The following is a 40,668-nucleotide window of genomic DNA, read 5'->3' on the forward strand; positions in this document are numbered from 1 at the left end:
TGGTGGAGATGAGCGGGATCGAACCGCCGACCTCTGCCTTGCGAAGGCAGCGCTCTTCCAACTGAGCTACATCCCCACAATAAATCCTGATCAATATTCCCTGAAAACAACCAGTCCTTCGCTGTGCTTACAAACCTCACTCGATGAGGTAAACCTTTCCAAGGCCGGTTACTTCAGTATAACCCTCGGGAGTTCCATCATGGGAAAGCAGTATTTCAGGATCGGCTGCCATAATGGATGACGTTCTGACGTAAAAGATACGGTTATTGCCCCCCAGGAGAATGATTCGAACTGGATGATCGGCAATGAATATAGCCTTTTCAAGGGTTTTTTCTTTGATTACGTAAATAGAATCATTATGGGTAATATCCAGCAGCTCAGCATTGATAGTCCCGGTGTGGAGAATAACTGCTTCTTTTCGGATAACCATGTTCTCTTTCACTTCAATTATAAGGGGTTCTTCAGGACCACAGTTCAACAGGAAGGTTCCCTCTCCCGAAAGTTCAACGGTTCCATCTTCCTGTGATTCTATTCTCAATGGTTTCTCGTAGATGGAAAGCATGGATTTCCTTACATTCACAGTTCCAGAAGTCATATGAATGGTAATAAGCCCTGATTCAGCGGACCATGGATCAATACGGAAATCCGCCTCCTGTTTCATGATGGCTGTCGGCACTCCAACGCTTTCCTCACGGGTTTCCTCTTTCTCAGGTTCCTCGGCTTCAGGCTCAGGTTCTTCCTCAGCCACGGTCTCTTCAGCTTCCTCTACCTCAGGTTCCTCGGCTTCAGGCTCAGGGGCGTTGAAAATCGCCTCAAGCGTCTTGCTGGATTTGAAGTCAATTCCCGAAGATTCGTCAGTATCTTTCTTACCCGGAGCAAATTGTGAGGATTCGTCTTCTTCCTCAGTTTCTGGTTCAGGTTCTTCTTCCCTGGAAGGCTCTTCGGCTTCAGGCTCAGGTTCTTCCTCAGCCACAGTCTCTTCAGCTTCCTCTACCTCAGGTTCTTCGGCTTCAGGCTCAGGTTCGACCGCTGTTTCCTCTTCGTCGCCAGCCGATTCTCCAAATATTTCATCAAGGCTTCGTACAGCTTTCTTCACTTCTTCTTTCTTTTCATCGGAATCTTCCTGCTCTTCCTGAAGTTCAGGAGTATCTTTCCTTTCGGATCCGTCCCCATCAGCAAAGGCAGACTGCAGGGCCTGAGAAGTGGAGACACCAATATTCTCAAGAAGTTCTGAAACGTCGTTTTCTTCTTCCTCCGTTGAATTATCGGAAATTCCGATATTTTTCAGGAGTTTATCTACACTGGTTTCTTCATTGTCTTCAGAATCCGCAAAAATATTGTCCGATGGAGCGTCAGGAAATATCTGCATGCCCTCGTTGATATTTCCTTTTCCATCGGCAGCGACTTCGGTTCCCTCAGGCTGTACACTATTGGGAGAACTGAAAATATCCGCCAGGTTGACTCCGGAGTCCTTCGTTCTGGTTTCAATTCTTTTAATAGCTACCTTCGCGCCGTGATGATCAGAATCATTATCAAGAACTACACTGAAATTGTCCAGGGCCAGCTGGTATTCTCCCAGTTCTTCAAGAACCTGAGCAAGTCTGAAATTGTTGTCAGCGTTTCCCTCATCAAGTGTAATAAGTATTTCGAGCTGAGATCTTGCCTCAACCCATAGTTCCATACTCATGCATGTGTCCGCAAGCAGGCTTCTACCTCTAGGTCTGGTTCCAATGAGAGATATCGCCTTCTGAAGTAATTCTCTGGCCTGCTCTGGAGACTCGTTTGCTAAATATCCTTCGGCATCGTTACACAAGGTATTGTAGGTTTCACCTGTAAATGTATCGGACATATTTCCTCCCTGATAAATGCTGAGCTTGCTGGCATCACAAGTATTTATAAAATTTCAGCAACCCTGGCGATCCCTAAATACCAGTTTGACCGCTATACCAGCCAGGGTGGCGGAGAGAGAGGGATTCGAACCCTCGAGAACGAATACACGCTCTACACGGTTTCCAACCGTGCTCCTTCGGCCAGCTCGGACATCTCTCCGCTAATACACTAACCCATAAAAGAGACCGGCAGTACGGAAATGAATAACCATAGCTGCTGATGATTCTTACTGGTTAATTGATAGACAATATTGTAAAAACTGTCAACTTGCGTCATTCCGAAGGTGTCTTCTGACGCGGCACCTGCTGTTCCAGCTTCTCAAGGTTTTGCCTGGCGTCGGGAACCAGTTCGAAGAAATCTTTCAGATCAACACAGGCAAATTCCTCGCAGTCAGCACATGTATCGATATTCCGCTCCTCCGCACAGAGACGAATGGAACACTTGTAACAGTGTGAAAAGTGGATACCTTCCTTTAATTTGCAGCCCATGCATTTAATATTTTCAGGATCGATATCCTTTTCGTATATTTTCGACCATTCCTGCGCGATTTTTCCTTTGGAATACTCATAGCCGCTAAGAGTTGCCATATGCGCTGGACACCTCGAACAATCCAATCCGCAATAGGCTATCAGAGACATATCATTCCCCACTCAGAACTCTGTCCCTGAATTCGTGTATAAACCTGGAAACAGGCAAACCCATTACATTGAAGTAGCATCCTTCAATTCGCTCTACAAGTAAACTCCCATATCCCTGTATTCCGTAAGCTCCCGCTTTATCAAGCGGTTCTCCGGTAGAAACGTATGCTTTTATTTCATCGGGACTGAGGTTTCTGAACTTAACCTTCGTTTCCTCAGTAAACCGCATATCAATACCTTTTTCCGGCCAGAGGACACAAATTCCGCCAAACACCGAATGCCATGCTCCCGAAAGCCTTCCAAGCATATCCGCGGCCTGTTCTTCATCATGTGGTTTTCCAAGGAGTTCACCTCCCAGAGCAACCAAAGTATCCGCTCCCAGAACGGGTTCGCCGCTGTTCGAACCGATTATATTTTCCGCTTTTTTTCTTGCCCAGTACCGGACAACAGCATCCGGTGATCCTTCCATCCGCGTTTCGTTTACGGTTCCCGGAATCTGAATAAAAGGTATGCCTGTCATCTCAAGGATGATCCTCCTCCTTGGGGATTTGCTGGCAAGCACGAGGGGAGTTTCAGCGGGATACCACCACATTTCTATTAAATCCTTTCGGAAGGGGAGTCTATCATGATGGTTACAGGTCCGTTATTTACCAGGCTGACTTCCATCATTGCTCCGAATACTCCCGACTTAACCATAAGCCCCGAGTGGGATACGATCTCGATAAAGAGGTTGTAGAGAAGCTCAGCCCTCTCAGGCAGAGCGGCATTCATGAAGCTGGGTCGTTTCCCCTTTTTTGAATCTGCATGCAGTGTAAACTGGCTTACGATTAGTATATCACCGTTGATATCATTTACAGATAGATTCATACTGTTGTTCGAATCAGGAAATATTCTAATACCGGTTATCTTCTTCGACATCCATTCAAGATCTTCTTCAGTATCCGATTTTCCGAAACCTGTAAGAGCAAGCAGTCCAGGTCCTATTTCACCCACAATCCTGCCTTCTGACAATACGGATGCTCTGGAGACACGCTGAAGAAGGACTTTCATACGCCGCCTTCTTCTTCCGGCCTGTCCAGCTCTTCATGGATAGAACCGGGAATACCAGCAGTGAGAGCTACAACTGATCCGGCGATACTGCCGAGGGCAACAGGCAGGCCTGCAAGTTGAAGATACCTTCCCAGCCGTAAACATTTCACAGATCTGTTCCGGTAAGCCGCCAGACGGGTGAGCGATCCGGAAGTGAACAGAGCAACTCCTGCCCAGCGGAGAATCCAGGGAGAACCGTAGGAGGTAAGCTCCAGAAGAAAACTATCCACTGCACTGACCAGAAGAACGGCATAGAAGACAGTGTAGGGGAGGCTTGCAGAGCCTCCCCTGTACTTCGATTCAGATGCGCTCCAGAATAGATACAACAACACAGTGACTCCGCATATCTGGAATTCATTCGAGTGCCAGGGAAGGGTTTCAAGGTCTATGATACCCAGCAGCCACAGCACACCTATCAGAGCCAGTATTGCTATTGAACGTAAAACCATGCGACCCTATAGGGTTCCTGACCAGTCATCCTCATCGGGATTACCGCCAAGTCCATCATTATTACCATCAAGCATGTTTCCATACTGGTCAGCAACTCTGCATGATACGTACAGATTAACAGTTCCTTCTGTTTTACGCTGAAGCAGACAGTTAGCTACCGATGGATCTACGCTTGTTTCGAAGTTTATGGGAATCGAACCTTTGTTATCGATTACCTGAATGTTGGCCGCTATGAACGTCGCAGGATCCATTACCACGTAATCTCCGGTCAGACTTTGTTCAAACTCGATACGCACGCAATTATTATCGGGCGTCAGAGTTGCCTGATCTATTGCCGGTGGTGCACTATGAGTATTTGAATCATCAATGATCTGGAAATCCCATACGAAATCCGGCTCATTTGGCCAGACGTATCCGTCACCGTTCGTATCAAGGTAGTTTCCAGCGGAATCAGCTATCTGGGCAGTGAGCCTTACGGTATATCTGGTTCCATAGGACAGGCTGTCCGTTGGTTGAGTAATAAACCCAGTCGGCGATACGTAAATTATCTGCAGATCTACCGCGGAGGAATCGGAGGTTTTCACTAAGGAAAAATTGCTCAACGTAAGCTGAGATACATCCATAGGTCCATTAAAGAAGAAGATCCTCGGCTGGTCCATGAGATTGTCTATATTTCCTACCATGGGATAATGATTCTCAATGCCGGGAGGTGTAATATCACGTGTCTCTGCAGTCCCGGTGAAGAACGTTATCAGTCTGTTATCCCAGGGCGAGCCATCGTATAGAGCATTGTGATTGGGGTCCAGCTCGTTTCCAGTGATATCCAGGATAGTCCCGGCGGCAACCGTAAGAAGGTACGCTGTATCATCTGAGAACGTTCCAGCAAGCATAGCTGTTCCGCTTTCCGGATAATAGTTGACGCTTTCGAACTGAACGGAACCTGTACCCGGACTCGTCTCAACCATTTCGAATGAGGCAGCCGTAACAGTTAAAGGATCAATAACTTTATCAAAGCTCAGCATCACCGCGTCCTGAATTCCATCGGTTTCAGGATCAAGGTCGTTGAACTGATAATTGCCGAATCCGCCGCTCTCCGTTCCAGCCAGATCTATGTGGGGATGATCGTTTCCGCCTTCCCACTGTACTTCAGGATTGGCTTTGAAGGGGTTGTCCTCAGCGCAACCCAAAAGGAACAAAGCAATAATACACGCTGTTATCATTTTCATTGTATATCCCTCTTCAATCTGCTAAAATGACAGAGTCGCTGAGAGACGCCATTGATCAAAGTTGTCTCCAAGACCCATCAAATCGATCTGTATGTATTCGTTAGGCATGTATCCAACTCCATAGGAGTAGGGTACATCCGTGTATTTTTCGACAGTTTCTACGAGAGTACCATCCACTGTGTCAAACGGACTTTCAACGTACTGCTGTTCGGTACCATCACCGAATACAGTATGAATGACAACAGGCGAAGCTTCAATAAGCGATGTAGTTTCGTTTTCCGTATTCCACACGAATGCCGGGCTTGCTCCCAGCCTTGCATAGACTTTTGGCAACACTTCGAATTCCAGTCCAACAGGAATGGATATCCTCTTGGTATTACCTGTCGAAATGATTTCCTCTGTCTGTGTCCATGTTGAAGTAGAAGTATAATCATCCGGATCGGCGAACTCATCGTCTCCGTCGGAGTGTGTCTCAATAACACTATTACTGGATTCGTTCAAGACCGTATTGCTGTTATCGTACATCCTGAATCCCATACCCATGCTGACAGTTAATCTCTTCGAAGGATCAAATGTCAGTTTGGCTCCAGCAGCAAAAAGATCATCGCTGATATCGATCTCGGTTCCGCCGGAACCATTCATATCGATAATAGTGGAATCGATGAAAGATCCAATCGTTACGATGTAAGATGAATCCATACTGATCGAATACTGATCGGAACTTCCGTTCAGGCTTGCAGTGTAATATCCTCCTGAAGCTTCAAGGGTCCAGTTCTCGTCAAGCCTGAGATCCATATTCAATCCGCCGCCGAATCTGTTTCCTCCGGGTGAGACAGAGTAATTCTCCGACCCGCTCCATGTTGCGTAATCGTATACGCCGCTCTGTCCGGGAAGGAAATTTTCTGTTCCGGATATGACAACCTCATCGGATACATCCGATGAAAGGGATGTAAACATGAACATCCCCCCGATATCCATCACGTCCGTTGCTGCGCCTGTACCCGACGCGGATATCCCCAGGCCTTTTCTGTCATCCTTGAAAAGCCCTTCTCCGATGGAATTCATGGTATAGGTCTCAGCGCCGGTCACAAGGTTAGAATCGGTGACCGCTATGGATCTGTTATCATCTTCATCCAGCATTTCGGTGCTTATGCTCAAATAGGACACACCAAGGCCCAGTCTGAATGATTCATTCACGGCATATGCTCCGTAGACACCTGCTGACGTAAGTGATGAATCGGTTCTTGCTTCGGCTGTCTCATGAACGGTATGCCTTGAGTCAAGGGTTCCGTCACCGTTTGTATCGATATATTCCGACCAGGTTCCCTCAATGGAGCCCATCCCGGTGAGGTACGGTGAACCTCCGGGACCCGGTAAAGATACTTCTTCATAAAATCTGTCTTTCATGAATTCCGTAAGAATTCCCAGTCCGAAGGATGAACCTTCCGGTGCGTAACTTCCGCCAAGAAGAAAGCCGCCACGGGTGCTGTCAGTTTCTTCAAAGACCATATCGGTACCTGTTGAAAGGTTGGAAAGCCCTGAATAAACTCTGATACCTTCAATTTCCAGGAGTCTGTCAGGCACCGGCTGCAGAAACAGCATGCCTGAGAACCACTGATCCAGGTCATCAAGGATCATACCTTCTGTAGACATGGATCTGAATGTTTGTGGCTGAGCAAAGGCGACCGTACAGATCACAAGCACCAGCAAAGCCAGCATTTTCATAAGTTACCTCCTTATTATTATCTATTTATCTCACGATACTTGAATTATCTAACAAGAGAACATTTAATTAAATATATTGTATCACCTGTTCTCAGAGTGACAATATATATGCCAGACGAAGCGAAACTGCCATCATCGCATATTCCATTCCAGTAGAATGCCTCTCCGGGAAGCGGAGCTCTGAACGAACCTGGACCTATACCCCTTCTTATTGATTTGTAAACCATCTGCCCCGTAAGATCGAATATGGTCAGTTCAGCGTCCACCGGACCAGTTATAATATCAAATCCAACGTAAATTCCTTCGGTTGAAGGGTTTGGATAAGCAGAGGGAGCAACCCTGCCGGGCGCCTGATCAATATATACATCGACTTCCACACCTTCAGCTCCAAGGGTTCCGGTCACAGGGATAACGGAGCCGTCGCCTCCAGCATCGTTAATAGAATATGCGCCAAGCTCCCCGGGACAGAAGGCGAACCATCCTGATTGATTCGTCTCGATCAGGTATATGGAATCACTCATTGCCAGCGCCAGCGGATAGCCCTGCAAGTACTCACCGGAGCAGCTTGATCTGACTGATCCGGTTACCGAATGATATTTCAATGCTGCATATGCATTAATTGTACCGTATCCTGCGCTGTTATCCGGAGACTCGTTCTGAGACGAAGTCAATCGAAGAATTTCCATAATCTCAATCATTGACCATTCAGGATGCGCGCCGCACAAAGCCCCGGCTGCGGAGGACACCAGGGGAACCGAAAATGATGTACCATTCCCCTGGGAATACGTGGAAGTACCCGCGCATGCAAGGCTGACATCCTGCCCCAGGGCACACGCATCCGGCTTTATCCGCCCATCGTACGTAGGTCCTCTTGATGAGAACTGCGTAACATTTCCGTATGAATCAACGGCTCCCACCGCGAAAACCGAGTCTCCGTCTGACGGAGCAAGAAGGGAGCCCGGCTCGGGACCCGAATTACCGATAGCATTGAAAACCACCATCCCCCTTGAAGCCGCAGCGTCCGCGGCTATTGTGGTAACTGCTGTATTTCCGTCAAGATCGGAGTAAGTGTACCAATCAATATAGGCAAGGGAGCTGTTTACAAGCTCACCGCCTCCAAGTTCAATCCATTCAAGCCCCTGAACCCAGTAATCTTCTTCCGCCTGGTATTCATCGCTTATATCCTCTGTTTTAGCCAGTATAAATGAAGCATTGGGAACACCGCCACAGAAGGCATCTTCAACGTACCCTCCGAGTATAGACAGAACCGCGGTTCCATGATCCGACTGACCGGGATAATCATCGGGTTGCTGTGACGGATCAGGGTCATCGTTTACAAAATCGTACATCTGAATAACGTCGATATCTCGAAAAACAGCGTGCACCAGGTTGAAGCCTGAATCCAGAATACCTACAACGACCCCCTCCCCGGTCCAGCCGCGCCTGTGAAGTTCATCAAGTTTGATCTGCTCGAGCTGGAATGCGGTCACTCCCGAGGAATTACCTGTATACTCATGAAATTCAGGCATTCGGAAAGTACTGGAGGATACCGGATGCACGTGGTCAACGAAAGGCAGCGCGAGAATTTCTTCAAGGCTGCCGTATTCTGCGTTAATACTTACGGCATTAAGGTATTTTGACTCTGTCCTGATACTTCTGCATACCGCTGCAGCAGCTACCTGCTCCACATAACCGCACCATGGCTCAAGGTCCAGTTCGTCCGCTTCGAACAAACCAACGGAAATCCGTCTTTCGTAAGATGGGGAATTCTGCAGTTCGAGAGTTTCAGCCCAAAGCCTGCTTTCGATATCGGGGCCTCTGCTGTTGAAGAACACCCACCACGCCCCGGCATCGTACCGAGATGTACCAGATGCAGTCAGTGCAAGACAGAGCAGTATTAGATTAAGACTCACTGCAGGATATTATCAGTTTTGTGTTTATGTATCTGACATGTCCCACCACTGCCAGATGTACCATTCGCCTGTGTTCGTATCCGGGCGGCAAATAAATAGTGTGGAACCCGATGCCAGGTAACCACCCTCTACAGTATATACTTTCAGGGTGAAAGTACGCTGCAGTTGATATGACTGGCCTGTTGGATCGCCCGTCCATTGGCTCTGCTGATTTCCCTCAAGAACAAGATCAATAGAAGTTACATTTGTGCTATTGAACATGTTTATATGAAACTCCTCCTCCTGATCCAGGCCCCAGTACGTATCGATTATGTCGTCACCGTTGTAATCTTGCCAGTCGATTTCCAGCAGATGAAACTCGAAATCGTCCCTGAAGCAATTAAGGTAATGCCCAATATCACGGCTGACATATGCGTACTTAAGATTTTCGAGAGCTTTGTAAGCGCTGTCAACTGGATTGTGGTACTGGGGTGGAGGAGGATCGCCTCCCGTATTAGGAGAAAACGGATTCCAGCATCCCGATACGATAATAGCCGTAATAGCGGCAGATACAACGAATACGTGTATATGTTTATTTACTGGTTTTGAACTTCTGTTTTCATGGTTCATTGGAATGTACCTCCGATTCATATGGTATTAACACCATATGGGAAAAATTGTTCCTGAAAGGCACTTCGTCAAGCTTGCAAGATATCGGTTGACGATTGCTTCTTTCTGCTTCATTTTTTATGAAGGAGGATTTAGTGATTAATGTACTATTGTGTTTGTTAATATCCCTTATCAGTCAGGTCTCAACAGTGGATGAGGCAATTGAGCTGTATCTCAGGGGGGATATGAACGGAAGCATAACCGCGCTGGAAGCTCTTCTTGCGGGCGGAAACATCACACTGGATGAGGAAATAAGGGCCTACCACAGACTGGGAGCTGCCTATTTTGGTATAGGTGAACCCGGCAAAGCCGAATCTTCATTCTACAACCTGTTGCAGCTTGACCCATACTACGATCTTGGACCCTGGGAAAACCCTCAGCTTAGAAGACTACTCGATAATGTCAGGCAGGAAAACATGGCCACCGTACTGGTGCAGGGGGAACCTGCTGGTGCTCTTATCTTCATGAATGGTAATTACGTGGGTTCAGCCCCCTACATTCAGGACAATCTTCTGAGCGGCCGGACGTACACTTTCGCTATTATGGCGGAAGGATACGAAACCGATGTCCAGTCCTGTGTCACACTTCCCGGACAGCTTCACACAATGATTTATCAAATGACACCTGCTTCATCGTCCACTGAAATCGCCCTTCTCGATTCAGCATCAACGGGTGTAATCGGTCCGCAGACTGAATCATCTCATGAGACGACCGCAGAATCCGGAACGAACCTTAACTCCGATATCATCTCACCGGATACATCGATCAACATAGGTTCGCTGAACTCGGGAGCCATGACCATCGAACAGCTTAATGCCATTCTTCACGGAGGCGAACAGATGACCGCACTGGGAAACATCGGTCCGCTTTCTTCTGATACGGGAGACAACGAAGAAGCAGGATCAACTCACGAACTGATCAGGGATCCCACCAGGTTTCAGAATACCGGAAGCACCATCGAGACTTTGTCCGAAAGCCAGGCAAGAATGGTCTTTTCAGATGTGAACCTGAATACCGAAAACGTACTTCAAACGGACCCCGGCTCCTCTTACAGTTCCAGGACCTCCGGCGAGGTGAGGGAAGTGCTGATGTCCAAGGAAAGTGCAGTAGTCTTTCTCTACACCAAGCATCTTAGATCCGACCCTCTGCTTTCAGGAACAGTTCTGATCGAAATGATAATCGAGCCAAGTGGCAGAATATCCGACGTTTCCATCCTTGATTCAACAACTTTTAATCCTGCTTTCGACCTTGAGTTAGCCTCAACAGTGGGAACATGGAGGTTCGGGGCTGTTGACGCAGATGAAGGACCTCTTCCCGTAACATACCCGTTCAATTTCTCCCGTTGATTCCCGATTTACGCTACTTGTAAACACTGATAATCTGATTAACGGCAGGTAAGATAGCACTTTAAGAATCTGGAGGAAAAGTGAGTGAGAAAAGAGTAATCGAGATACTTAAATCATGTGATGCCCTGCTTGAAGGGCATTTCAGATATACATCTGGCCGCCATGGAAAACAGTACTTCGAAAAAATCCGAATCGTTCAGGAACCGCAATTCGTGGACGAACTGGGCAGGATGATGGCTGCGAAGATGGATGATATCAGAGAAGATATCGATCTTGTATGCGCCCCCGCATACGGAGCTGTAGTCTTTGGATTCGCAACCGCTCTTCATATGGGAAGAAGGTTTGCCTTTCTTCAGAGGGACGTCGAAGCGAAGATGTCTATAAGATCGGGGTTCATGGATATTGTTAAAGGCAGCAGGATTCTTCTTGTGGAAGACATATGCACCACAGGCGGCAGCATCGTTGAATCTATTGATGCCTTGAATACAGCCGGAGCAGAAGTCCTGCAGGTGGGTCTTATCGTTGATAGAACCGCGGGGAAGCTGCAACTTGATATTCCATACAGAGCACTTTTGAGCGTGGAGGCAGTCAGCTGGGACAGTGATGAATGTCCCCTGTGCAAAGAGGGCATTCCAATAACTGTTCCGGGTTCATCCGGTAAAAAGGGATAAAAACCATCAGTGTGTTACTTGCAAGGTACAACCCTATTTCTTCCAGCTTTCTTCGCGCGGAAAAGAGCTGAATCAGCCGCTGCAACCATTGAGGATGAATGCTTTTCGGATTTCTCCGCGGTGCAGCATCCAATACTGCAGGTAACCCTTAGATTCTCTATCTCTTTGTCTATCTGAAGAGTTGCAATCCTCGTCCTGATACGGTCGCCTATAGAGATGGATTCCTCCCTCTGTGTTCTTGGAAGAACAATGAGGAATTCCTCTCCTCCGTAGCGGCCAATCCTGTCGAACGATCTGCAGCTCTGACTGAGAAGTCTGGAAAAAGCTCTGATAACCTTGTCACCGACCTGGTGGCCGTAGGTATCATTCACCGCCTTGAATCGGTCGAGGTCCAGCATCAGTATGCTTGTTGAAGTGACATCTCTCTTTCCCCTGTCAAGTTCCATGCTGAGCTCCTTGAGAATGGCCGCATGGTTCAGCAGTCCGGTAAGGCTGTCTGTTCTGACAAGATACTTAAGCTGATTATTGAGATCGATCAGCTTTTTCTCAAGCTGCGCGGTTCTTACAGCTACACCTATTCTGGCCTTGAGTTCGGTCGAGTTCGTTTTCTTCGAGATATAATCATTCGCGCCAGCCCTGAGAGCCCTGCTGATGTCATTCGATCCTTCCCTTGCGCTGTTGATAATAATGTAGCAAACATGTTCAGCATCAAGTTTTCGAATTTCCCTGCAGACCTCAATACCGTCCATGCCGGGCATCATCCAGTCAAGGAGAATAACTGAAAATTCCTTCCGTTTAACTCTATCCAGAGCCTCTTGCCCGTTGCTGACTGTAACAGGCTCGTAGCCAATATCAGTGACAACCTTCGATAGAATTTTTCGGCTTATCGGGTCGTCGTCCGCAATCAGTATCTTCATGTTCTCCTATCGGTACTATTGTTCACAATATTAACCGGTAAAGAGATTCAGACAAGACCTGTGTTTTACATTCGGAACAATCATGTATAGGGCCTATTAATGAATATCAGGGATTCTGGTTAAAAAAATCCGATAATTGCTTGTAAAGTTCGGGAGCTTTCTGCTTCATCATTTCGGGTTTTTCAAAAAACGCTTCGACAGAACAGGCGAAGAATTCGGCTGGATTTGTTCCAGCGTATTGACGAAGCATGGACTTCCCCTTGTTAACTTTCTCGAACTCCCTGTGCATGACTTCAATCCAGGGTCGATAAGCTCCCAGTGCAAGCTCATCGGGAACGCCATCGGGACGGTATCCGTCAAGCACGTGTGCGAATTCGTGATACCCAACATTGTACCCGTCGTTATCGTGCTGAAATCCACGAAGGAGATGTGGAAGAGATAGAATTACGTTCCCCGATGAATGGACAAGTCCCGCTGCCGCTGAATCGCTGCCTTGCAGATCGGTGGAATACGAACCATCGGTTCTAAAACCACCGGGATATACAAGAATTTCACCGAAATCTCTGTACTCCCACTCCGGCCTTCCAAAGACCAGACGAACGGCCGTTGCGGCAACAAGCAGTTCTACTTTCCTGGTTATCTCCACGTCGTCCACACCGCTTATCGTATGTTCCGCCAGGAATATTGCTATATCGGCCTCGTAGGTCCGCTTTTTATCACCGGACATCGTTTTATAGAAAGTCACATATTCTGAAAGGATTGCCCTGTCCTCACTGCTGAGAGGGTTCTCAGATATCCTTTTCCTTTTTTTGTACTTCGGATAGTATATGGCAAGGTAGTAAACCGCGCCGATGATGAAGATCACCGGGACGACTATCAGACCTTTTCGGGAAAGCATGAAAGGAAGGCTGAATAAAAGACAGGCCAGGAATGTCACTCCCAGCCGTGCCTCTATCTTCCTGCGTGGGAATATCTCCATAGAGTCTATACTTCTTTAATAAAATGCCGCTCTACATGTATTCGCTTCAGTTCCCTCTTGAATATCTCTTTGTCTATCTGTTCACTTTCGAGTTCATCCTGTGCTTCTTCAAGCTTATGCTCCTCAAGGCGGAAAGCTCTCCAGGCCTTGCTGTAGGCTTCTTCCAGAGCCTTCAGTTCTTCAGGCTCAATCTTCTTATCTTCGGCCTTCTCAGATGCATCCCTGGCCTTTTCAAAGGCTATTCGTGCCTCTGAAGCAAGCTTCGTTTCCTCTTTGACTTCCTGCTTGAACCCGTTGATCTCCTCTTCGCTGAAACTCATCTCCTCTTTAATATTCTCTTCGAGTTCATCAAGAAGGGGCGATAGGAAAGTTCTCATCTCCTCAATAAAACCACGATACCTGGCAATGGTTCTTACGAGTTTCTTTTCCTTACGGATGTTATGTATCTGGTTGAGTCTCTCCTGCCATTCGTGCATCTGCCGGATGCTATCAACAAGATCTTTTCTTACAGCGTTTTTGTAGTGAATATCAGTCTTTAGTTTTCTCTCGATTGTAGTATGCTCGTTCATCAATATGCTCCTTTTTAAACAGAATTATTAAATATATCGCAGTTTCACATAGCCTCGATTAATGGCTCAGAAACAGCTTTCTGTCAAGGTTACAAAGTGAGGGTTGTCAGGTTTCTCTCGAATCACTTTTCTGTTCCGCTTCCCTCTCAAGGGCCGCATAGCTGAATCTTATCCCCTCCGCCGGATCGAATTCAAGTTCATCAACAGCCTTCATGACGGCTTCCTCCGATTCTGCCTCGATTTCAACATATCGGCCGAACCAGAGTTCATCCAGGCATATTGTAGCTTCACCAACCCTGCATTCCTTTCTCGTTTTTTTGTACCGGTAAACTACTCCGTAACCCAGAAGTTTGAATAGTTTCAGCGCATCCTCCTGGGAACACTCAAGAACAGCTTCCTCCTCATGCCGCACTTTCAACGCAGTTGCCGGAAGAGGTCTTTTGACCGTTACAAGTGTGCCTTTTCCGCAGTTCCGCAGTCGGAAAAGGGTATCCGTCTTTCTCAGAGGCCCTCCCATAAGATCAAGCACAAGATTGTTTTCTCTTACGGCATCTCCCGGTTCAACCCCGATTCTTTCCAGGTACCGCTCTACTTTTTGAAAATCATCAACTTTGAACTTCAATTCCATTTCAAGCAATATTTCATCCCCTCCGGCTTAAGACACTGATTGACCTTTGCAGTATGATAACTTAAATTCGACCGTTGCGGAGGACTAGTCTAATTGGTAAGGCAGCGGATTTGAAATCCGCCGGGTCTAATCCCTTCGGGGTTCGAGTCCCCGGTCCTCCGCCAGAAGGGGTCGGACGTCACTTGCGGCTAAAACCAGAAGGGGTCGGACGTCACTTGCGGCACTTGTATATAATAACAAGTGCCGCAAGTGACGTCCGACCCCAAATAAACGACCCCAAATAAAAAGGAGCCCCTTTCGAGGCCCCTTCTAATTACTATATCGATACTGTTTAGAACATACCGCCACTGGTAATTACCCAGCTGCCGTTCTCGAGCATAAGCTCGACTTCGGATTCATCGGTTTCACCCATAAAGGTCATTTCCATGGTTACTATTGCGGTTTCTCCGTCAATTTCAGAACCAATGACCTTGAATTCCATGGCGGACATAAGACTGAGCATGCCCTGCATCATTTCTTTGTCTTCGTCGGACATATCTGTAATCTCAGAACGATCCGCTTCCGGCACATACTGCGCCATGGCGTCTATGTCGCCGGATTTCATAGCATTGAACGCACCGTTAACAGCATCTTCTGGAGTGCTTGCGCCTCCGCCACCACCGCAGGCCATAACAGCAAGGCCCACAACACCAAGAACAGCAAGAATCTTTCGCATTTGTAACCTCCGTTTAGAGTATCAGAAGTATCGCAGATTCCGTGAGAGAATGGAAAATGCAACCCCTGAAGATCCGATTCGAACATCGAATACTACAACAATATCGGCTACTGCGTCAACAGGAATACAATATTCGTTCTACTTGGGCATCTACTGATGTGGTGCGGATTTAAAATAGTTGATCCAGAATTGGTGAACCTGTAACCTTCCAGGAAGATCCTTCCCATAAGAATTGGATGGAAAGAGAATATCCTGAATGCCAGGTAAATACAACCTCAGCGTTTCTGCCGTTCATGGAGACTTCCTCCGAAATGACGTTTTCAAGGGGTGGCAGGTATACTCCGTCAAGCATCCTTGTGATGAAATCTCCGGTTGTCATCCATTCCAGGTCCCATGTTGTCAGGTTTATTCGCAGTTCCCTCAGAAGGGTCTCCGCCATTCCCGGGTCATTCAGAGCAAGCTCTTTCAACTGCCGGTAGCTCAATTCTATCTGAATCCTGATGCTTTCGGACATCATGTCAAGGAACATTTCCCCGTCACTGTACTCAACCGCCTCCAGCAGATCCCAGGTGGAATCGATAGGAGTCGATGAGGAAACCGATGAAATGGAGACAATCGTCAATAAGGTGATTATGGAATTCCGCAGTATATCCATGTTCTGCCTTCCCTGAACACTCCGATTGAAATGCTTCCAGTTTGCTCCAGGTTAATCCGGTGGTCTCCGGCTTCAAGATCATCCTGCCAGAATACACCTCCGCATTTGCTTACAACTACTTCACCGTCACCTGGAAGATGAATGAGAATGCTGTCATCCTTTTTGTCTGCCCTGAAACCGGAAGCGTCACCATACAGGACATTGCTGGTAAAACATGATCCTCTCTTAAGAGCATTCAGTATCTGCTTCTCGGCGATCTCATCGGAATCTGACAGGTTATCATCCAGAAGTATGTGTGTCAGAAGTCTTCTGAACAGCATCTCGTATGAAAAGACTTCCATCTGCATGCGTCCGATCCCGAATTTCAGAGCATGGGCATCCGGTCCTGCAATCGCGCAGCCTCCGGTTCCTTCCCAGAACTCTACCGCAAGGGGGTCAGGATGTTCCACGCACCTGTCCGGATGCTTCAGTTTCGCCACAACATTGAAGGCTGATATCCCTTTCTTCCAGAGTGACATGTAATTCCATACTTCAACTCCCGAGAGTCCGGTCGTATCTCCGCCTTTCCATGTATAGCTTCTTGTCTTCGGCAGTTTACCCGGTTCCTCTGTCGGGTGAGCGGCAATGGCTATACCTCCGTTTTCGTTCACGAAGGATATCTGTTCCCGAGTATCCCATGTCCGGGGAAGCTCATCGATTCCGTAGGCCAGGAGATGGCTGTTCTTCTCTGAATCCTCAAGTTCAGTGCCGGCAAGTACAAAAAGGGGTGATTTCCAGCCTCCGAAACCTCTTTCCCTTGCGTCAAGTGTATTGTGGTCGTTGATTCCAAGAATGTCCACTCCAGCGGATATCGCCTTTTGTATAACATTTTCTATTGAACCGGTTCCATCGGATGCATCGGTGTGAACGTGAAGTACAGCTTTTTTTTCAATCATCATCGGGAATCATTTCAGCAGACGGCCGCAGCTTTCTCATGCTTGACCCGTTTTCTGCATTTCATCAGCTCGAATACAGCCAGGAATAGCAGCGCGGCACCCAGTACGAACAGCCAGTCGATTATCCCCGGTCCGCTGAAGTACAGAAACCCACTTATCGGCGGCACATATATTGCTGTAAGTATGAGAACGATGGATCCCAGAATCGACCAGAGCAGAATTCTGTTATTGAAAAAATTCCTGTTGAAGACGGAGGTAAGGTCATATCTCCTTGAAAGTACATTGGCGAACTGACAAAAAGCGATTGTCAGATACGCGATTGTTGTCGCTCTCAGGTAGTCAACGGGAAATACATCCATGTGCGTGGGAAAAACCTCACCGGTCCTGAACATACTGAGCGCGTAATTGCCGAAAGCAAGCCCACCAATCAGGAGTCCGAGGAACAACACCTCCAGGGATGACTGCCTGTTCATTATGTGATAGCACTGTTTTCTTGGGGAAATCCTCATGACTCCCTTTGCTGAGGGGTCAAAGGTAAGGCATGTAAGGGGCATTACTTCCGCGAGAAGATCGATTGCAAGTATCTGAAGAGCAAGGATTGGTATTGCCCAGTTGCCCAGTGCAACCGCGGTAAGCCCGAGTATTACGATGGCGAGCTCGGCCGCATTCGTGGTCATGGAAGCAAGAACGGTTTTCTTGAGATTACTGTAGATCGTCCTTCCTTCCCTGATAGCCTCCACCAGCGTCGGAAAACTGTCATCAAGAAGTATCAATTCGGCGGCTTCCTTCGCGACATCGGTTCCTGTAATTCCCATGGCGACACCTATATCAGCCCGCTTCAGCGCGGGAGCGTCGTTAACACCGTCACCTGTTACAGCCACCACTTCTTCCTGATCCTCAAGAATATTAACGATTCTGAGCTTGTGCGCGGGACTCACCCTTGAGAATATCACAGAATCATCCGTCATGAGAATCCGTGTAAGCTCCTCGTCGTTCATGTTCTCCAGCTGTTCCCCTGTGTAAACGGGCGGTTCTCCCGACCGGCACAGACCGATCTCCCTGCCAACCGCCTTTGCGGTTATCGCATGATCTCCGGTCATAATCACTATTCTTACTCTGGCCTTACGACACGCGGCTATAGCCTCTTTCACTCCCTCTTTTGGAGGATCGGTCATTCCCACAAGACCCAGGAATACTACGTCTTTCTCTATCTCCTCCAGTACGTAATCACTTCCATCCAACTCGAGGGGACGAAAGGCGATGGCCAGAACCCTGAGCGCCCGATTGGAGTACTCCTCGTTGACAGCCCTTATCCGTTCTCTGTCCTCATCTGTAATGGGTACGGCTTCCCCGTTTATGTAAATGTACTTCGAAATGGCGAGAACGCTGTCAGTCGCGCCTTTCATGGCCAGCTCTATCCTGTCGCCGAACTTCCGCACGGAACTCATCCTCTTTCTATCTGAATCGAAAGGGAATTCATGCAGTTCCGGATTTTCCTCGTCCTCAGTGGGGCTTCTGGTTCCCAGTTTAGTGGACATGGTTACAAGGGCGGCCTCGGTCGGATCTCCAACAGGATACCAGCTTTGATGTTCTTCATCAGGGGCGTGTATTTCAGCGTTGGATGCCATCGTTGCGGCATCCATTAATATCTCCACGTCATCTATCTGTTCTCCGGTCAGAGGGTTGCCATTCGAATCAAGCAATGTGCCCTCCGGCCTGTATCCTATCCCGGTAAACTCGTATTCGCTACGGTTGAACCAGACTTTCGTTACGGTCATTTCGTTTTTGGTCAGTGTACCCGTCTTGTCCGTACAGATAACTGTAGTAGAACCCAGGGTTTCAATAGATGGAAGGCTTTTAACGACGGCTTTTCGTTCAGCGAGCCTTTTACTGGCAGCGGTAAGAGCAACCGTTACCTGAGCAGGAAGTGCCTGTGGAACGGAAGCTACGGCAACACCGAGGGCAAGTATCATGCTTGTCACAACCGGAAATCCCTGCCAGAGAGCTACTCCGAAGAGCCCTATACTGAGAACAACGACTATTAAGGTCAGCCATTTTGCCAGAATTCCAAGTTCCTTCTGAAGCGGGGATTTAACGGTAGCCGTTTCGAGGGTCATGCTTGCGATCTTGCCCATTTCGGTTGCCATACCGGTTCTGACAACAATTCCTGTTGCGCTGCCGGTCGCCACCGTTGTACCCATGAATGCCATGTTTTCCTGATCGGAAATTATGCAGTTATCCCTGATAGCGTTTGTGTGCTTCTCCTGGGGCATGGATTCACCTGTAAGTGAGAATTCCACTGTCCGGAAGTCGAAGCATTCAAGTAGTCTTGTATCGGCAGGTATCCTATCACCCGCTTCAACTTCTACTATATCCCCCGGGACAAGCATGCCCTGCGCAACCTCGGTAAGCTCTCCATCCACCATTACTTTAGCCGGGGATTTGATAAGCTCCTTCAGCCGCTCCAGTATTTTCGCAGCCTTGTACTCCTGAATAAAACCGATAATAGCGTTTATAATTACTATTATGAACATTACGGCACCGTCTCGGTAACTGCCTATGGCAATTGAAACGATTCCCGCCGCTATAAGCACAAGAACCAGCAGATCCCGGAACTGCTTCAGAAAGACCATCCATTTTGGAACGGAAACATCCGCAACAATTTCGTTGGAACCCACCCGAGAACGTATCTTCTCTGCTGTCTTTCTGGATAATCCTTTTTCGGAGGATCCAAGATTTTCAAGGGTTTCCCGCGGAGTCAGACGGTAATATTCTGTGTTCTTCATAAGTGTTGTTCCCTGGTTGTCTTTCTGCATATTACCACTGTTTTCTATTGTTTGATTGTCCTGACTTCACGCAATGGAGATAAGCGCTCTATGGAAAACAGGCGAATTACTTTCTCCTGCGCTTGATTTCCTTGATAACAAGGGGGACAATTTCGAAGAGGTCTCCTACAAAGCCCTCATCACAAAATTCGAAGATCGGGGCGGATTCATCTTTGTTAACGGCATAAATCCTTTCGGATGACTGCATCCCAACCCTGTGCTGAACAGCTCCGGATATACCGCACGCGATGTAGGTTTTAGGCTGCACGGTTTTCCCCGTCTGCCCAACCTGATGCGGATACGAAATCCAGCCTTCATCAATCGCCGCGCGGCTTGCTCCAACACTTCCATCCAGAAGGCTCGCAAGCTCCTCAAGCAGAGCGAAATTCTCAGAAGTCTTAAGTCCTCTGCCGCCTGACACTATCACCTCAGCCTCTGTTATATCGATTTCTCCCTCATCCAGCGGTACGAACTCCAGCACTTCCGTCCTGCTGGTCAGATCATCGGGAGACAGTTCTATCTTCTTCAGTTTTCCTGTTCTGGTATCATCAGGTTCGTTGGCTTTCATTACCCTGGGTCTTACAGTCGACATTTGAGGCCTTGTATCCGAACATACGATAGTTGCCAGGATATTCCCTCCGAAAGCTGGTCTCGTCTGAAGGAGACCTCCGCTAGCAGTATCGATTGCCAGTTCTGTGCAATCGGCGGTAAGCCCGGTGTTCAGATTCTTGGCAATTCTGGGCATGAGATCACGGCCTGTAGTAGTTGCAGCAGCCAGTACAACCGCCGGTTTCTGTTCGATTATCAGTCTTTCTGTAATTCTGGTGAACGGTTCGGTTCTGAAATGTTTGAGTTTCGGGTCTTCCGCAAAATATACAGTGTCCGCACCGTAACTGATGAGTTTGTCCGGCCAGTCACCGGCTTCTTCGGTAAGAAGAACCACCGATATTTCGCTCCCATCAACCTCTGCCAGCCTTCCGGCTTCTCCCAGAAGTTCAAGCGTGCTGTGATCAACCACGCCGTCACGCTGCTCGGCAAGCACCATGATGCCCGAATACTTACCTATCTCAATCTCACCCGATTCTCCTGTCCGTATTATTATGGCTCCGAAAGAACAGGATGATTCGCATGCTCCGCACAGTGTGCATTCATCACTGATAACAGCCAGATCATCCTTCATTGAGATGGCTCCGAAGGGACATGCCGGCACGCATGCGCCACAGCCTACACAGGTTTCCTTGCGAACCTCAATACTTGCCATTACCTGCCCTCCTTCCCAAGTAGGGAATCGACTATGAGCATGGCCAGTTCCTCCGGCTCCCCATGGTGGATTTCTCCGTCAGAGAATGCTTCAGGAGTTGTAATCTTCACAACTCTTGTAGGTGACCCATCGAGACCGACTTCGTCCTCTGGAAGTTCAAGATCTGCCCTGTTCCATACAGGAATCTCGATCTTCCTGGCTTTCATCTTTCCTCTGAGGGAGGGAAGCCTTGGTGTATTCGCGTCTTTCAGCACTGTGATGACAACAGGAAGGGTGGATCTGATTATCTCGCAGCCGCCTTCAACGTAACGTTCAGCGATAATACTGTTCTCATCGATTTCTCGTACTTTGCCAACAAATGTAACCTGGGGCCAGTCCAGTGATGCCGCTATACCGGGGCCAGTCTGTGCTGTGTCTCCGTCAATTGCCTGCTTACCGGTCATGACGATATCTATATCTCCCATTTTTTCCACTGCCTTCGCCAGAGTATGGCTTGTAGCCCATGTGTCCGCCCCGGCAAACGCCCTGTCTGAAAGAAGAATTGCTTCATCAGCTCCCATTGAAATCGCTTCTCTAAGTACAGCTTCAGCCTGTGGAGGCCCCATTGTTATAACTGTGACTGTTCCTCCCAGGTCGTCCCTCCATTTCATAGCCTCCTCAAGGGCATACTCATCGAAGGGGTTAAGTATTGAAGGAACCCCTTCGCGAATGAGAGTACCGCGCTCCTCATCTATCCTCACCTCAGCTGTATCGGGAACCTGTTTTACTGCAACAACTATCCGCATTGCTATTTCCCCCTGGCGGCTGTTTCCTTAATCAGCGCAGATGCTATTACACTTCGCTGGATCTGGTTTGTACCTTCGTATATCTGTGTGATTTTGGCATCCCGCATCATCTTCTCGACAGGATACTCTTTCATATAACCGTAACCGCCAAGAATCTGAACGGCGTCCGTAGTAACTTTCATGGCAACATCGCTGGCAAACACTTTTGCCATGGCGGATTCCTTCTCGAACTTCTTTTCCCCGGCATCTATCATCTTTGCCGTACTGTAAACCAGAGCCCGTGCAGCCTCAACCTGGGTTGCCATATCGGCAAGCATGAACTGTATTCCCTGGAAGGAATCTATCCTCTGCCCGAACTGCACCCTTTCAGAGGCGTACTTTGCCGCTTCGTCAAGAGCTCCCTGTGCGATACCAACAGCCTGTGCTGCTACTCCCGGACGGGATGTGTTAAGGGTTCTCATGGCTACTATGAATCCGTAGCCTTCTCTTGTTATGATGTTCTCAGCGGGAACTCTGCAATCCTCGAATATCAGCTCCATGGTTGAGGATGCCCTTATACCCATTTTGTCCTCTTTTTTGCCGTAACTGAATCCGGGTGTACCCTCCTCAACTATGAAGGCGGTGAGCCCTCTGGCACCCCTTGTAGGATCGGTCTGGGCAATGACTGTATAAATCTGAGCTTCTCCGCCGTTCGTTATCCACTGCTTGGTTCCGTTGAGAATGTAGCTGTCTCCATCTATTACAGCTTTGGTCTTCACCCCTCCAGCATCGCTTCCAGCTTCAGACTCCGTGAGAGCGAAAGCTGCAAGCTTGGTGCCGGATGCAAGATCGGGAAGGTATTTTTTCTTTTGTTCATCGGATCCTGATATGAGTATAGGCATGGCTCCCAGTGCGTTGGCGGCAAATGACACCGCAACACCTCCGCAGGCCTTGCTAAGTTCCTCGGTTGCCACGGCAAGAGCCATTGAACCGCCGCCGAACATTTCTGCCGAACCCCCATATTCTTCCGGGATATAGATGCCGCAAAGATCGCTGTCTGCCATAATCTTAATGATCTCGCGGGGAAATTTGTTCTCCTCATCAAGCTTCGCCCGGGCGGGAATGATATACTTCGAAGCAATCTCCGCACATATTTCCTTTATATCATTCAATTCTTCAGAAAGATAATAATTCACTTCAAACCTTCCTCTCAAGTTTTTCCAATGCCTTTTCAGCAGCCCTCTCTCGCGCTGCTTTCCTGGTCAGTCCGGTGCCGGTTCCAGCTTCCTTGCCGGCAATACTCACAGTTACTGCAAAAACCGGGCTATGATCCGGTCCCTTTCTGCCGGTAAGCATGTATTCAGGAAGTTTCATGCCCTTTGCCTGGCAGTACTCCTGAAGATGGCTTCTTGCATCGGGAAGCGGTTCAGTATCGATGGACAGCTCCAGTATCTCCCTTGTAACGAATTCCTTCGCCGATTGAAGCCCTGAGTCGATATATATAGCACCAATTAAAGACTCAAGAACATCAGCTGCTATGGATTCTATCGCACTGCCTGAATTAACGAAACCCCTGCCCACATGAACCAGTCTGTCAAGACCCAGTCTTCTGCTATTTTTCGATAGATTTTCCTTCTGAACTATCCTTATTTTCCTTCTGGTCAGATCTCCTTCCGATTCGTCAGGGTATTCAGCAAGGAGATATTCCCTTGTAATAAGTTCAAGTACCGCATCGCCCAGAAATTCCAGTCTTTCATAATCCCTGCCCGTACTGTCTTCATTTCTGCACGAGCTGTGTGTTAGCGCTTTTTTAAGAAGATTACTGTCATGGAAACAATACTTGAGAATCTCTTCAACTTCATATACCGGATTTCCGGTCATCAAATTACTCTCCTGAGTACTTCTTCAGAGCGAGTGTTACATTATGCCCGCCGAAACCCAATGAATTGGAAAGGGCATACATGATATCGGCTTTCCTGGCTTCTTTAGGCACGTAATCGAGGTTACAACCTTCGCCAGGATTCTGAAGAGTAGCGGTAGGAGGCAGAATACCATCCCTAAGTGCGAAAGCGGTAAAAATAGCCTCTACAGCTCCAGCTGCACCAAGCATATGCCCCGTAACTGATTTGGTGGATGAAACGGGTATTTTCGTGGCGTTCTCGGAGTTAAACACGGTTTCTATAGCTTTTGATTCGTTTATATCGTTCAAAGGGGTCGATGTTCCGTGAGCATTTATATAATCCACTTCCGAAGGTTTAATACCTGCTTCCTCAATAGCAATTTTCATAGCCCTGGCTGAGCCTTCCCCGTTTTCGGCAGGTGCAGTAATGTGAAATGCATCGCACGTCATGCCGGAACCCGAGATTTCAGCGATTATGTCCACTCCGCGATTCAGTGCATGTTCCATATCCTCAATCATCACTACAGCTCCGCCTTCAGCTAAAACGAAACCGTCACGGTCCCGGTCGAATGGGCGAGAAGCGGTTTTCGGGTCGTCGTTTCTTGTTGAAAGGGCTTTAAGCTGGCAGAATCCGCCTACTCCGGTCAGTGTAAGCGGGGCTTCGGAACCACCCGCAAGAATGGCGTCCACTCTTCCCAGTTTGATCATGTCTGCGGCTATGGCAATGGCATGACCGCTGCTGGCGCATGCTGTAACGGTCGCGAAATTAAGTCCCTTTGCCCCAACATCGATACCGATTCTTCCGGCGGCTATATTGCTTATCATCATGGGGCAGAAGAAAGGACTCATCCTGTTTACGCCGCGCTCAAGTGCTATTTTATGCTCACGTTCGAGAGTTGTGATACCTCCAATACCGGACCCTATGATAACGCCAAGTCTTTCGGGTTCAATACTGTTAATGATGTTCGAGTTCTCGTACGCTTCCCGGGCCGCTATCATGGCGAACTGAGTATACCTGTCAATTCTTTTCGCAAGCTTCCTTTCAAAGTAATCCAGAGGATCGAAATCCTTTACCTCTCCGGCAATCTGACTTGTGAACTGCTCCGGATCAACGATGGTCATTCTCCGAATTCCGCTTCTGCCGGCCAAAGCAGCTTTCCAGTTTTCAGAAGCCGTATTCCCAACAGGCCCGATGATGCCGGCGCCAGTGATTACAACACGCTTTTCCATAGAATCAGTCCCCTGTCTTAAAACAAACTGTTATATAATTGGTTTTGTAGCACCGCACCGCAGTAACTTCACTGCGGTGCGTTCCAATTAGTCGAATCGTCAATTAATCGTCAAGATCCTTATTCTTCAAATACTCAACAACTTTACCAACCGTAGTAAGTTTGGTCGCTTCATCTTCATCGATGCGGAGCCCAAAGGCATCTTCAAATCCCATAATGAGTTCGTACTGATCAATGGAATCTGCGCCAAGGTCGGTATCGAACTGAGCTTCCATCGTTACCTGCTCGGGTTTGACTCCCAACTTATCGATTATGATCTCGGTTACACGGGTTTCAAGTGACATATTCTATTCCTTTCTCACGTTGTAAGTCCACCATCTACCGGAAGTACTACCCCGGTAATATAAGAAGAAACATCATCAAGTAGAAAATGCACGGCATCAGCAACATTTTCAGGCTGACCCATTCTCTTTACCGGAACCCTGTTTGCATAATCTTCCCTGACTTCTCTGGAAAGTTCTCTGGTCATTTCCGTTTCGATGAATCCTGGAGCAATCACGTTCACGCGGATATTCCGTACCGCGAACTCACGGCATAAAGCTCTTGTCAGGCCTATTAATCCTGCTTTTGTAGAAGCGTAATTTGCCTGCCCAGCCGCTCCCAGCAGAGCAACCACCGAAGAAATATTAACAATTGATCCCGCTTTCTGGCGCAGCATCCCGCGGGAAAACGCTCTGCACATAAGGAAAGCACCTGTAAGATTTACGTTCATGACAGTGTCCCAGTCAGTTTTTTTCATTCGCATAATGAGACCATCACGGGTGATTCCAGCATTGTTCACGAGACCGAATACAGGACCCAGTTCTTTTTCGATCCTCTCGGATACATCTTTGACAGCATCTTCGTTCGTTACATCAAGAACCCAGGGGCTGAAATCATCTCCGAGTTTATCGGATGCCGCCATAAGATCATCTTCAAGAACATCACATCCGGCCACGGACCATCCGGAATTAACAAGTTTCCTGGAAATAGAATATCCAATACCCCTCGCGGCACCGGTTACAACTGCAATTCTGTTCATAATTACTCCCCTGCTATTATCTACCAGTGCAGTATCATCCCGCCCCATGTTAGTCCCGCGCCGAATGCAGCGAGAACGACAGTGCTTGACTCTTTTATCGTGTTGTCCTTCACTGCCTCGTCAAGAGCCATGGGAATGGAAGCCGCGGATGTATTGCCATACTTCTGAATATTTATATAAACCTGTTCGGGCTCAAGTTCAAGTGCCCTGGCGGTTGCGTCGATTATTCTAAGATTCGCCTGGTGGGATACAAGAAGGTCGACATCCTTCTTCTCGGTTCCATCCATTTTAAGGGCTTCCATGCACGAATCGTGCATTGCCCTTACGGCGTACTTGAAAATCCGTGCACCTTCCATACTAATGGTATGTTCGTTGTTTTCAACGCTTTCGTGCGAAGCAGGTTTTTTCGTTCCTCCCGCAGGCTGAAAAAGGTACTGCCCCATGGAGCCATCACTGCCCCAGTGCCAGCCTCCAAGCCTTCCTCCGGGTCCTTCGGAAGATACCGCAACTGCTCCGGCTCCATCACCAAAAAGTATGCAGCTTGACCTGTCGGTCCAGTTGGTAATTTTGGTCAGGCAGTCGGCGCCAACTACTATCATCCTGTCCATGATTCCCGATTCAATGAACGCTTTTGCCTGTATGAGTCCGTAAATAAAGGCTGTACAGCCGGCTTCGAAATCGTAGGCAGGAATATTTCTCATTCCGAGATTGTTAGCCACCAGTGCGGCGGTTGAGGGGAAATAGTAATCAGGAGTAACAGTTCCCACAATAATACCCTGAACATCTTCCGATTTCCATCCAGCCTCTTTCATGGCATTTTCAACGGCTATGGTCACCAGATCGGAGGTTGCCGTGGAATCGTCAGCTTTCCGTCGCTCCTTAATGCCCGTCATTTTGACAATCCACTCATCCGTGGTATCAACAATCTTCTCAAGATCGGCATTCGTTAATATGCCATCCGGGACATTGTGCCCTGTTCCAACAATATAGGCGTTCCTGCTCACTTTTTCTCCAATCCTAAGTTATCGAAATATTAATTTTCTTCCGGATCATGTCGCTGACCCCGCTTCGATAAAAATCGCATGCGGCAACCACAGCATTTCTAATCGCCTTCGAGGTACTGCTGCCGTGAGCTACTATCGAAACTCCGTTCAGGCCGAGTAATGGAGCTCCTCCATATTCGGCCGAATCCAGTCTTTCCCACATTTTAGAAAATGAATGTCTCATAAGAAGAAAACCAGCCCTTGAAGCCCAATGACGCTTCATCTCAAGGTAGAGTGATCCTCCCACAAGATCGGCTATTGACTCAAAAGTCTTAAGAAGAATATTTCCTACAAATCCATCGCAGACCACAACATCGGCCTCACCTTTGAGTATGCCGTCACCTTCTATATTACCAAGAAAGTTCAGATTGGAGTCTTCCAGCATCCCGTAGACATCCTGGATCACGGATGGGCCCTTGGTTCTTTCATTGCCTACATTCAGCAGTGAAATCCTCGGGTTCTCTATACCGAAAACACATTTCGAATACACCTCTCCCATAAGAGCAAACTGAAACAGCTGCCTTGCGTTACATCCGACATTGGCTCCGACATCGAGTACTACTGTAGGGTTGTTTTGAGTCGGCAATGTAGCAGCTATTGCCGGTCTGGGAACACCCTCTATTCTTCCGAGGGCAAAGAGGCTGGCAGCCATCATGGCTCCGGTATTACCTGGACTTACCATGGCCTGTACCAGGCCTTTCTTCTGAAGCCCGGCCATAACAACCATTGAACTGTCCGGTTTGTTCTTGAGAGCTTCGGCCGGATGGTCGTTCATTGTTATAACCTGTGAAGCATGCTGAATTGATAAAGGCAGTTTAGCCCCGCCGCTGCGTGACAGAAGCCTCGACAGAATATCTCTGTCACCGACGAGTTTGATTGATACATTCTCCGTAACAGACTTTCTGCAGTCACTGAAGAACTTGACAACCCCCTGGACGATGACCGAAGGACCGTAATCCCCCCCCATCGCATCCACAGCAATATTGAGCGGTTCAGGCACAGGCAGAACCATTCTTTCCGGAATCAATCGTTTTCAAAACGATTACTCCTCTTTCGGTTCGATGACCTGCCTGCCGTCGTAGAATCCACAGTGCCTGCAAACCCTGTGCGGAATTCTGGGTTCTCCGCACTGGGGACAGATACTTGTAGATTTTTCCTTCAGAGCGTCATTTGCTCTGCGTTTATCTCTTCTTGTAGATGAGTGTCTTCTTTTTGGTACCGGCATAGTTCCTTCTCTTTCTCTGATGTCATCCGAATGACAATTATCGTTTGATCTAAAAAAAAATAGCTATACAGAATATACTCAATTATAACATATTCCATCACAGTCAGGCGAGCACAGAGGTTTACCCGGAATTGATAGTAAAATTGCTTCCCTAACAGCATCAAAAATGCAAAGCTCACCGGACCGGGGTACTATCTCCCTCTCCTGTTCGACGGAAGGATCAAGCTTCCAGGTATACTCCCGGCTGATATCCTCACAGATATTGAACAGCATGGGCTCCAGGCATCTTGCGCAGGGGATTTTAAAATCCGCATTCAGCCTGCCGCTGCATAGAACAACGCTATCTTTATAATCCACTGCCAGCTCAATGGTAGCCTCATCGTGTGCCGGTTCCACATCCTCAATGCCCCAGTTAATTCTATCAAGAGGTATAGTGAAACTCCCACTGTTCATGCCGCGGGAAAGACTCCTCATATCGATAACGAGTTTCTCCGGATCGAATATCATTCCGTACCCATCATTCCGCGGAATCCTATAACAACTTTCTTCATAATCGAATCCACTTCCTCCTGTGAATCTGACTGGACGTATATTCTTGCCAGCGGTTCCGTACCGGACAACCTGATAAGTATCCAATCGCCGTTTTTCAGGATCATCCTTACCCCATCAATCCGGTCTATGGAATCAACTGTTATGCCAGCGATATCAAATGGATCGGATTCCAGATACTTCTCCTTAAGATGCTGTCTGAGAATGTCATCAAGGCGAAGATCCGTACGTGATATATGAACCCTGCCATACTTTTTCCACAGGTCATCAAGCTGCGCGGCAAGACCTTTGCGCCTGGCGCAAACCATTTCCGCCGCAAGAAGGCATGCCAGTATCCCATCCTTTTCAGGAACATGATCCGTAATCGACAGACCTCCGCTTTCTTCGCCGGCGAGAATTACATTTCCTTCCAGCATCCTGGCGCCGAGGTACTTGAAACCTACAGGAGTTATCTCGGTTTCCATGCCGTGAGCCAGAGCGACCCTATCAAGAAGGCTGCTGGTGGTAACAGATCTGACTGCAAGTCCGGAGTAACCTTTGGTTTCTATAAGATATTCGAGAAGAAGGGGGAGAAAATCGTGCGGTGAAACGAAACTACCGTTTTCATCTATTATTCCGAAACGGTCTGCATCACCGTCGGTAGCCACCCCAAGCGAAGCTCTGCTTTCAACAACCTGAAGTGAAAGATCGGCTGTACCGCTTTCTCCGGGTTCGGGATGCTGCCTGCCGGCAAACAGAGGGTCTCTTGTTCCGTTAATCACCCGGACCGAAACTCCAAAATCAACCAGTATGCGATCAAGAAGACCTGATCCTGCACCGGAGAACGCATCGTATACGACTTTTAGACCGCTGTTCATGAAGACTTCAGGATTCAGATACTTCTGAATATCCCTTGAATAATCACTTCGAAGATCCTTCGATATAACTGAACCGGAAGCGGAGTCCGGTTTACCACCCTCTTCGATGATTCTTTCAATGGAAGCTGTTAAAGCGCTGTCAGCGGGGCCGCCGTGCCAGGGACTGAATTTAATTCCGTTGTAAAGGGGAGGGTTATGGCTTGCCGTAAAATTAATTACACCGCCGTAACCACCCTTCCTGCAGGCATGGGAAAGAACCGGTGTCGGGCAGGGACAGGAGGAAAGTAACACTTCGAAACCGTATCCGGCCATCCGTTCCGCGGTGGCCTCGGAGAGTTCCGGAGATAGAAAACGGCAGTCGCCTCCGATAACCAGGCTATCCCGTCCCTCGCTTTTCAGCTGCAGTCCGATTGCATCCGCTACCTGGTTTACTCTGTCCCAGGTAAATTCCTGTGCTATGATACCCCGCCAGCCGGAGGTTCCGAATTTAATTTTCACTATTCCCCATCCCTGAAATACTGCAGAGCTCTCTGAACGGTTTCATCGTGTGGACTCATCATTCTATGGTACATCTCTCGATCCCAGGATCTTGAGGCGATTTCCGCGAAAAGCGCTTTTTCTATATAGAACAGGTTATCTTCGAATTCGCCATCTTCCCATTCGAAACCCTCTTCGTTGAGATAATTCCTGAAATCAGCAACACAAGTGCTGTCGGGCCAGAAATCGTCTTCAATTTCATGATCGAGAACGTAATCAGTAGCGTACTTGAAAAAGATCGAACCGGTGAACAGTTCAACGGGAAGAGAGCCGGATACTTCACTGAAGTCCATCGTTATATCGGGAACTATCCCCCAGTCTGCCAGAGAATCTTCCTCGATAATGCCACCGAAGTCATCACCCATGGTCCTGTCAATACTTCTCCCATCGGGAGTGAAATATCTGGCAGTAGTAAGTTTTACGCCGTAATGCCCGATATCCGGAAATTCGCCCAGGTCCATTAATGTCTGAACGGATCCCTTTCCGAACGTTCTGGTCCCGATAAGTGTAGCTGCTTCATTATCCTGCAGTGCGCCAGCGACTATTTCCGACGAACTGGCACTTCCACCATCAACAAGAACAACAACATTCCCGGTGAAACTCCTTTTGCTGACTGTGTAGTAATTGTCCTCTCCCACCGCGTTCCCCCTGGTGGATACTACCAGCGTACCGGAAGGAAGAAAGAAATCAGCTACTTCTACTGCTGCGGTAAAGAGACCTCCCGGATTGCCTCTAAGGTCGAATATCAAATTTTCAGCACCCTCTTCAACAACATCCTGCAGAGCATTCCGAACTTCCTTCGAGGATTCTTCACCGAACCTGGAAAGGCGTATGTATCCGGTTTCATCATCTATCATGAATCCTGCTGTAACTGAGGGAAGATCCACAACATCCCGCTCTATTTCAAAGTCAAGGGAATCCGGCAGTCCCGGTCGTACAACGGTCAGGTCCACCGTACTTCCCTGTGGCCCTCTTATCTGTATTACAGCTTCAGTTGTTGTTATCCCTTCTGTTGAAATTCCGTCAATTTCAACGATCTTATCCCCGGCTTTCATGCCGGCTCTGAATGCTGGAGTTCCCTCAACCGGTGAAATAACCGTCAGCCACTCATCTCTGATACCTATGGTTATTCCAACCCCTTCAAAAGAACCTGACAGGTTAATTCGCAGATTCTCGTAATCCTCTGGATTGAGAAGAATACTGTTTGGATCAAGTGATTCCAGCATCCCTCTCAAAGCGGCCTCTATGAGTTCCTTGGAATCTACTGAATCAACATATGTAACGGATGTTCTTGAGAACACGTCCATGAACAGTTCGAGGGAAGAATTCGTAGAAACCGCATCGTACGCTATAGCGGAGGGAAGAATCATCAATCCGCCGGAAATCAGAAGTCCGGCTGCAAGTATAACGGCAATCCAGCCTGGCAGGAATTTTTTCATTTATCCGTCTCCTCCATAACATTTACCCGAGATAATATTCATAACACTGTTTTCGATAAATCGATCCTGAATATCCGGTTCCTGTGAAGCGTCAACAACCAGGTACCTGTCCTCACTTTCAGCCAGTCTGAGATACATCTCCCTTACGCGGTGGTGGAAACTGATCTCTTCCAGCTCTATCCGGTCCTTTTCCCTGCCCTGCTTCTGCAATCTTGCCAGTCCTTCTTCAGGGTCAAGATCCAGAAGGATAGTCATGTCCGGTAAAAGACCTCCGGTTGCAAGATTGTCAGCATCCCTTACTGACTTCTCCGGAAGATTGCGTCCTCCAATCTGATATGCGAAAGTGGCGTCGGAATAGCGCTCGCATATCACATTAATGCCGTTCTTCAGTGCCGGTCTGATTACAAGATCAACATTTGATGATCTCGAGGCAAGGTACAGCATCAACTCGGTGAGAGGAGTAACGGTTAATTCAGGATCAAGCAATATTGAACGTATCCTCTCGGAGGCAGGGGGCCCTCCGGGTTCACGGGTATGAAGCACCGGAACCCCCCTGCGTTCAAGACTTTCAAGAAGCACGCGGCATCTGGTGGATTTGCCGGCTCCCTCAACTCCCTCAAAAGTGATAAAGCTGCCGGGAAAGCCGGTATTACGGATATTCAATATCTATTTCTTTGACTTCTTTTCGGAAGCCTTCTTCTCCTGTTTCTTCTGATGGTACTTACCAATGTACTCTTCTGTTATCCTTCTGCACTTATCATCGTAATACTGAACAGGAGGGGATTTGAAGAAATAGGATGAAGGAGCCTCAATAGCTCCGGACAGACCGTTATCAAGAGCAAGTTTAGCGCATCTGACCGCATCGATTATCACTCCCGCGGAATTAGGGCTGTCCACGACTTCCAGCTTGGCCTCAATATTCAGAGGAACTTCTCCAAAGCTTGTTCCTTCCATCCGGATGTAGCACCATTTTCTATCGTCAAGCCATTCAATGTAATCGCTTGGGCCGATGTGCACATTCCTGGGATCAAGGCCGCCGGGAAGCTGGGAGGTAACGGCGTTGGTTTTGGATATCTTCTTGCTTTCGAGTCTTTCCCGTTCAAGCATGTTAAGGAAATCTGTATTTCCCCCGACATTCAACTGGTAGGTGCGGTCAAGCCTTACACCTCTGTCTTCATATAAACGTGTCATGACCCTGTGAAGAATGGTAGCGCCCACCTGGCTTTTGATATCATCTCCCAGAACGGGAAGTCCGCGGTCGCGGAATCTTTTCTGCCAGTACGCCTGTCCGGCTATGAAAACCGGGATGGCGTTAACGAACGCACAACCGGCATCAAGAATCTGTTCCACGTACCACTTCGTTGCTTCCTCGCTTCCCACCGGAAGATAGCTGACGACAACATCGGTTTTTGTTTCTTTCAGTATCCCTACTATATCGGATGTTGGTCCGGGGGCTTTCTGAATAACTTCTTTGAGATATTTTCCAAGACCGTCGTGTGTCATTCCCCTGTTTACTTTAACTCCGAGATTCGGTACATCACAGAGTTTGACCGTACAGTTCGGTTCGGCAAGGATGGCTTCGCTGAGGTCTTTCCCAACCTTTGTGATATTGATGTCGAAAGCAGCCGAAAATTCAACATCACTGATGTGATATCCTCCCAGGTTCACATGCATAAGCCCTGGAACTTTTTGACCCTCAGATGCATTCCTGTAGAATTCCACGCCCTGGACAAGACTGCTTGCGCAGTTTCCTACTCCGATTATCGCTACTCTTACTTTTTTGGACATTCATAGCCTCCCTGAAAAGATAGAACAAATAAACAAACGGCTGATCAAGATCTCATTCGTTATCCAGTGATATCCCTCTGCCGTCCCTGATTACTTTCACAAAGCGCTGGCCTGCAGTAATCCATGTGCCCGCAGCAAGAACAGCCAGCATAATTACTACAGCCTCTGTTTTCCACAACCCCGCGGCAACCAGGCCGCCCATCAGCAACAGGAGTCTTTCAGTCCTGGTGAAGATACCTACAGAACATGAAAGGTTAACTCCCTCTGCCCTTGCTCTGATATAGCTGACCATGTACGAGCCTCCAATAGCGGCAGGTACAAGATAAACCAAAATGTGGTGAGCTTCGCCCGCTTTTCCGGCCAGTAAAGCTCCGAAAATGAGTATCTCGCCTATCCGGTCACAGCTTGAATCAAAAACTGCGCCGGCCTTGCTTGCCACATCTTTTTTGCGTGCAAGCTCCCCGTCAACGGCGTCGAGAATACTGCCCACAATAAGAAAAACAACCCCGGCGATGAACTTTCCATCCCATACGAACCATGCAGCGACAGCTGTCATAAGAAGGCCAATGGTAGTTACTGAAAACGGCCCTATACCAACTTTTGCCAACAATCCAATGAGGGGATCTAGAAGTCTCCTGCCGGATTCCTTTAAAGTCTCCAGGTTAAAACTTACCTCCTGGAATTCGTTTACAAACCATCATAAAATAGAAACAGCAAATGTCATCGTCAATCAAAGAAATCCGATTCCAGTGCTGCTCCACCTACAACCATAGTTATCTCACCACGGATTCTTTTGTTACCGAAATACTCAGTAACCTCCGCGATGTTCCCCCGTACATACTCCTCGTGCATTTTGGTCATTTCCCTTGCCACACACACTGGGCGATTACCGAGAACATTTTTCATCTCCTCAAGATACTTAAGAAGATGATGGGGACCCAGGTAATATATAATAGAACCGCTATATGTGGATATTTCTTCAAACCTGCGAGTTCTCGCTCCCTTCTTTCTCGGGAGAAAACCCTCAAACGAGAACCTGTCAACCGGAAGACCTGAGGCGACCAGGGCAGTAATAACCGCAGATGGTCCCGGTATTGCTTCTACACTGTAACCTGCCCTGACAGCAGCGCTTACTGCTTTATAGGCAGGATCCGATATGCCCGGCATACCGGCATCGGAAACAAGCGCTACAACAGCCCCGTTCTCGAGAAATTCTATTATCTGGGGTATCCTGCCGATTGCGTTATGATCGTGGTAGCTGTAAAGCCTTTTGCTGTCACTCACGAATCTTACGGTACGCCTGGTATCCTCGGCCATCACTACGGAAGCCTTTTCAATGGCTTCCATTGCTCTTGGTGACATATCGGAAAGGTTCCCTATCGGCGTTCCAACAAGAACGAGTCTGCCTTCAGCGTTCTTCATATTTCTATTTCTTTCACATACATGGCTACAGTTCAGTGCCCGGAGCTTTCGTCCCGCTGCCTGGTGCGATCAAGAAGCATCTGCTGAAGATCGTGGATACTTCCGGCAAGCCTCTCCGTCTCCTCAGGATTCTTCCTCAGTATAACGTCGAAAACGTCACCCTCCCCGGAATCTTCCGGCAGATACTCGGAAGGCATGAGCCACATATGTCCATCCTTTGTCACCAGAACAGCTATTTCCTCTTCAATTCTGTCAAGCGATATCAGCATTTTCTTATCTTCCGGCATTTTCCTCCATTCAGAATGGAATATACTACTTCATGGATTTATGATAGGTCTACACTAACAGTATGGTTAAAGGTGCTGCCCGAAGAATTCAGTATTCCGAATGACATTTTCCACCTGATTGGATTATTAAGGATACCGGTTTTTCTAATAATAGAGTGCTTGTATATCATGGTCAATCAAAATGTAATCCGTATCGGGTTCTCATACCAGTTCCAGTGGCTCTGGAGGGGGTCTTGGGTCTTCCCAGAGATTAAAGTGTTTCAGGGTGCGTCCGAAGGACAGCTACTGCAATCCCGACCAGCTGCGTGACGCAATCCTTGAACTGCCGACACTTGCATCCATGGTAGACAATCACTATAATTTAGTCGCAAAATGGTATTACAAATTCCGAATTAAGGGGCAAAATGGAATTAGCACCTCGATTTCTTAAGCATCCCTCTGATGAAAGCTTCTTTCTCTTTGGTGCAAGAGGTACGGGTAAATCAACCTGGTGCCTTCAGGAATACAGTAATGCTGCAAGGCTTGATCTGCTCGCTCCAGATGTTCTGAGAGCTTATACAGCAAAGCCGGAAAGACTGAAGGAATACACACTGGGTCAACCTGATGGAGCCACGATAATCATCGATGAGGTCCAGAAGGCACCTGAACTGTTGTCGGTTGTTCATTCCATAATGGAGCTTAAACTGGGGTACAAGTTCATACTCACTGGTTCCAGCTCGCGAAAACTCAAGCAAACCGGTGTGGATATGCTGGCCGGACGAGCTCTTCTACGGATAATGCATCCTTTCATGGCAGGTGAACTGGGAAAACACTTTTCACTTGATACTGCCCTTGAACAGGGAATGCTTCCTGTTGTATGGGATTCATCCGCGCCTTCGGATGTACTGAAAAGCTATGTAGGAATCTATCTTCGGGAAGAGGTTATGATGGAAAGTCTTGTGAGAAATCTCGGCAATTTTTCCAGGTTTCTTGAAGCTGTGAGTTTTTCCCACGGGCAGGTTCTCAACATCAGTAATGTCGCAAGGGAATGCAGTGTTCAGAGAAAATCCGTTGAAGGCTACATCTCAATCCTGGAGGATCTGCTCCTGGCTTCGAGGGTTCCGGTCTTCAAAAGAAGAGCAAAGCGTGCTGTAACAGGGCATCCAAAATTCTATTATTTCGATACAGGAGTATTCAGAAGCCTTAGACCTAAGGGACCGTTGGACAGACTTGAGGAAATCAACGGTGCTGCTCTTGAGGGTCTGATATTTCAGCATCTTAAAGCATGGTCAGATTATCGAGGACAGGATGTGAAACTGTATTACTGGAGAACCAGGTCAGGCACAGAAGTAGATTTTATTCTGTACGGGACTGGATGTTTCCGGGCAATTGAAGTGAAGAACACTGCAGAGATCAGAAGCGGAGATCTGAAACCTCTGAAATCATTCAGAGATGATTATCCCGAATGCATGCCCCTTATGCTTTACAGAGGTACTTCATCTATGGTTATCGACGGTATTCTGTGTATGCCTGTATATCGGTTTCTCCAAGAACTTCATCCGGACAAAGGACTTCCGCAAAGGCATTCCCTATCCGCTTCATCTTTCTAGGAGCGTGTCCGACAATGAAGCATCGGCATAAAACCCACACAGCTGGCTATAATGCCCGCATATTATCGTCAAATACATCCAGTATTCTCCTCAAATCTTCGAGCATTCTATCTAAGCTGCGAGGCTCTTCTGCTCAATGCACATTATCGGACATGCTCCTAGCTCCTTTTGTATACTACGAATTCAGTATTCCGAATGACATTTTCCACCTGATTGGAGTATTCAGGTTACCGGTTTTTTCTAATAATAGAGTGCTTTATATCATGGTCAATCAAAATGAAAAAATCCTGAGATTGATGTTACAGGCTCCTCTCAAGCAGATAGGCTCCCTGTAACCGCAGCCATTGCCTGCCCGGCTTCACAGTACCCAGAATATTCTCAACAACCCCCCAGAATTGCTTTGAGTGGTTTCTGTGCTGCAGATGAACCATTTCATGAACTACAACATATTCAACTACGTTCAATGGAGCATGAACCAGCCTCCGGTTTATCATGATAACTCCTCGAGGGCTGCAGCTTCCCCAGCGTGTACGAGCGTTGGCTAATCTGATTCTGGTGGGTATAAGCCCTGGCCGTGAATGCTCTTCGACTATCCTGTTTACATGACTGAGGAGGCGGTCATCAAGCCATCTTTTCACAACCGAGGTTAGATTGGATTCTCCTGTTAAATATACGCACAGAACTCCATTGCGATGAATCAGTTCTTCCGTTCCCGAAGCGGCTTCAGACAGCTGAAGAACTGCAATTTCTCCGAAAACAGACACTTCTGAACCATCTTCATATAAAGAAGGTACCGCGGGAGGGTCAACCGATTCGAAATATGCAAGCTTCTGCTCAAGCCATCTGGTGCGGCTGCGGACAAATTTATCAATAACGGAAATACGTACTCCTGCGGGAGATGTGACCCTCACTTCTCCAGGTACAACCTGAAGACTCAATCTTTTTGCCCTTCGGCTGTACCTGAGCCGGTACGGTATTATCCTGGTCATGATCCTCCAAATGAGTTTTTCGAAGGAAACATAATAGCGCAGGATATCTGGGCCACCTTGTTCAATCCGCATCTCCAGTAAGTGTTCGTTTCAATTTTATAGAAAGAAGTGCATATATGGCTTTCGATCGTAGTACCGAACCCTGGAATCGGATAGCTGAAGTTGGCGTACTGATTCGCTGATTGTACATAATGTACTGGATTATACGTACAATATGTTAAAAAATGATTGACTTGTCGTTCATATTAGCTGATATTACTCCTTATTGATCACAAAAGGAGGGGCGTTATGGTTTCCAGAATTTCTGAAATAATCGATCTCTGTAAAGAATCCAATGTTCACTTTCTCCGCCTGCAGTTCACGGATATTGACGGTATCGTGAAGAACGTTGAAGTTCCTGAGAGTCAATTCGGGAGTGCGCTGGCAGGTAAGGTGATGTTCGATGGATCTTCGATTGAAGGCTTCACCAGGATCGAGGAATCGGACATGCTTCTCTCTCCCGATCCGGACACCTTTGCCGTATTTCCCTGGAAAAGCGAGTACGGACGTATCGGCCGGTTGATCTGCAATATCTCCCTTCCCGATGGCTCACCTTTTCCAGGATGTCCCCGCGCCATACTGAAAAGACAGGTGGCCCGGGCTTCGTCTCTGGGCCTTCGCGTGATGGTGGGGCCCGAAGCGGAGTTTTTCCTTTTCCAGCTCGACGAAAAGGGAAATCCCATAACGGAAACCCACGATAAAGGAGCTTACTTCGATCTTTCCCCGGTTGACAGGGGCGAAGAGGGACGAAGGGACATTGTCCTTGCCCTTGAATCCATGGGATACGAGGTGGAAGCTGCTCATCATGAAGTTGCCCCCGGGCAGCATGAGATCGACTTCAAATATGTGGAAGCCATCAAGGCTGCTGACAACATTGTAACCTTCAGGTTCGTTGTTAAGAAAGTCGCTCTTCTGCATTCTCTTCATGCCACATTCATGCCCAAACCTCTTGATGATGCCGCCGGCTCTGGAATGCATACTCATTTTTCGATGTTCGATTCCAACGATGAAAACGTGTTCTATGACAGCGATGAACCTTATGGACTCTCCTCCACCGCCCGGGGCTTCATGGCCGGAGTTCTCAATCATGCCCGGGGTTTTACCGCTGTGACCAATCCTCTCGTTAATTCATACAAGAGGCTTGTCCCCGGTTATGAGGCGCCGGTCAATGTGGCTTGGTCGATGAAGAATAGATCCCCTCTGCTCAGAGTACCTGCCGCACGTGGTAACGGTACCCGTTGCGAAATTCGGGTTCCTGATCCTTCATGCAATCCATACCTTGCTCTCGCGGTCATACTGGCTGCCGGACTGGACGGCATGGAAAATAACATGGACTGCGGTGACCCGGTGAACAGGAACATCTTTTCCATGAGCGGCAGGGAGAAAAAAAGACTCAAAATAAAGACACTGCCCGACAGCCTATGCGCAGCTCTGGATTGTATGGAGAAGGATGATGTGGTAAAGGACACCCTTGGTGAACATGTATTCAACCATTTTCTCCTTAACAAGCGAAGGGAATGGGAAGAGTACATCAAGGTTATTCATCCCTGGGAAGTTGAACGGTATCTGGACAGGTATTAACCCAGGAAGAATGCCGCTTCCTCGAAAGGAAGCGGCACTTTCTATTCAGCTATTTCCCGTTATCGCCTAGAAGTAGTAGGAACAGGAAAGATTGCTCATGAAGCCATTGGAATTACCACTGACAATGTAAGGACCGTCATGAAGGAATACGTCGCTGATCTCAGCGTCGAGTTCGAAGTTCCCTATGGCGAATCCGATGCCGTAACTGTCGCTGTATCTTGATGAGATAACAGCGTCAGCGTCACCCTGCTTGACGTAATCGGTAACCATGTCCGCTCCACCTCTGAGATAGAGCCAGTTGAGAATCTGCTGCTCAGCACCAAGACTGATGTCCAGGATATCTATGTCCATCTCGCTGTCCGGTGCAGTACCGCTGTCTACCGAGAAGGATGTGTTTTCAAGACCGATGAAGATACCGGCAATGAACCTTGTGCTTGGTGTGAACATCTTGTTGACACCGCCACCGAAATCAACGGCGATGATGGTTTCATCTGTGGCGTTTTCGTTGCTGTAACTCGAAAATCCCGCTGACATTATCGGGAAGAGATTAACGAGGGCGTCCTCGTTGTCGCCTCTGATCGAAATACCGCCGGCGAAAACCGAGTTCTTGGTGTCAACAGTATCAATTGAGTATGTCGTTGAATTGTAAGCGCCGCCTATGGCAAGATCATTTTCTCTGCCCAGGAAGTTTACCTCGGTACCGAAGGACAGGCCAAAATCGAACTCATCCATCAAGCTTGAGTCAGCCTGCAATATATTGCTGGAGTAGTCAAGTCCGACGATAATACCGAAATCACCACCGTGGTAAAGGGCTTCAAGAAGATAACCGTTATGGTTATGGGTGCCTCCCCATGTGGCGTTGCCCATCTGCTTGACTCCACCGAACCAGCCAAGATCCCAGCCTTCGTAAGCATACTCGGAACTGATCTGCGCGAACTGATAGTCGCCGATAGTTCCGGGATACGCCCACATCTCGTTGTAATCATCAACAAGAAGACGCGCATCGCCTCTGGCAAGCACGTTCAAACGAGGATCGCTTGCAAATGCTGTCATTGCAAGAATTGCAAGAATACATACAGTAAGTTTCATTTTCCCTCCTGATGTTAGGTTTCAGCCGATATACTTGTTTATAACCGGCTGATTTCTTTTAAGGCTCCACAAAAAACAGGGATTCAGATGAATACCTGTATCAGGTTAAGCGAAACCTTGTTGAGCGTAATATAATAAAACAAGGCGCAAGTCCACAAATATCAGTTTATCCTGGGCACT

41 protein-coding genes and 3 tRNA genes are annotated in these 40,668 nt (G+C 47.9%); 5 read left to right on the forward strand and 39 right to left on the reverse strand.

Features of this window, described 5'->3' with window-relative positions; genetic code table 11:
• The 11 genes from K8S15_08340 to K8S15_08390 all read right to left on the reverse strand — a co-directional run bounded on the left by K8S15_08340 (window position 1) and on the right by K8S15_08390 (window position 9,540).
• Window positions 1-76 (reverse strand) — tRNA-Ala (locus K8S15_08340).
• A 60-nt stretch (window positions 77-136) separates the two neighbouring features.
• Complete coding sequence (locus K8S15_08345; GenBank protein MCD4776041.1) at window positions 137-1,849, reverse strand: tetratricopeptide repeat protein; 1,713 nt, start codon at window positions 1,847-1,849, stop codon at window positions 137-139.
• A 107-nt stretch (window positions 1,850-1,956) separates the two neighbouring features.
• Window positions 1,957-2,049, reverse strand: a tRNA-Ser gene (locus K8S15_08350).
• A 113-nt stretch (window positions 2,050-2,162) separates the two neighbouring features.
• Window positions 2,163-2,528 (reverse strand): DUF3795 domain-containing protein, encoded by a 366-nt coding sequence (locus K8S15_08355; GenBank protein MCD4776042.1) that lies wholly within the window; start codon window positions 2,526-2,528, stop codon window positions 2,163-2,165.
• Between the two features lies 1 nt (window position 2,529).
• Window positions 2,530-3,120: a Maf family protein gene (locus K8S15_08360; protein ID MCD4776043.1), complete on the reverse strand. Its 591-nt coding sequence runs from the start codon at window positions 3,118-3,120 to the stop codon at window positions 2,530-2,532.
• A 5-nt stretch (window positions 3,121-3,125) separates the two neighbouring features.
• The gene (gene dtd / locus K8S15_08365) at window positions 3,126-3,578 is read right to left on the reverse strand and encodes a D-tyrosyl-tRNA(Tyr) deacylase (GenBank protein MCD4776044.1); all 453 of its coding nucleotides are present in this window, start codon (window positions 3,576-3,578) and stop codon (window positions 3,126-3,128) included.
• A complete protein-coding gene (locus tag K8S15_08370; protein ID MCD4776045.1) occupies window positions 3,575-4,066 on the reverse strand; it encodes a hypothetical protein in 492 nt (163 codons plus the stop codon). Before K8S15_08370 ends, dtd begins: the two co-directional genes overlap by 4 nt.
• A 6-nt stretch (window positions 4,067-4,072) precedes the next feature.
• The gene (locus K8S15_08375; protein MCD4776046.1) at window positions 4,073-5,293 is read right to left on the reverse strand and encodes an Ig-like domain-containing protein; all 1,221 of its coding nucleotides are present in this window, start codon (window positions 5,291-5,293) and stop codon (window positions 4,073-4,075) included.
• A gap of 21 nt (window positions 5,294-5,314) precedes the next feature.
• The gene (locus tag K8S15_08380) at window positions 5,315-7,018 is read right to left on the reverse strand and encodes a hypothetical protein (GenBank protein MCD4776047.1); all 1,704 of its coding nucleotides are present in this window, start codon (window positions 7,016-7,018) and stop codon (window positions 5,315-5,317) included.
• Window positions 7,019-7,062: 44 nt separating this feature from the next.
• Window positions 7,063-8,931, reverse strand: coding sequence for a S8 family peptidase (locus K8S15_08385; GenBank protein MCD4776048.1), 1,869 nt, complete (start codon window positions 8,929-8,931; stop codon window positions 7,063-7,065).
• A 24-nt stretch (window positions 8,932-8,955) separates the two neighbouring features.
• Complete coding sequence (locus K8S15_08390) at window positions 8,956-9,540, reverse strand: hypothetical protein (protein MCD4776049.1); 585 nt, start codon at window positions 9,538-9,540, stop codon at window positions 8,956-8,958.
• A gap of 134 nt (window positions 9,541-9,674) precedes the next feature.
• Here K8S15_08390 and K8S15_08395 point away from each other — a divergent pair, with 134 nt between their 5' ends.
• Window positions 9,675-10,925 (forward strand): TonB family protein, encoded by a 1,251-nt coding sequence (locus K8S15_08395; GenBank protein MCD4776050.1) that lies wholly within the window; start codon window positions 9,675-9,677, stop codon window positions 10,923-10,925.
• Between the two features lie 80 nt (window positions 10,926-11,005).
• Window positions 11,006-11,596, forward strand: a complete 591-nt coding sequence (pyrE, locus tag K8S15_08400) for an orotate phosphoribosyltransferase (protein ID MCD4776051.1) — start codon at window positions 11,006-11,008, stop codon at window positions 11,594-11,596.
• Window positions 11,597-11,610: 14 nt separating this feature from the next.
• Here pyrE and K8S15_08405 read toward each other — a convergent pair whose 3' ends face one another.
• The 4 genes from K8S15_08405 to K8S15_08420 all read right to left on the reverse strand — a co-directional run bounded on the left by K8S15_08405 (window position 11,611) and on the right by K8S15_08420 (window position 14,698).
• Entirely contained in the window at window positions 11,611-12,513 is a 903-nt protein-coding gene (locus K8S15_08405) for a diguanylate cyclase (GenBank protein MCD4776052.1), read from the reverse strand.
• 106 nt (window positions 12,514-12,619) lie between these two features.
• Complete coding sequence (locus K8S15_08410) at window positions 12,620-13,492, reverse strand: zinc-dependent peptidase (GenBank protein ID MCD4776053.1); 873 nt, start codon at window positions 13,490-13,492, stop codon at window positions 12,620-12,622.
• 5 nt (window positions 13,493-13,497) lie between these two features.
• Entirely contained in the window at window positions 13,498-14,061 is a 564-nt protein-coding gene (locus K8S15_08415; GenBank protein ID MCD4776054.1) for a hypothetical protein, read from the reverse strand.
• A gap of 106 nt (window positions 14,062-14,167) precedes the next feature.
• Complete coding sequence (locus K8S15_08420; GenBank protein ID MCD4776055.1) at window positions 14,168-14,698, reverse strand: class IV adenylate cyclase; 531 nt, start codon at window positions 14,696-14,698, stop codon at window positions 14,168-14,170.
• Window positions 14,699-14,767: 69 nt separating this feature from the next.
• Here K8S15_08420 and K8S15_08425 point away from each other — a divergent pair.
• Window positions 14,768-14,853: transfer RNA gene (locus K8S15_08425), tRNA-Ser, on the forward strand.
• 167 nt (window positions 14,854-15,020) lie between these two features.
• Here the strand turns inward: K8S15_08425 and K8S15_08430 are convergent.
• The 22 genes from K8S15_08430 to K8S15_08535 all read right to left on the reverse strand — a co-directional run bounded on the left by K8S15_08430 (window position 15,021) and on the right by K8S15_08535 (window position 35,201).
• The gene (locus tag K8S15_08430; protein ID MCD4776056.1) at window positions 15,021-15,404 is read right to left on the reverse strand and encodes a DUF4878 domain-containing protein; all 384 of its coding nucleotides are present in this window, start codon (window positions 15,402-15,404) and stop codon (window positions 15,021-15,023) included.
• A 169-nt stretch (window positions 15,405-15,573) separates the two neighbouring features.
• Window positions 15,574-16,059 carry a hypothetical protein gene (locus K8S15_08435; GenBank protein MCD4776057.1) on the reverse strand — a complete coding sequence of 162 codons (486 nt, stop codon included), beginning with the start codon at window positions 16,057-16,059 and terminating at the stop codon, window positions 15,574-15,576.
• Window positions 16,035-16,997: a PHP domain-containing protein gene (locus tag K8S15_08440; GenBank protein ID MCD4776058.1), complete on the reverse strand. Its 963-nt coding sequence runs from the start codon at window positions 16,995-16,997 to the stop codon at window positions 16,035-16,037. Before K8S15_08440 ends, K8S15_08435 begins: the two co-directional genes overlap by 25 nt.
• Window positions 16,998-17,008: 11 nt before the next feature.
• Window positions 17,009-19,780, reverse strand: coding sequence for a cation-translocating P-type ATPase (locus K8S15_08445; protein ID MCD4776059.1), 2,772 nt, complete (start codon window positions 19,778-19,780; stop codon window positions 17,009-17,011).
• Between the two features lie 106 nt (window positions 19,781-19,886).
• On the reverse strand, window positions 19,887-21,080 hold the full coding sequence (locus K8S15_08450) for an electron transfer flavoprotein subunit alpha (protein MCD4776060.1): 1,194 nt from the start codon (window positions 21,078-21,080) through the stop codon (window positions 19,887-19,889).
• Entirely contained in the window at window positions 21,080-21,865 is a 786-nt protein-coding gene (locus K8S15_08455) for an electron transfer flavoprotein subunit beta/FixA family protein (GenBank protein ID MCD4776061.1), read from the reverse strand. The genes K8S15_08450 and K8S15_08455 overlap by 1 nt, the downstream gene beginning before the upstream one ends.
• 2 nt (window positions 21,866-21,867) lie before the next feature.
• Window positions 21,868-23,040 carry an acyl-CoA dehydrogenase family protein gene (locus K8S15_08460; protein MCD4776062.1) on the reverse strand — a complete coding sequence of 391 codons (1,173 nt, stop codon included), beginning with the start codon at window positions 23,038-23,040 and terminating at the stop codon, window positions 21,868-21,870.
• 1 nt (window position 23,041) lies between these two features.
• Entirely contained in the window at window positions 23,042-23,725 is a 684-nt protein-coding gene (gene rnc / locus K8S15_08465; protein ID MCD4776063.1) for a ribonuclease III, read from the reverse strand.
• Window positions 23,726-23,729: 4 nt separating this feature from the next.
• Window positions 23,730-24,974 (reverse strand): beta-ketoacyl-ACP synthase II, encoded by a 1,245-nt coding sequence (gene fabF, locus K8S15_08470; protein MCD4776064.1) that lies wholly within the window; start codon window positions 24,972-24,974, stop codon window positions 23,730-23,732.
• Window positions 24,975-25,077: 103 nt separating this feature from the next.
• A complete protein-coding gene (acpP, locus tag K8S15_08475; GenBank protein MCD4776065.1) occupies window positions 25,078-25,317 on the reverse strand; it encodes an acyl carrier protein in 240 nt (79 codons plus the stop codon).
• Between the two features lie 14 nt (window positions 25,318-25,331).
• The gene (locus K8S15_08480; GenBank protein MCD4776066.1) at window positions 25,332-26,054 is read right to left on the reverse strand and encodes a beta-ketoacyl-ACP reductase; all 723 of its coding nucleotides are present in this window, start codon (window positions 26,052-26,054) and stop codon (window positions 25,332-25,334) included.
• Between the two features lie 20 nt (window positions 26,055-26,074).
• Window positions 26,075-27,070, reverse strand: a complete 996-nt coding sequence (locus K8S15_08485; GenBank protein MCD4776067.1) for a ketoacyl-ACP synthase III — start codon at window positions 27,068-27,070, stop codon at window positions 26,075-26,077.
• Between the two features lies 1 nt (window position 27,071).
• Window positions 27,072-28,124: a phosphate acyltransferase PlsX gene (plsX, locus tag K8S15_08490; GenBank protein MCD4776068.1), complete on the reverse strand. Its 1,053-nt coding sequence runs from the start codon at window positions 28,122-28,124 to the stop codon at window positions 27,072-27,074.
• A gap of 15 nt (window positions 28,125-28,139) precedes the next feature.
• Window positions 28,140-28,322 (reverse strand): 50S ribosomal protein L32, encoded by a 183-nt coding sequence (gene rpmF, locus K8S15_08495; GenBank protein MCD4776069.1) that lies wholly within the window; start codon window positions 28,320-28,322, stop codon window positions 28,140-28,142.
• Between the two features lie 78 nt (window positions 28,323-28,400).
• On the reverse strand, window positions 28,401-28,829 hold the full coding sequence (locus K8S15_08500) for a YceD family protein (protein ID MCD4776070.1): 429 nt from the start codon (window positions 28,827-28,829) through the stop codon (window positions 28,401-28,403).
• Window positions 28,826-30,226, reverse strand: a complete 1,401-nt coding sequence (locus K8S15_08505) for a phosphoglucomutase/phosphomannomutase family protein (GenBank protein ID MCD4776071.1) — start codon at window positions 30,224-30,226, stop codon at window positions 28,826-28,828. Before K8S15_08505 ends, K8S15_08500 begins: the two co-directional genes overlap by 4 nt.
• Complete coding sequence (locus K8S15_08510) at window positions 30,226-31,704, reverse strand: S41 family peptidase (protein MCD4776072.1); 1,479 nt, start codon at window positions 31,702-31,704, stop codon at window positions 30,226-30,228. Before K8S15_08510 ends, K8S15_08505 begins: the two co-directional genes overlap by 1 nt.
• Window positions 31,705-32,361, reverse strand: a complete 657-nt coding sequence (tmk, locus tag K8S15_08515) for a dTMP kinase (protein MCD4776073.1) — start codon at window positions 32,359-32,361, stop codon at window positions 31,705-31,707.
• A 9-nt stretch (window positions 32,362-32,370) separates the two neighbouring features.
• Window positions 32,371-33,492: an inositol-3-phosphate synthase gene (locus tag K8S15_08520; GenBank protein MCD4776074.1), complete on the reverse strand. Its 1,122-nt coding sequence runs from the start codon at window positions 33,490-33,492 to the stop codon at window positions 32,371-32,373.
• A 52-nt stretch (window positions 33,493-33,544) separates the two neighbouring features.
• Window positions 33,545-34,099, reverse strand: coding sequence for a CDP-alcohol phosphatidyltransferase family protein (locus tag K8S15_08525; protein MCD4776075.1), 555 nt, complete (start codon window positions 34,097-34,099; stop codon window positions 33,545-33,547).
• Between the two features lie 119 nt (window positions 34,100-34,218).
• A complete protein-coding gene (gene rsmI / locus K8S15_08530; protein MCD4776076.1) occupies window positions 34,219-34,914 on the reverse strand; it encodes a 16S rRNA (cytidine(1402)-2'-O)-methyltransferase in 696 nt (231 codons plus the stop codon).
• 32 nt (window positions 34,915-34,946) lie between these two features.
• The gene (locus K8S15_08535; GenBank protein MCD4776077.1) at window positions 34,947-35,201 is read right to left on the reverse strand and encodes a DUF3006 domain-containing protein; all 255 of its coding nucleotides are present in this window, start codon (window positions 35,199-35,201) and stop codon (window positions 34,947-34,949) included.
• 404 nt (window positions 35,202-35,605) lie between these two features.
• On the opposite strand from K8S15_08535, the gene K8S15_08540 reads away from it, so the two are divergent.
• A complete protein-coding gene (locus K8S15_08540) occupies window positions 35,606-36,790 on the forward strand; it encodes a DUF4143 domain-containing protein (protein MCD4776078.1) in 1,185 nt (394 codons plus the stop codon).
• Between the two features lie 299 nt (window positions 36,791-37,089).
• On the opposite strand, the gene K8S15_08545 is transcribed toward K8S15_08540, so the two are convergent.
• Window positions 37,090-37,779 carry a M48 family metallopeptidase gene (locus K8S15_08545; GenBank protein ID MCD4776079.1) on the reverse strand — a complete coding sequence of 230 codons (690 nt, stop codon included), beginning with the start codon at window positions 37,777-37,779 and terminating at the stop codon, window positions 37,090-37,092.
• Between the two features lie 288 nt (window positions 37,780-38,067).
• On the opposite strand from K8S15_08545, the gene glnA reads away from it, so the two are divergent.
• A complete protein-coding gene (gene glnA / locus K8S15_08550) occupies window positions 38,068-39,399 on the forward strand; it encodes a type I glutamate--ammonia ligase (GenBank protein ID MCD4776080.1) in 1,332 nt (443 codons plus the stop codon).
• Window positions 39,400-39,465: 66 nt separating this feature from the next.
• Here the strand turns inward: glnA and K8S15_08555 are convergent, their stop codons facing one another.
• Window positions 39,466-40,488 carry a hypothetical protein gene (locus K8S15_08555; GenBank protein MCD4776081.1) on the reverse strand — a complete coding sequence of 341 codons (1,023 nt, stop codon included), beginning with the start codon at window positions 40,486-40,488 and terminating at the stop codon, window positions 39,466-39,468.
• Window positions 40,489-40,668: the final 180 nt, after the last annotated feature.

Origin of the sequence: Candidatus Aegiribacteria sp., from assembly GCA_021108005.1 — a bacterium.
In the GTDB taxonomy this organism is placed as follows: domain Bacteria; phylum Fermentibacterota; class Fermentibacteria; order Fermentibacterales; family JCC-6; genus Aegiribacteria.

Bases quoted from the DNA above. Each gene is read 5' to 3' on its own strand.
- K8S15_08345 (MCD4776041.1), bottom strand. From the start codon at position 1,849: ATGTCCGATACATTTACAGGTGAAACCTACAATACCTTGTGTAACGAT.
- K8S15_08355 (MCD4776042.1), bottom strand. From the start codon at position 2,528: ATGTCTCTGATAGCCTATTGCGGATTGGATTGTTCGAGGTGTCCAGCG.
- K8S15_08360 (MCD4776043.1), bottom strand. From the start codon at position 3,120: ATGTGGTGGTATCCCGCTGAAACTCCCCTCGTGCTTGCCAGCAAATCC.
- dtd (MCD4776044.1), bottom strand. From the start codon at position 3,578: ATGAAAGTCCTTCTTCAGCGTGTCTCCAGAGCATCCGTATTGTCAGAA.
- K8S15_08370 (MCD4776045.1), bottom strand. From the start codon at position 4,066: ATGGTTTTACGTTCAATAGCAATACTGGCTCTGATAGGTGTGCTGTGG.
- K8S15_08375 (MCD4776046.1), bottom strand. From the start codon at position 5,293: ATGAAAATGATAACAGCGTGTATTATTGCTTTGTTCCTTTTGGGTTGC.
- K8S15_08380 (MCD4776047.1), bottom strand. From the start codon at position 7,018: ATGAAAATGCTGGCTTTGCTGGTGCTTGTGATCTGTACGGTCGCCTTT.
- K8S15_08390 (MCD4776049.1), bottom strand. From the start codon at position 9,540: ATGAACCATGAAAACAGAAGTTCAAAACCAGTAAATAAACATATACAC.
- K8S15_08405 (MCD4776052.1), bottom strand. From the start codon at position 12,513: ATGAAGATACTGATTGCGGACGACGACCCGATAAGCCGAAAAATTCTA.
- K8S15_08410 (MCD4776053.1), bottom strand. From the start codon at position 13,492: ATGGAGATATTCCCACGCAGGAAGATAGAGGCACGGCTGGGAGTGACA.
- K8S15_08415 (MCD4776054.1), bottom strand. From the start codon at position 14,061: ATGAACGAGCATACTACAATCGAGAGAAAACTAAAGACTGATATTCAC.
- K8S15_08430 (MCD4776056.1), bottom strand. From the start codon at position 15,404: ATGCGAAAGATTCTTGCTGTTCTTGGTGTTGTGGGCCTTGCTGTTATG.
- K8S15_08435 (MCD4776057.1), bottom strand. From the start codon at position 16,059: ATGGATATACTGCGGAATTCCATAATCACCTTATTGACGATTGTCTCC.
- K8S15_08440 (MCD4776058.1), bottom strand. From the start codon at position 16,997: ATGATGATTGAAAAAAAAGCTGTACTTCACGTTCACACCGATGCATCC.
- K8S15_08445 (MCD4776059.1), bottom strand. From the start codon at position 19,780: ATGAAGAACACAGAATATTACCGTCTGACTCCGCGGGAAACCCTTGAA.
- K8S15_08450 (MCD4776060.1), bottom strand. From the start codon at position 21,080: ATGGCAAGTATTGAGGTTCGCAAGGAAACCTGTGTAGGCTGTGGCGCA.
- K8S15_08455 (MCD4776061.1), bottom strand. From the start codon at position 21,865: ATGCGGATAGTTGTTGCAGTAAAACAGGTTCCCGATACAGCTGAGGTG.
- rnc (MCD4776063.1), bottom strand. From the start codon at position 23,725: ATGACCGGAAATCCGGTATATGAAGTTGAAGAGATTCTCAAGTATTGT.
- fabF (MCD4776064.1), bottom strand. From the start codon at position 24,974: ATGGAAAAGCGTGTTGTAATCACTGGCGCCGGCATCATCGGGCCTGTT.
- acpP (MCD4776065.1), bottom strand. From the start codon at position 25,317: ATGTCACTTGAAACCCGTGTAACCGAGATCATAATCGATAAGTTGGGA.
- K8S15_08480 (MCD4776066.1), bottom strand. From the start codon at position 26,054: ATGAACAGAATTGCAGTTGTAACCGGTGCCGCGAGGGGTATTGGATAT.
- rpmF (MCD4776069.1), bottom strand. From the start codon at position 28,322: ATGCCGGTACCAAAAAGAAGACACTCATCTACAAGAAGAGATAAACGC.
- K8S15_08500 (MCD4776070.1), bottom strand. From the start codon at position 28,829: ATGATATTCGATCCGGAGAAACTCGTTATCGATATGAGGAGTCTTTCC.
- K8S15_08510 (MCD4776072.1), bottom strand. From the start codon at position 31,704: ATGAAAAAATTCCTGCCAGGCTGGATTGCCGTTATACTTGCAGCCGGA.
- K8S15_08520 (MCD4776074.1), bottom strand. From the start codon at position 33,492: ATGTCCAAAAAAGTAAGAGTAGCGATAATCGGAGTAGGAAACTGCGCA.
- rsmI (MCD4776076.1), bottom strand. From the start codon at position 34,914: ATGAAGAACGCTGAAGGCAGACTCGTTCTTGTTGGAACGCCGATAGGG.
- K8S15_08535 (MCD4776077.1), bottom strand. From the start codon at position 35,201: ATGCCGGAAGATAAGAAAATGCTGATATCGCTTGACAGAATTGAAGAG.
- K8S15_08540 (MCD4776078.1), top strand. From the start codon at position 35,606: ATGGAATTAGCACCTCGATTTCTTAAGCATCCCTCTGATGAAAGCTTC.
- K8S15_08545 (MCD4776079.1), bottom strand. From the start codon at position 37,779: ATGACCAGGATAATACCGTACCGGCTCAGGTACAGCCGAAGGGCAAAA.
- glnA (MCD4776080.1), top strand. From the start codon at position 38,068: ATGGTTTCCAGAATTTCTGAAATAATCGATCTCTGTAAAGAATCCAAT.
- K8S15_08555 (MCD4776081.1), bottom strand. From the start codon at position 40,488: ATGAAACTTACTGTATGTATTCTTGCAATTCTTGCAATGACAGCATTT.